Source organism: Vibrio eleionomae (assembly GCF_009874545.1).
In the GTDB taxonomy this organism is placed as follows: Bacteria; Pseudomonadota; Gammaproteobacteria; order Enterobacterales; family Vibrionaceae; genus Vibrio; species Vibrio nitrifigilis.
This window is the reverse complement of the sequence record NZ_WEKT01000005.1, coordinates 57,672-115,342: the sequence shown is the minus strand read 5'-3', so window position 1 is coordinate 115,342 and position 57,671 is coordinate 57,672. Positions and strand designations below refer to the sequence as shown.

Here is a 57,671-nt window from a genome sequence, read left to right as displayed (position 1 = left end):
GACTACATTCTAAGCGTTCTGCAATTGCACCAAGCGACAGGGACTCTAAGTGAGCAAGATGTATTAGACATCAATGCGGGACTGAAGAAATCTTAGTGCCGTAGCGCCACAGTATATAGCGCAATAAAAAACGCCAGCAATTTCGAATTGCTGGCGTTTTTGTGTTCTCTTGGCAAGGATTACCCTTTACCACCTTTAATCGCTTCAATGATTTCTGTCGTTGAGCAACCATCTTCAAAATTTAAGATGCGTACTTCACCACCAGCAGCAATCACTTCTTTACCACCGGCCACTTCTTCTGGTTTGTAATCGCCACCTTTAACCAACAGTGTTGGCAAAACTTCGGAAATAAGACGTTGTGGTGTTTCTTCACTAAATGGAACAACCCAATCAACAGCCCCTAATCCAGCCAGAACAGCCATGCGTCGCTCAGTGGAGTTAACAGGGCGACCAGGACCTTTCAGTTTTTTAACGGATTCATCGGTATTAACAGCGACAATCAGGCGATCACCTAGCTCTGCGGCATTGTTCAAATAGGAAACATGACCGGCATGGAGAATATCAAAGCAGCCATTCGTCATCACAACCTTTTCACCACGCGCACGAGCACGCTTAACCGCTTCAATCAATTTTGCTTCGTTAACGATACCAAAATCAGAATCTTTACTGCCATGAACGGCTTCGGCTAACTCGATAGTCGATACGGTTGATGTACCCAATTTGCCGACGACCACACCTGCAGCGGCATTAGCTAAGGCACAAGCTTCATCCATTGGCTTACCCGCAGCAACGGAAGAAGCTAATACAGAAATCACCGTATCACCCGCACCTGTTACATCATAAACTTCTTTCGCTTGAGTTGGCAGATGGAACGGTTCTTGGTCACGACGTAATAATGTCATACCGTGTTCACTACGTGTGACAAGGAGAGCTTCGAAATCAAACTGTTCAATTAACGCGCGACCTTTTTCCACCAAGTCTTCATCAGAAGTGACTTTACCAACCACTTGCTCAAATTCAGACATATTTGGCGTTAAGATCGTTGCACCACGATAACGTTCAAAATCCGCACCTTTCGGATCAATAAACACAGGTACACCAGCGGCACGTGCCTTTTGGATGTATTGCTGAACATGCTCTAGTGCCCCTTTCGCATAATCGGAAAGAATGACAGCTTTCACGTTAGGCAGAGCTTGGTCCATTTTAGTCAACACTAACGCTGGATCAGTATTTTCAAATTTGTCTTCAAAATCCAAACGAATCAATTGCTGACCACGACTAAGAATGCGTAATTTGGTAATTGTTGGATAGTCATCTAATGCAACAAAATCACACATCACATTCAGCGAGGATAATTTATCGGTTAACACTTGAGCAGGTTCATCTTTACCTGTTAAACCAACAATACGAGCCTTACCGCCTAGAGAGGCGATATTCATCGCTACGTTTGCAGCGCCGCCAGGACGCTCTTCGTTCTGCTCAACTTTGACAACTGGCACAGGAGCTTCTGGTGAGATACGTCCAGTTGGTCCATACCAGTATCGATCAAGCATGACATCACCAATGATCAGTACCCCAGCATCACTGTAGTCAGGTAGGATTGGCTTCATTATGGATCTCCAAAATTCAATATGCGGCGCAGTTTACCATAGCCTTAGCTATGACTAAAACAGGCTCAACCTAACCATTGTTGCCAAACTTGCTCTACTCGCTGACGCTGCTCAACAAATTTATCATCAGAGACATCCGCAGACTGATTCAGTAAGTTACGGCGATGAATCTGGTTTCTCATTGAGGTATAAGCATCTGTCAGCGCTAACGCCTGTTCTTCACTCAACACTTTCTGTTCAGCCAGTGATTCAAAAATTCTCACGTTATCTGACCAGGTTGTCAGTTTTGGATATTCATAACTAAAGCGCAGTACCAAATATTGTGCTAAAAATTCGATATCAGTAATACCGCCGACATCTTGCTTCAGCATAAATCTTCCCGATTTCTTAGCCGATAAGTGCTCGCGCATTTTATTTCGCATCGTTATAACGTCTTGGCGTAATGCTTCGTCGTTCCTCTCTAGAGTCAAGATGGTGTGGCGCGTTGACTCAAATGCGGCTGCCAATTCGGCATCACCAAAGATCATTCTCGCTCTAACTAGAGCTTGATGCTCCCAAGTCCAAGCTTCTTGTGCTTGATACTCAGCAAACGCCTCAACAGGACTCACTAATAAACCTGAAACGCCAGAAGGACGCAATCGAGTATCTACCTCATATAAAGTGCCAGAAGCAGTACGCGTTGAAAAAATATGGATAATTCGCTGTGCTAAACGCAAATAGAATTGGCGACCATCGATCTCCTTTTTCCCATCGGTATAAGCAGTAACAGGACAATCATGTAAAAATACAATGTCCAGATCAGAGTTATAACCTAACTCCCAACCTCCTACTTTTCCATAACCGATCACAGCAAAACCAAGCCCATCACGCTCATAAAGATGATTAGGTTCGCCATATTTTTCTTTCATTTGCAGCCAAGCTTGATGCACAACGGCTTCAACTATAGCTTCAGCCAGATAGGTTAAATGGTCGCTTACCTTCATCACGGCCAACACGCCTGCGATATCTGCTGCCGCTATTTTTAAAAGACAAATTTGCTTAAATTGACGCAGCCCTTCCATCTGCTGTTCCATATCATCTTCTGGAATTCGAGCGAGAAAATCACGTAATTCATGACGATATTCACTAGGTTCAATTGGGTTGTATAGCTGTTGAGGATCAATCAGTTCATCAAGCAAAATAGGGTAACGAGATAATTGCTCAGAAATCATTGGGCTCGCGGTACATAATTTCACTAATTGCGTCAGTGCCGCAGGGTGTTCATCAAGCAGCTCTAAATAAGTTGTTCGAGTCACCACACTATTTAATAAAGCAAGCACTCGTGTAAAACCAAATTGAGCATCAGGATGAGCAAAAATCGCTTGGAACACTTTCGGCATCAAGTGACTTAAGACTTCTCTTCCTCTTAACCCAAGGGTCTTTTTCGCAAGATCATGTTTAAATTGTTTTAGCGCTGAAATCAGTGATTCACTATCGTCCATGTGTAAATCGCTTTCTAAGATCTGTTGCACCACTTCACTTTGATGGGACATATCCCACAGCTCTTGAAAATATTCAGGAACACTTGGTACAGACTCTTCCTCTTCTTCCCCAATCACATTAACGAAGACTAAGTGCACGAGTGCCATATGTTGCTGAATGAGACCCATCACTTCATCCCAATCAGTACAAGCAAGAGCGTAAGCTAAACGCTGCTGATCAAGTTCTTGATCCGGTAAAGTTTGAGTTTGTTGATCATGGAGAGCCTGCAGTAGGTTTTCTACTCTGCGTAAAAACAGATAGGCCGATCGTAGTGAACGAATATCCGCCTTATCTAACAACTCTAATGATTCAATACCGTCTAGAGCCGCCAATAAGCCTCTTTGACGTAATGAAGGTTCCCTACCGCCACGAATTAACTGAAACGTTTGAACAATAAACTCGATTTCCCGAATGCCTCCCGCGCCCAATTTAATATTATTGGTTAACCCCCGACGGCGAACTTCACTACGGATCATCGCTTTCATCCGACGTAACGATTGGATTGCACTAAAGTCGATGTAACGACGAAACACAAAAGGTCGAAGCATTTGCCGCAATTCTTGATATTGCGGATACATTTCGCTTCCCATGACACGGGCTTTTACCATCGCGTAGCGTTCCCAATCTCGTCCTTGTTCTTGATAATAATCCTCCAGCGCAGCATAGCTCATGACTAACGGGCCACTTTCACCAAATGGTCGTAGACGCATATCGACTCGATAACAAAACCCATCGACCGTTTGCTGATCGAGCATTTTTATTAAATGCTGTCCTAAACGAGTAAAAAATTGAGCATTGGAAATAGCTCGGCGAGCACCGACCGTCTCTCCGTTCTCTGGGTAGGTAAAAATGAGGTCAATATCGGAAGAAAAGTTCAATTCTCCGCCCCCGAGTTTTCCCATGCCAATAATCAACATTGGCTGAGGGTCCCCTTGAGCGTTTACTGGTGTTCCCCAATCGTGGCAACAACGCTGATAAAGCCACTGATAACTTTCAAAGATAAGAGCTTCTGCCAATTCCGATAGATGATGTAAGCTATCTTCCACATTCCACTTAGATAGAAAATCCCGCCACGCAATCACTACCATTTCCTGATTACGAAAACGGCGTAAACAACGCATCGCATTCGCTTCATCCTTACAATCAGCCAGCAATACGGCCAAATCTTTACGATAGTCAGCCGCTCTATCGCCAGTAGTAAGCAACTCAGGTAATTGTCGTAATACGCCCTCATCACGAACTAACACTTCTCCGACAAATGGGCACAAGGCAAGTACAGATTCTAGCTCGCCTAACAACGAAGCGGACCATGATGAAGAAGTACTAACAACCGAAGATAATTGAGCAAACACAGCATTGCTGGAAGATTGTAAAGGAGCAGGTAATGACATGATAAATCCTTGTCGAGTCATAGATGCGATGTTAAAGAGTATACCTAAAGATCCCTTCAAGTACCTGATTGAACATCTCTATTTATCGAGGGGGAATGTTCCAAGCACAAAAAAGCGCTGGACCCAGCCAGCGCTTTTCAATCATATTGTGCTGCAACCATTAAACATTGAACGATGTAATTTTCTTATCTAATTCTTCAGCGTTATTTTGCATGATTTGCGATGTTTCCAAGAGTTCCCCTACGACAGTAACTGATGCATTCACCAGCTCACGTACATTAGTCAGGTTCTGATTCATCTCTTCTGCCACTGCACTTTGCTGACTAGCCGCAGACGCTATCTGGAAGTTCATGTCATTAATCTGCTGTACTTGGTCGACAATACCATCTAGCTCATTACCCGCATTCGTCACCAACTCGACTCCATCAGCCGCTTCAACAACGCTTTTCTCCATCAATTCAACAGCAGAATTAGCGCTACCTTGCAACTGAGCAATCATATCTTGGATATCAACTGTCGCGGTTTGTGTACGTTGAGCTAAGTTACGCACTTCATCAGCAACCACAGCAAATCCCCGACCAGTATCACCAGCACGAGCCGCTTCAATTGCCGCGTTCAATGCTAGTAAGTTAGTTTGTTCAGAAATGCCTTGAATCGTACTAATCACTGTTTCAATCGCAACAACTCGCTCTTCAACTTCGCTGACGGCGCCAGCAGACTGAGAAATATCTTTCGACAATTCACTCATCTTACGTACGGTATCTTTTACAAATTCTCGACCAGCCGAAGCTTGTTGTGACGCGTTCTCAGTCAAACATGATGCATTTTGAGCATGCTCAGCAACGGTTTGAACCGTTGAGGACATTTCACTCATCGCTGATGCCAGTTGATCAATCTCATCAAACTCTTCCATCGCAGAATCTTTCGTTTCAGACATGCTTAACGCCATTACTTCCGTTAAAGATGTTAACTCTTGGGAAGCTTCAATTTGCGTTTTTATTAAGTCATTTAACTGAACACGAGCTTTTTCTAGTTCGCGGGCTACATCACCATATTCATCTTTACAATCCATTCCAATGGTTTGTGACAAATCTCGATTCGAGATCTGTTTAATCGCATGGGTAAGGTAGTGAGTTTGACGCAGCATAACGCGGGCAGCAAAGAGTAACAACACGACAAAAATCACAATCATCAGGCAAGTTTGCCAAGCAACTTGGACCAAGTATTCTTCATAGTGTTGCTCGGCAACAGTGGTGTTTTGGGTTGCAGCTAACAATGCTTGATAAAAGGTATGCGCGTCCCACAACTGCTTAGCAATAATCAAGATGGTACTAAAGACCATCAGCATAATCATACGAGGAACTAGACGAACGTCAGTAATTACTCGCTCCCATGGCTTAAAGGCCATTGTTGCCATTGGTACTCTCCCAGAAGTTGTAATTTTTTATTAGGTGTAGCAAGACACGACAAACACGGTGGTTACAAAAGCAATCGTAACGAGATTGTGTTTATGGGGTCTGAAAGGTTTAGATCTATATTCTTAATAGCGCAGAAACGCCTGCAAAAAGTCTTAAATCTATAACATTGCCATGGTAACAAACCTGTTACCAAAATGATGAGATTAATCTACGTTAATAGTGAGGGAATTATCTGAAATGTGATCCTTGGCTTATCTTAAATTTGAGAATCATTATTTGGGCACGATTGATACTGCACACTTGTATAAAATGTGATATCAATCCAATATAAAATGAAATAAATAAGGAGTCGACAAGACTCCTTATTTTACAAATCAATAACCTAGATAACTAGTCTCGCCAATATGGTTCAGCATCAAAACCAATTAATCGAGTCTGCTCCATCGCATGAAGAATGGAATTCTCTTGACGAATCAGCCAGCGCTCAAGCTGCTCTTTTTCGTCACCTTCCAGTTTAAATACTAAGTTTTCTAATGGTTTTAACATCAATAGATCATCAATACCATGTAACAAATCAGCCCATGGTAAGCGGAACGATTGACAATCATCCTGCTGATACAAAGTGGCAAAACAGATCCCAGTGTACAAATTCCGCATTAGTCGATACTGCTGATCAATATACTCTTGACCTGTTAATACTTTTTCTGGAGGAAACACTTCTAACAACTCAGCCCAAGACCGATCCAGTTGTTTAATAGCAAAATCACGAATACCAAAAGCCATTTTCTCGCGTGCTTTATCATCTAAAAATGGCTGCCAGCCACGCGTTAAAATCCAACGGCTTAAATCGAGCAACAACGCCGTATAACGTGCGGAATGGATCAAACGAATCATCTCGTTGCGATCAGGTAATGAATCCTGAACGTCTTTTAGCTCAGAGACTAAAAATTTACGTGCGTCTAACTTACGTAAAGCATAGCCTTTATCATCGAGCAAATCTTCTAGGTAGTCCTGATCTCTTAACCACTGTAATTCATCTTCAAGCCATTTCAGCTCTTGGCGTAAAATAGCACTCGCACGGCGCGGAAGAATCCCGTTGTAAACAGTTAAAATCTGACGAATAAAGCAAACGGCACTACGAATTTCATTGAGTGCTGGTATCGACTCTTGCTCAATGTATATTTGCTCATGACGATGCCAGTGTGACAAGGCATGCTCTAGACATTTCACCAAGCATGTTTCAACGGTATCGGAATAACTGATATCCACGAGGTCTAGTTTAGCAACCTGATCACCTTGATACCCCAGCGCCAAACGATAACCACGAGCTGCTTTACTTAAGTTGCCTAAGCGCATACCACCTTGATCACTCAGTTGGCGAGCTAGGGTAAACAGGGCTTCTGTTTGGCCCGATTTGAGCTCCAATTCTACTTCGCATATGGGATCTTCTAACTCTCCAGATTTGACTACCCCGACATCGAAAGCCACTTCGATTTGACTGCCATCAGGCATCGCAATTAACCATGTTTCACGGTTAAAATCGGTTTCGAACAATGGGACTAATTCTTGTTGAAGCTCGAAAGCTGACTTGCCTTCGGGCCAAATTTCTTCAGGATGAAGCGTTAAATCAGGTTGATTACTGTGATGCTCAGCATTGTATTCCGGTCTTGAATGCAACCCAGCAACTACGCGACCCGAGGTTTTTACGGTTTGAACATAAACATCATCAAAGCGGCGAATACGTAAGCCAATATCATGCTTACGTAACCAGTTATCGGCGGTGTCAAAATAAGTATTCCCTAATTCACGACAACTGTGCTGAAGCACTTTAGTTTCAGCAATTTTTTTCAGCAAAACCTCTGAAAATTCAGGAGAAACAAAAAACTTCAGTTCTATCTCGGTTTCCATAATTATACCTTTCGAAGTAGATGACGACAGGATATTGCCTATTCGACACTGGAGCAAGAGAGAAATATCGCGCTTTTGATGATCTAAAACTATTTTAATGCGCGCTCGAATGGGTTAACATGCGCGCCTTTATAGCCAACGCTCAACATTTCGCCATAAAATGGCATATGTTTAATTTAGGTTATAGCAATTAGGTTGAATGACCATGCCAGTAAATACAATAATGGGGTTATTTGCAAAGTCCCCAATAAAGCCTTTGCAACGACATGTCGTTTGTGTAAATGAATGTTGCTCTCACCTAGTTAACTTCTTTGAAGTATGTAACAAAGGGGATTGGGAAAAAGCAGCTGAAGTTCGCGCACAGATTTCTCATTTAGAGAAAGAAGCTGATGTGTTGAAACGAGAAATTCGTCTTAAGCTGCCACGCGGTTTATTCATGCCAGTTGATCGAACTGACATGTTGGAATTGCTGACACAACAAGACAAACTAGCCAACCTTGCGAAAGACATTTCCGGCCGCGTTTACGGTCGTCAACTAATCATTCCTGAATCCATTCAAGATCACTTTATAGCTTATGTGAGACGTTGCTTAGACGCAGCGGTTCAAGCTCAACATGTTATTAACGAGCTCGACGAACTGCTAGAAGCCGGCTTTAAAGGTCGTGAAGTTACTTTAGTGGCAGAAATGATCAATCAATTGGATGTTATCGAAGATGACACCGACAATATGCAGATCCAGTTACGTCAGAAACTGATGGCATTGGAAAGTGAATTGAACCCAATTGATGTCGTTTTCTTATATAAGATTTTTGAATGGGTAGGTGGTATTGCCGACCAGGCTCAGCGTGTAGGCGCTCGTCTGGAAGTCATGCTGTCACGCTCATAAAGATAAAAGTTAACCCAATAACAAAGAGTCAGTAATTTAGTTCCAGCCCATGTTAGGCGCAGAGTGAAACTTCGCCAACGGGCTAGACGCGTGTCCAAAAAACACAGTTTATGACTCCGCTTGTTATCAACAACTAGGTATTACGATGGATATCCTTGCGAACTACGGCACTGTCCTGATTCTCGTCGCTGGCGCTTTTGGCCTTTTAATGGCTATAGGTATTGGTGCAAACGATGTTGCCAATGCTATGGGGACCTCAGTAGGTTCCAAAGCACTAACCGTTAAACAAGCGATTGTAATCGCAATGATCTTTGAATTCGCTGGCGCTTATCTAGCTGGCGGTGAAGTAACTGACACCATTCGTAAAGGGGTGATTGAAACCTCTCTATTTACTGCGCATCCTGACGTGCTGATTTATGGTATGTTGTCATCACTACTTGCAGCAGGTACTTGGCTACTCGTTGCATCTTACATGGGCTGGCCGGTTTCAACTACGCACTCAATCATCGGTGCGATCATCGGTTTCGCATGTATTTCTGTTGGAACCAATGCCGTCGACTGGGGCTCAGTAAAAGGCATTGTGGGTAGTTGGATTGTAACCCCAATTATCGCAGGTTTCTTCGCTTATCTTATTTTCGTCAGCGCTCAGCGACTTATTTTCGATACCGAAAACCCGCTTTTAAACGCCAAACGTTTTGTCCCTGTGTACATGTTTATTACCACCATGGTAATTGCACTTGTCACCATCAAAAAAGGCCTCGCTCACGTTGGCCTACACTTAACTAGCACCGAAGCTTGGATATGGGCAATTGCTGTATCGGCTGTCGTGATGGTCGGTGGTTATATCTATATTTCAAAACGTTTCTCTAATCGCGATAACAACCAAGGCTTTAATGGCGTTGAGAGCATTTTCAGTGTGCTCATGGTTATCACCGCATGTGCAATGGCATTTGCTCATGGTTCAAACGACGTTGCTAACGCGATTGGTCCATTGTCTGCCGTAGTTGCAACCGTAAACAGCATGGGTGTTATTGGCGCGAAAAGTGAAATTGCATGGTGGATTTTACCTCTTGGCGGTGTTGGTATCGTTGTTGGCCTAGCAACACTAGGTCATAAAGTGATGGCGACTGTTGGTACAGGCATCACTGAATTAACACCAAGCCGTGGTTTCGCAGCTCAGCTTGCAACAGCATGTACCGTTGTATTAGCTTCAGGTACTGGCCTACCTATTTCAACCACACAAACACTTGTGGGTGCCGTTCTAGGTGTAGGTTTTGCACGCGGTATTGCAGCACTAAACTTAGGTGTTGTACGCAACATTGTGGCATCTTGGGTTATCACTTTACCTGCTGGCGCAGTGCTTGCCGTGGTTTTCTTCTATGGAATTCAAGCGGCGTTTTCATAGTCAATAGCGTCAATACACTGTTAGTGAAGTGTAATTATTGACTCAAAAACGAATTAAAGGGAGGCTTTGCCTCCCTTCTTTGTTGCACCAAAGGCGGAAAATTTTTACTATCAGTTCATCGTAAGAGAAAACACTAACTAAGCTCAAATCTAAAGCTAAGGGATTTACTGTGAAAAAACTGCTCTGCATGGTGCTATTTTCTTTAATAGCGGCTCCGGTGTTCGCCCAGAACCGTTATATTTCAGATGAACTTTTTACTTACATGCACTCAGGTCCAACTAATGAGTACCGGATTATTGGTAGTGTCAATGCGGGTGAAAAGGTCAATTTAGTCGAAGAAAATAAAGACACAGGATTCAGCAAAGTTGTTGATGAAAAAGGACGTACAGGCTGGGTCGAAAGTCGTTACGTGACACAAGAAGTTAGCCGAGCGATTCGTCTACCACAGCTCGAAAAAGAGCTGTCCAGCGTCAAAGCAAAACTTGCTACTGCAAGTAAATCTGCTGACGAAGAAAAAGCGGGGCTACAAGAAGCTCTGGAAGTACGTAATAAACAAATCTCTGAGCTCGAGAAAAATTATGGTGATATCAGTAAGCAATTAACTGAATCACAATCAGAAGTTCGTAAACTTCGTGCACGTTTAGATACTCAAAAAGAAGATCTACTACTGAAATACTTTATGTATGGCGGTGGTGTTGCAGGTATTGGTCTGATCTTCGGATTAGTTCTTCCACATATCGTTCCACGTCGTAAACGCAAACCTTCTGGGTGGGCTTAATCTCCTTTAACTCGCCAATAATAATGACAAATGCCGCTCTATTGAGCGGCATTTTATTATCATTAAACACTGCAGTGTTAACCTTTCCAATCGTATAGAGCTGGAATTTCTATTAAGTCACCGCGGAAGCGAATAATGGTACTTTTCGGCTTAATCTCAACTAGGGTCGCATCCACTAAAATCTTATCGCCTTGATGATACTCTACTCCGTTAATTTTTACCCAACGCCGCGGGACATCTGTTGTGAAGACATGTGTTTGAAAATCAAGTGGCGGCAATACGCCTTTATATTCAAGCGCATGACGACGTAAATCCATCGCATCTTCATCTTCGCTGGCCTGTGTTTCATCTTCTTTTTCACTTTTTAATGCCGCTTGAACTTTTGACTGCATCGATGCAGAAAGCTGACTTAAGTCGAGATTTTTAAGTGCATCTTCCGCGTCTTGATCGTCTTTTTTCTGTTCTTCTGCTTGCTGGTCATCCGTTGCAACGGATACTGGTTGCTGCTCAGCAGCTAACACATCAGCGCTCGGGGCAATAATGTGACTATTGACGGGCTGTTTATCTTGCTGACCCTCTACACTAATCAATGTTGATTTTAGCGGTGTAAAATCAGGGTAATCATCTTGGTGATAATTCGCCTCTACCGATTTAATCTCCGCAGGAGCCTCTAAGCGAGCCTTTATCTCTTTAACTCGCTCATTGTATGTTGTTAGCGATAATCCTATGACAGTAGCGATTACAGGCACCATAAAGGCACCTCTTATAATCCATGGCGAGCATTGATTACTTTTCATGACGACTCTCCTTAAGCTGAGGAGCATTATGTTGACTCATCATTTCAATTTTCTGCAGGGTCCGCTCTCCAGCCACACCATCTTCCGTCATTTTCTGCCAGTTCTGAAACAGAGCCACTTTTTTCTGTAAAGCCTGATCAAACTCGGTGCTGTCTACGTCAGGCACTTTCAATAGTCCAGCCAGTTTATGATTGAGCATTCTTACATCTTGGCCCTGCATGCCGAGTTTTAAGGTTCGGGTAAATTGATGGTGCCACGCGATAAAATACTGACCTTTCCAATAAGGCTCTAACCATTGGGTCGCAAGTTGATAGCGTTGACCTTCTAAGAGAAGATCGGCTTGCTGTCCGTTTAAGTGGTATAGAACCGCATAACGTTTCATGCCATTCATATCAAGTTCAAGCACAACAGGTAAGTTGCGTTTTGCTAACTGAGCCCAATCACCACTAGCGGATGAGCATTGTAGTTGGGAAGGATGATCATTCTGACACATCATATCCGCCACGCTAGCTTGATAACCCCACACTGAAAATAGAGTATTCATCGCTTGTTCACGGTCACTCGATTGTTCCAGTGCCTTCTTAACCGGCGCTGGAATAACCTGATGGGTAATTGGCGTAGGTAAACTAGGTAATGGCATACGCTGCTCGAGTATCGGCTGAGCAATAAGCGGCCAACATAACCAAAGAGCAACTGAACAAACTCCACCCAAAATAAAGTTCGTCGCTGGTTTAAGCCAAACGGCGGAACTCATAGGCGAAGTTGTATCTTGATAAATGGTGGACTGAAAACTCATGATTTGTGCCGTCGCTTGCTTCACGTTATCAAAAGAAACATGAGTCTCACTAGATTGATACGCCGACTTCAAGGCAGCATCACAAACCAAATTGATCAAACGCGGAATGCTATGAGTGTGTTTAGCAATCCAACGGCAAGCACTCGCTGGAAATAAATCAGGACTTCCCCCAGCTTTTTCGAGACGGAAACGAATGTATTGCGCGACTTCTTGTGGGTTCAGCGGCAAAATATGATACCGCGCAGTGATGCGTTGTGCTAATTGGCGTAACTGCGGTAATTGCAACTTTTGCTGTAATTCAGGTTGTCCAACTAACAATACTTTTAATAACTTACGTTGCTCAGTTTCTAAGTTAGTCAACAACCGAAGTTGCTCTAACACATCAGGAGCCAAATGCTGCGCTTCATCAATCACAAGTAACACTTGCTTGCCCTGTTTATCTTGGCTAATCAAGTAATCCTGTAGCGCTTTACTGAGCTGTTTAAGTGATGCTTGTTCCCGATACTCGACCGAAAACTCATCACAAATGCTCTCTAATAACTCTCGTTCAGAAAATGTGGGATTCAGAATAAATCCCGCTATCGTAGATTCAGGTAACTGAGCGATCATCGCCTTTGCTACAGTCGTTTTGCCGGTCCCCACTTCTCCCGTGAGCATGGCAAAACCGCCGCCATCACCTAATCCAGATTGAAGATAGGTCATCGCCTCTTTATGGCGTTGACTTAAAAATAGAAAACGTGAGTTTGGCACAATTGAAAAGGGTAATTCATTAAAGCCAAAAAATTCCTGATACATGTGCGCTTCTCTACCAATACAACTGACAGCAAAGTATCATTACTGTCGATGTTTATCCAAATGTAATAAGGGTTCTTTCGGTGCAAGTCTATCTAGTCGGCGGCGCAGTCCGCGATCAACTGCTTAATATTCCAGTCCACGACAACGACTGGGTCGTCGTCGGCAGCACTCCAGAAGATATGTTGAACGCAGGATATCAATCGGTCGGGAAAGATTTTCCTGTTTTTCTTCACCCAAAAACAAAAGAAGAATATGCCCTAGCCCGCACCGAAAAAAAAACCAGTGTCGGTTATACCGGCTTTGATTGCTACTTTGCAAAGGACGTCACTATTGAAGATGATCTTATGCGACGCGACCTTACGATCAATGCCATCGCTCAAGATCCTCAAGGAAACTTGATTGATCCCTACCACGGTGCTGACGATATCAAAAACCGTAAGTTACGCCATGTTTCTACTGCCTTTACCGAAGATCCTCTCCGAGTATTAAGAGTGGCACGTTTTGCAGCTAAACTTCATCACCTTGGTTTCACTGTCGCAGACGAAACATTGAACTTAATGCGCCATATTGCCCAATCAGGAGAATTAAATCACCTCACGCCTGAGCGAGTATGGCAAGAATGGCACAAATCTCTGACAACACCAACACCACATAAGTTTCTCGAAATACTACAAAACTGCGGTGCATTAGAAGTGGTCTTGCCCGAATTAGCCGTTTTATTTGGTGTTCCACAACCTGAAAAATGGCATCCGGAAATTGATACTGGCATCCATACCCTAATGGTGGCAGAACAAGCCGCGCAATTAACCCCTTCCCCTATCGTTCGTTTTGCTGCTCAAGTTCATGATCTTGGCAAAGGTGTTACACCAAAAGAAGAGTGGCCAAGCCATAAGCTACATTGCCACACGGGCGTTAAAATCGTTAAAGCTCTGTGTGAACGTGTTCGGGTACCCAATGAGTTTCGTGACTTAGCTGTCGATGTCTGTGAACAGCACACTAATATCCATAACGCGTTGCAACTCAAGCCTGCCACTTTGGTAAAAATATTCAATAAACTTAAGTTATGGCGTCAACCGCAACGACTCGAACAACTACTATTGTGCTGCGCTGCAGATCACAAGGGCCGTTTAGGGTTTGAACAATTGGACTACGCTGTTGCAGAGTATGTAACAGAAGCATTTAATGTGGCAGCACAAATCAATGCACAAGATGTGATTAAAGATGGATTTAATGGCAAAGAGATCAGCGAAGAACAAAATCGCCGTCGAGTTAGAGCGGTTGCACAATTTAAACAAGAATATTTAGAGTGAACCCCTTTCGTATCGGATAATCTTCAGACATAAAAAAACGCCTCCGTCGAGGCGCTTTTTATGTTCAAAGCAAGCTAAAAATTAAGCTTGGCCTTTCACTTCTTTAAGACCGTTGAAAGGAGCACGTTCACCTAGTGCTTCTTCGATACGGATAAGTTGGTTGTATTTAGCAACACGGTCAGAACGGCTCATAGAACCAGTTTTGATTTGACCAGCAGCAGTACCAACAGCTAGGTCAGCGATAGTTGCATCTTCAGTTTCGCCAGAACGGTGAGAGATAACTGCAGTGTAACCAGCGTCTTTAGCCATCTTGATAGCAGCTAGAGTTTCAGTTAGAGAACCGATTTGGTTGAATTTGATAAGGATAGAGTTAACGATACCTTTATCAATACCTTCTTTAAGAATCTTAGTGTTAGTTACGAATAGATCGTCACCAACAAGTTGGATTTTGTCGCCAAGAAGTTCAGTTTGGTGTTTGAAACCTTCCCAGTCAGATTCGTCTAGACCGTCTTCGATAGAAACGATTGGGTATTCGTTAGTTAGACCTTCTAGGTAGTGGTTAAACTCTTCAGAAGTGAAGATTTTGCCTTCGCCTTTAAGGTTGTAGTTTCCAGCTTCTTTGTCGTAGAACTCAGATGCAGCACAGTCCATAGCAAGAGTGATGTCTTTACCTAGTTCGTAACCTGCAGCAGCAACAGCGTCTTTGATTGCAGCTAGAGCAGCAGCGTTAGATTCAAGGTTAGGAGCGAAACCACCTTCATCACCAACAGCAGTGTTCATGCCTTTAGCTTTAAGAACTTTAGCTAGGTTGTGGAATACTTCAGAACCCATGCGAACAGCTTCTTTTAGTGATTTAGCGCCAACAGGTTGAATCATGAATTCTTGGATATCAACGTTGTTGTCTGCGTGCTCACCACCGTTAAGGATGTTCATCATTGGTAGAGGCATTGAGAATACACCAGGAGTGCCGTTTAGTTCAGCGATGTGTTCGTATAGAGGCATGCCTTTAGCTGCTGCAGCTGCTTTAGCGTTAGCTAGAGATACAGCTAGGATAGCGTTAGCACCGAAGTTTGATTTGTTTTCAGTACCGTCAAGGTCGATCATGATTTGGTCGATTGCAGCTTGGTCTTTAGCGTCTTTACCTACTAGTGCTTCAGCGATTTGGCCGTTTACAGCAGATAGAGCTTTAAGAACGCCTTTACCTAGGAAACGAGATTTGTCGCCGTCACGTAACTCAAGAGCTTCACGAGAACCTGTAGAAGCGCCAGATGGTGCAGCAGCCATACCTACGAAACCACCTTCTAGATGAACTTCAGCTTCAACAGTTGGGTTACCACGTGAGTCGATGATTTCACGACCTAGAACTTTAACGATCTTAGACATTAATGTTTCCTCTCATTGAATTTAAATGTCAAAAACTAGGAGGTACCCGAACAAGGCTCCGATACCTCCGTATCCTTTTTACTTCAATTCACCGCGTTGAAATTGGCCTGCCGCTTTAACAAAACCAGCGAACAGAGGATGGCCATCGCGAGGAGTTGATGTGAACTCTGGGTGGAACTGCGCTGCAACAAACCATGGGTGTGCAGGGTTCTCGATCACTTCAACTAGTTTCTTATCTGCAGACAAACCAGAAACTTTTAAGCCCGCTTTTTCAAGTTGTGGACGTAATACATTGTTCACTTCATAACGGTGACGGTGACGCTCATGAATTGTGTCATTGCCATATAGGTCACGAACTTTAGAATCACCTTGAAGGTGACAAAGCTGAGAACCTAGACGCATAGTACCACCAAGATCCGATTTTTCGCTACGCTCTTCAACGTTGCCTTCTTCATCGACCCATTCTGTGATCAATCCTACCACAGGGAATTTGGTGTCTTTGTTAAATTCTGTTGAATGTGCACCTTCCATACCCACAACGTTACGTGCGTATTCAATCAGTGCAACCTGCATACCTAAACAGATGCCAAGGTATGGGATGTTATTTTCACGAGCATATTGTGCAGCACGAATTTTACCCTCAATACCACGATCGCCGAAACCACCTGGAACTAAGATTGCATCAAGTCCCTCTAATAGTTCGGTACCTTTGCTTTCGATATCTTGAGAATCAACGTACTGAATGTTCACGCTTAAACGGTTTTTCAGACCAGCGTGTTTTAATGCTTCGTTTACTGATTTGTATGCGTCTGGTAATTCAACATATTTACCTACCATACCAATAGTCACTTCACCGGTTGGGTTCGCTTCTTCGTAGATAACTTGTTCCCACTCAGAAAGATCCGCTTCTGGTGCGTCGATACCAAAACGAGTACAAACAAGATCATCAAGACCTTGAGACTTGATCAATTGAGGAATCTTGTAGATAGAATCTACGTCTTTCATCGAGATAACCGCTTTTTCTGCTACGTTACAGAACAACGCAATTTTCTTACGTTCGTTAGCAGGAATAACGCGATCACTACGACAAATCAGTACGTCAGGCTGGATACCAACAGATAGCAACTCTTTAACAGAGTGCTGAGTCGGTTTAGTTTTCACTTCACCAGCTGCTGCTAGATAAGGAACTAGAGTCAAGTGACAGAATAGAGTACGTTCACGGCCTACTTCGATCGCTAATTGACGAATTGCTTCGATGAATGGCTGTGATTCGATGTCACCAACAGTACCACCGATCTCAACTAGAGCAACGTCATAGCCTTCAGCACCAGCAATTACGCGGTCTTTGATCGAGTTAGTAATGTGAGGGACAACCTGAATAGTGGCACCTAGATAGTCGCCACGGCGTTCTTTACGAAGAACGTCTGCGTAAACACGACCCGCAGTGAAGTTGTTACGCTTAGTCATCTTAGTACGAATAAAACGCTCGTAGTGACCAAGGTCTAGGTCAGTTTCCGCACCATCTTCCGTAACGAATACTTCACCGTGTTGAGTTGGGCTCATTGTGCCTGGGTCAACGTTGATGTATGGGTCAAGCTTCATAATGGTCACTTTAAGACCACGAGCTTCTAAGATCGCTGCTAATGATGCTGCTGCAATACCTTTACCTAGAGAGGATACAACCCCGCCAGTAACAAAAATATAGTTTGTCGTCATGTTTAACCTGAAATTGGTTGAATGAGGGAAATGGATTTCTTCTGGACGGGACGAAATAATACCAGAACCCATTTATCGCCACAACGTGAAATCTATCACACTCAGTTTTTTATTTTTTGCTTCAAATCAAACTGTATTAACGCAATAAAAACCGCATCGTTATCAATGAAGCGAAATCGTCCCGAAAAACGGGTTATTTTTCGGCCTTCTTGACCAGTTCCCAATAGGAATCTAATTCTTCTAAAGCGCAGTCCTGGAGCTGCTTGCGCGCATTTTTTACGTGCTTCTCAACACCTTTGAAGCGACGTACGAATTTTTGGTTTGCTTTGGCCAATGCCACTTCAGGATCTTTTCCTAAATGTCTGACCAAGTTCACAGTTGCAAACAATAAATCACCGAGTTCTTCTTCCACTCGCTGTTCATTAATGTCCACTTGCACAGCTTCCTCGACCACTTCATCGATTTCTTCGCGCACTTTATCAACAACTGGACCTAGCGTTCCCCAATCAAAACCCACCTTACTGCATCTCTTTTGGATTTTATTGGCGCGTGACAGAGCGGGTAGTGACGTAGGCACTGAATCTAAAATACTGCTCTCTTGCTTGCCTAATGCCTGTTTTTCTTTTTTCTTTTGTTCATTCCAGTTAGCGTCTAGCTGTTCTTGAGTCGTAAATTGTTCATCACCAAACACATGCGGATGACGACGAATCAATTTCTCATTCACCCCTTCTACCACTTGATTGAAATCGAACAATCCTTTCTCTTTGGCAATTTGGCTATAAAAGATTACTTGAAATAATAGGTCGCCTAGCTCTTCTTGCAAGTTAGGCCAATCCTGATTATGGATGGCATCTACGACTTCATAAGTTTCTTCAATCGTATGAGGAATGATCGAGCTGAATGTCTGTTCTTTATCCCAGGGACAACCATTTTGTGGATCTCGCAGTTGCGCCATAATTTTTTGCAATTCTTCAATAGACTGTGACATATCACTCCTCCATAAAAATAAAAACGAGGCGGTAAACTGGGCTACCTCCTCGTTATAAATCATGCATCACACCACAACGGTTTAACCGAGTCGTTTTACCTGCATAACATCTTTAATTTGTTCGATGCGTTTGGTCACTCTCTCAAACACTTCAACACTGTTGACCTCTAATTCAAAATCCATCACCGTCATTTGGCGTTTGAAGTCGCTGCGGCTCTTCATACTCGTTACTTTCACTTTTTCATTCGCCAGCAAAGTAGTGACATCTTTAAGCAAGCCACCACGCTCCATCGCTTCAACGCGCAAAGTCAACAAATAAGAGCCGACAAAACCACGCCCCCAAACGGTTTGGATAATCCGTTCTGGAGCATGATGACGCAACTCAGCTAACTGCTCACAATCGCTACGGTGAACCGAAATACCTCGTCCTTGCGTAATATAGCCACAAATGTCATCGCCTGGAATTGGCTGACAACAACGAGCAAGGTGAGTCATTAAGTTATCGACACCTTCCACTACCACAGCGTCTTTATATGTTGTGGTCGTTTGAGCTGGCTTACTCTCTTCTTGCTGCAGTTTTTCTAGAGCAAGTTTATCTTCCTCTTCTGCAGACGGTTTATTCACTAAGGCATTAATATGATTAATGATTTGGTTAATACGCAAATCACCACTACCAATACCTACGAACAATTCATCCGACGAATTAACGTTAAACCGTTTTAGTGCGTATTGCTCAGCATCTTTTAGTGTTGCACCGATTTTGGCTAATTCAGTTTCTAGAATTTCACGCCCAGCTTCTAAGTTCTTTTCACGGCTCTGTTTACGGAACCATGCGTTAATCTTCGCACGAGCACGGCCGGAATGAACAAATCCTAATGATGGATTCAGCCAATCACGTGATGGGTTGGGTTCTTTCGAGGTGATAATCTCTACCTGATCGCCCATTTGCAACTTATGTGTAAATGGCACAATCCGACCACCTACTTTCGCCCCAATACAGCGGTGCCCTACTTCTGAGTGAATGTGGTAAGCAAAATCAAGCGGTGTTGAACCCATCGGTAGATCGACCACATCACCACGTGGCGTAAAGGCATAGACACGATCATCAAATACCTGACTACGCAGTTCGTCCAGCATTTCGCCTGAATCGGACATTTCTTCTTGCCAATCGAGCAGTTTACGCAGCCAAGTGATTTTCTCATCATAGCCGCTACGTCCAGCTGAACTTCCTTCCTTGTACTTCCAGTGCGCAGCAACACCTAATTCAGACTCTTCGTGCATTTGCTTAGTCCGAATCTGAATTTCAATAGTTTTGCCTTCTGGACCTAAAATAACGGTATGTATCGACTGATAACCATTGGGTTTAGGGTTCGCGACATAGTCATCAAATTCACTTGGTAAATGCTTGTACTTAGTGTGAACGACGCCTAATGCGGCATAACAATCTTGCAACTGGTCTGCAATGATACGTACTGCTCGCACATCAAAAAGCTCATCAAATGCCAGATTTTTCTTCTGCATTTTGCGCCAAATACTGTAAATGTGCTTGGGACGCCCACTCACCTCCGCTTTGATATTGGAAGCTTTCATTTCTTGACGTAAATCGTCGACGAAATCTTTAATATATTGCTCACGAACAATACGGCGTTCAGATAACTGCTTAGCAATTTGCTTATAGGTGTCGGGTTGTTGATAACGGAAAGCGTAATCTTCAATTTCCCATTTTAACTGACCGATCCCTAAACGGTTTGCCAATGGTGCATAGATATTCGCGCACTCTTTTGCTGCAGAACGGCGGACTTCATCCGGCTGATTTTTCACTTCACGTAAGTTACAAATTCGTTCAGCGAGCTTGATAACCACACAACGGAAGTCATCCACCATAGCCAGTAACATACGGCGCACATTATCAACTTGAGCAGACGCTTCGCTGCCATGCAAAGTGACATTCAACTGACCAATAGCCGCCATTTCTTCAACGCCATTGATCAGTTTTATGATTTCCTTGCCATACCCCTCTTCCAGCTCTTCCATATCCAGTAAGCCACTGGTCGCTATAGGTAAAAGCAAGGCGGCCACAAGCGTCGCTTTATCCATCGAGAGAGTGATGAGAATTTCAATCATTTCTCGCCCGCGCCATAGCAACATCGCAGCTTGAGGATTTCCTTCAAGCAGTTCTTCACACTGACGGTATACTTCCGTCAGTTTTGCCGCGGCTCTGGGCTCTAAATTTAAGCTATCAATCCAAGATTTCAGCTCAAATTGTTGATCGGGATTTAAGTGTGCGCTCCGTACCGCAACCATTGATATCGTCCTAAATGTCTTTGTCTCTGCTGTTTGACACAGCTAGAAAAATTAAAGTTCAGCTCACTTGCGCTTTTTTCCAAGTAATCATTACTTTTTAATAAATAACGCCATGGATTCTAGATGACTGGTATGAGGAAACATATCTAGCATTCCCAACCGGACCAATTCATACCCCTGACGCAACAAACTTTGACTGTCCCGAGCAAGCGTAGCAGGATTACATGATACATACACCACTTTGCGCGCAGAAAAAGCGCCTAATTGGTCTATAATACCGGCTGCTCCTGCTCTTGCTGGGTCGAGCAATATTTTATCAAATTGCTTACGAGCCCAAGGCTGAGTAGTCATATCTTCTTCTAAATTGGCCTGATAGAAAGCGATGTTATGCATCTGATTTATTTGGGCATTCTCTGTTGCTTTCAAGACCATCTCGTCAACACCTTCAACACCCACTACCTCAGCAGCTTGTTTCGCAAGCGGTAAGCTAAAGTTACCTAGCCCACAAAATAAGTCTAAAATACGATCTTGTTCGCTTACTTCGAGCCAATCTAATGCCTGAGCAACCATTTGCTGATTGATACCTTGGTTTACCTGAATAAAATTCGTTGGCAAAAAAGGCACCTTCATCTGGCAATCATCATAATATGGCTCATCGCCAAGCTCTTGTATTAATTCATTACTTTCTGGTATTAAATATAACGCCAATTGGGCTTTCTCTGCATAAGTGCGCAATTTGGTGAGATCTTGCGCCGCAAGTGGTGCTAAATGACGCAGGAGTAATACCGTCGTATTCGCCCCTTTAACTAACTCCACATGCCCTAACATGTCAGGACGTTCAAATTTCGCCAGTAATTCATGCAATGGTTTGAGGTGCTGGTTTAAATCGGATTCAAGCACCGGGCAATCCGTCACATTCACAATGCGCTTACTCTGCTTTTGGCGAAAGCCAAAGTTAAGCTGCTGGCTTTTTTTATCCCACCATAAACTCACGCGAGCACGCCGACGATAAGCTTTATCCTCACCGAAAATAGGCGCCGATAATTCCAAAGACTCGCCCGCAAACTTGGTCATCAACTGAGACAACGTCTGCTGCTTGTAATATAACTGAGCTTGCCTATCTAAATGCTGCATATCACAGCCACCACACTCACCATAATGAGGACAAAATGGATCAATTCGCTGCTCACTCGCTTGCTGCACTTTAATTAACTGAGCGCGAGCAAACTTACTTTTACTTTCCGTTAATTGCATCAGAACTTGTTCACCAGGTAATGCACCATCGATGAAAACTGGCTTTTTATTCACAAAGGCAATGCCTGCACCGTGGTGATCGAGTTTATCGATGCTCACGACCTGATGCTTTTTATTTATCGAAGTATTCTTTTTTGGTTGGAAAAAACGTGCCATGCTCACTGCCTAAATCGTTATCGTTTTTGCCCAAGTATCACTATTCTGCTTCGTGAAGATTGTCGAAAGAGGTTGAGTTGATTAAGCTAACGACTTATCGGATAACTTTGGCAAACAAATTGTCGGTTATTTTCCCATATCCACACCATAATGTTTAGACAATAATGACCCGATCCAGATATGGCTTACGCGCTCGCGTTATCACACTGACTCTCGCACCAACCTTAATCATAGGGTTACTACTTAGTGCACTGTTTTCATTCAACCGTTATCACGACCTTGAAAATCAAGTCATCAACTCAGGCGCCAATATCATTGAACCGCTCGCTATCGCGAGTGAAGACGCATTACGTAACGACAGCCGAGAATCCGTTCGCCGTATCATCAGTTATGCGCATCGCAAAAATTCTAAATTCGTTCGCAGTATCGCGGTATTCGATGCGAACAATCAGTTGTTTGTCACTTCGAACTTTCACCCCAACTTCGAGGAGATGATGTATCCAGAGGACAAACCGATCCCTCCGCTCAGTAGCTCTCAATTAGATGAGAATACACTCATCCTGCGCACACCTATTTTAGCGGAGAGCCAATTGGTCGAGGGGAATTGGAATGCCACTAATGCTCCAGTACTGGGCTATGTGTCCATTGAACTTGACCTGACATCACTGCGGCTGCAGCAATACCAAGAAATCTTTTCTGCCTGTTTAGTTCTCATTATGGGGTTAATCCTCTCAGGTATTTTTGCATTCCGCTTAATGCACGATGTCACCAAACCAATCACACACATGAAAGATGTTGTCGATCGGATTAGACGTGGGCATTTAGATGTGCGGATTGAAGGTGTCATGCATGGTGAATTAGATGATTTGAAAAAAGGCATCAACGCCATGGCGATGTCTTTGTCCGAATACCACGTTGAAATGCAGCATAGTATTGACCAAGCCACCTCTGATTTGCGGGAAACACTAGAACAGCTGGAAATCCAAAACGTCGAATTAGACATTGCGAAGAAACGCGCTCAAGAGGCGGCAAGGGTTAAATCTGAATTCTTAGCCAATATGTCGCATGAGTTACGTACACCACTTAACGGGGTGATCGGCTTTACTCGGCAAATGCTCAAAACACAGCTGACAAACAGCCAGAAAGATTATCTACAAACCATTGAAAAATCGGCTAATAATCTACTAAACATCATCAATGACATCTTAGACTTTTCTAAATTGGAAGCCGGCAAATTAGCCCTAGAAAACATTCCGTTTGAATTCCAAGATACCTTAGAAGAAGTCATCAACCTGCAAGCCACCAGTGCCCATGAAAAAGGCCTAGAGATTACCTTACAAGTAGACTCGAAAATACCGGCAGGAGTCGTCGGTGACCCATTACGTATTCAACAAATTCTCACTAACTTAATGGGGAACTCGATTAAATTTACCGAACGCGGAAACATCGACATTAGCGTAGAAATGCGCTCACAACGTGAAGATAGCATTGAACTGCAATTTATGGTTCGTGATACCGGTATCGGTATTTCTGAACGTCAGCAAGCTCAGCTATTCCAAGCATTTAGTCAAGCGGATGCGAGTATTTCGCGGCGTTATGGAGGCACTGGACTTGGGCTGGTTATCACCCAAAAACTGGTTAGCCAGATGGGGGGAGAAATCAGTTTAACCAGTCGCTTACACCAAGGTTCGACCTTCTGGTTTACCTTAAGCCTGCATACGACTGACTTACCAATGAGTGAAAGCTTATTGGAACTCGATTCATTGGAGAACAAACAGTTACTCTTGATCGAACCTAATATGCAAGCGGCCTCTATCGTTCAGCAATTCCTAGTGAACGCGGGTATGAAAGTCACCTATCGCTCGACCTTGCCCACAGAATCAACACCATACGATTTTGTATTACTCAATTTCTCACCGACTAAAGAAGTGGATATGCAAGCCGTAGAGGAAAGTATCCACACGGCTTTGAGCCTATCCTCTAATGTGGTTATCGGTATTCCTAGTACAGAACTGGCGCTGGCAGACCACTTAGTGCAGACCTATCCCGTCCAGTGCATTACTAAACCACTGTCGCGTAAAAAGCTGCTGCAGATGCTCAACAGTCATCAGCCAAAAATCATCGAGCCAATCGAAGTGCTACCCAACTCCGATCGTATTCCGCTGACAGTGATGGCAGTGGATGACAATCCAGCTAACCTAAAATTGATTACCGCCCTACTTCAAGAACGGGTAGAAAGTGTCATCAGCTGTAAAAATGGGTTAGATGCTGTAAAAGAATCCGAGCAGCGTAAGTTCGACATCATATTTATGGATATTCAAATGCCACATATGGATGGGGTAACCGCTTGTCAGGAAATCAAAAAGTCAGCGCTTAACAGTCACACTCCCGTTGTCGCAGTGACCGCACATGCGATGAGTGGTGAGCGCGACCGTTTACTCAAAGCCGGGATGGATGATTACCTGACTAAACCCATTGAGGAACACATTCTTCAACAAGTTCTAGTCCATTGGAATCCCAATATAAATACCGACAAAGTACAAAAACTGGCTATTGCTCCACCAGCTGAAGACAGTACAAATGACAACGATATTGCTGACTCAAGCACAGTAAAAACCAGTAATGGGGTGATTGATTGGGGACTGGCATTACGTCAATCGGCCAATAAACCTGACTTAGCACGAGACATGCTAAAAATGCTGATCGACTATATTCCTCAAGTGAATCAGGTAATTGAAGAAGCTCTGGCTGATGATGATTATCCTGCAGAAGATCTCCTACACCATGTCCATAAAATGCATGGGAGTTGCTCATACAGTGGTGTTCCAAGGTTGAAAAAAGTGTGTGCGACTCTAGAACAAGCGTTACGTTCTGGAGCCAGTATTAGCGAAGTTGAGCCGGAACTATTTGAGCTACAAGATGAAATGGAAAAAGTTGAAAATGCTGCCAAAGCGTTACTAGACAGTTAGTAATTACTTACTTTTTACTTAAAAAAAAGAGCGTCCTAGGGCGCCCTTTCTATATATCACTAAACTCAGTTACGACTCAGCGATCACTGTTGCTACCGCATAATTTCTTTCATCTGAAATAGACAGATGAAAACTGCGGATACCTTTTTGTTTAGCGAGCGTTAATGCCATGCCAGAAACAGAAAGTAACGGTTTTCCCAACTCATCATGGGTTACCGTAAAATCCTGAAACGAAACGCCTTGAGCGATCCCCGTTCCTAATGCTTTTGCTGCAGCTTCTTTCGTAGCAAAACGCTTGGCTAAGAATCGAGCTGGTTGCTTATGTTGAGAAAAAGCCTCTATTTCAGATTCAGTTAAAATACGACGAGCAAAAGAAGCCCCCGTCCTATCCAATGCTTTTTCAATACGGGCAATTTCTGAAATATCTGTTCCTAGGCCAATAATCATAGTGAAGGACGACGTGCCTCAATCATTGCCGTTTTCATGTCTACCACGGCTTTATCTAAGCCATCAAACATTGCGCGACCCATGATAGAGTGGCCGATGTTCAATTCATACACTTCTGGTATTTTGGCTATCGCAGCAACGTTGTGGTACGTCAAACCATGACCAGCGTTAACCATAATACCAAGATCAGCAGCATAACTCGCTGCAGCAGCAATTTTTTTCAATTCAGCTTGCTGTTCATCTTCTGTTTCCGCATCGGCGTAGTGACCAGTATGAAGTTCAACAAACGGAGCGCCACACGCTTTGGCTGCGTCAATTTGCTCACGGTCAGCATCAATAAACAGTGACACACGAATCCCAGCAGCAGTCAGTTTACCTGTCGCCGCTTTCACTTTTTCTAATTGGCCCAAAACATCAAGGCCACCTTCAGTGGTCAATTCTTCACGCTTTTCAGGCACTAAACAAACGTATTCCGGCTTAGTTTGCAACGCAATCTCAACCATTTCATCAGTCACTGCCATCTCAAGATTCATTCGTGTTTGTAATGTTTCACGCAAAATTCTAACGTCACGATCTTTAATGTGGCGACGATCTTCACGCAAGTGAATCGTAATACCATCAGCACCAGCACGCTCTGCTATTTCTGCAGCATGCACAGGATCTGGATATTTAGTTCCACGTGCATTACGTAACGTTGCAATATGATCAATATTCACACCTAACAAAATTGAGCTCATTTTCCTGTACTCCGTGCTCTAGGTAGTATTGTTTGTCGAAACAATTCTCTGCTCTTTAAGGGTTTACTGCCAAGATATGGCTTTAATGCGATTCGGGTAAAACGTTTTGCAGCTTGTAGCTGCGCTTTCGTTGTAAAACGTCGCTCACTGATAGCGATCAACTCATCGCCCATGAACGTCAGATTATCCCGTCTAACTGATGCAATAAAGCCTTTTTGTTCACGGTATCGATAAGTCATATTTGGATCAACCGGTTCCCCAGTCCCCGCACAATGTAAGAAATCTACTCCATAACCAATAGACGATAATAATGCCAATTCGAAGCGGCGCAATGCTGGCTCAGGATTATCGGACTGAGCGAGCTCTGAGAGAACTTGCAAATAATCATGAAATAACTCTGGATAGGGAATCTCTGGTGCGAGGATTCTATCTACCAGTTCGTTTACGTACATAGCCGAATAAAGCATGATACCGCTAAGGGGAATCCCTAAGCTAATAGGCTCAGCTTGGCGTAAGGTTTTCATTGAACCTTTACCAAACCATTTTATTAACAGAGGAGTAAAAGGCTGTAATAGACCTTTGAGGTTCGATCTTTTTCCGCGAGCGCCTTTGGCCATAATACTCATCCGCCCGTATTCTTCACTAAATACATCAAGAATTAGGCTAGATTCACTATAGGGACGTCGATGCAGAACAAAACATCGCTGTAGACCGTCAAGGCTCATTCCAAAATCCAAGTAAAGGTTGGGGTAATACCCATTATGATGGTAAGGAGATGTCAGCGCTCAATGCTGAGCGCTGAATACGATTGGAGAGGAATTACAGATCGTCGATGTAACCAAGAGAACGTAAGGCACGTTCATCATCAGCCCAACCAGACTTCACTTTAACCCAAGTTTCCAAGTAGACCTTACGGCCAAATAAATCTTCCATATCTAAGCGAGCTTCACGACCAATGGTTTTAATTTTTTCACCTTTGGTACCGATCACCATTTTCTTCTGACCACTACGTTCAACAAGGATCAAAGCGTTAATATGGAATCCATCGGTATCCGGGTTGTAATCGAAACGTTCAATTTCAACGGTAACCGAATAAGGCAGTTCTTCACCAGTGAAACGCATGAGCTTTTCACGAATGATTTCTGATGCCATAAAGCGTTGGGAACGGTCTGTCACATATTCTTCAGGGAAGTGATGAACTGCCTTAGGTAAGTGATCACGAACATGTTTACGCAACACCTCAATATTCTTACCATGTTTTGCAGAAATCGGTACTACATCCACGAAGTTATAACGTTTAGACAGCTCCATCATGTGCAACATGACATCATTTTTATCTTTGACATTATCCACTTTGTTCACACACAGCACGATTGGAAAATTCGCTTTCTGTAATTTGGTGAACACCATTTCATCATCAGCAGTCCAATGTGTACCATCGACGAGGAAAAGCACTAAGTTCACGTCACTTAATGAACTGCTTGCAGCACGGTTCATTAAACGGTTAATCGCACGCTTTTCTTCAATGTGTAACCCTGGAGTATCCACATAGATCGCTTGATAGTCACCTTCAGTATCTACGCCCATAATACGGTGGCGAGTGGTTTGAGGTTTACGCGACGTAATCGAAATTTTCTGGCCGAGAAGGTTGTTCAGCAGCGTCGATTTACCTACGTTAGGGCGGCCAACGATCGCCACAAAACCACAATGTTGGTTTTCTGGTGCCGAGGTTGGTTGTGGTTTCGATTCGAAAAACGCATCGATATCAAATTCTTTTTCAGACATTCGTTAGTTGCTCTAAAGCCGTTTCCGCAGCCGCTTGCTCTGCCTTGCGACGACTGGTGCCTTTACCAATAACAGGCTCTCCAACGCCTGCCACTTCACACGATACAGTGAATTCCTGATTGTGTGCTTCACCTTTAATGTTAGTTACAGTATAGACCGGAAGTGGTTTTCTTCTTCCTTGCAAGAACTCTTGTAAACGAGTCTTAGGATCTTTCTGTGAAACACCAGGCTGAATCGACTCCAGACGTGACTTATACCAACTTAAAATGATGCCACGCACCACTTCAATATCGCTGTCTAAATAAATCGCCCCGATAATCGCTTCTACAGCATCGGCCAAGATTGAATCACGGCGGTAACCGCCACTTTTCAACTCGCCTGGACCTAATTTTAAGTAATCTCCTAAACCGAATTCACGGCCTAGTTCCGCTAATGTATTACCACGAACCAATGTTGCACGCATGCGGCTCATGTCACCTTCGTTTACTTTAGGAAAACGATGATATAAATCATCAGCGACGACAAAACTTAAAATTGAATCGCCCAGAAACTCAAGACGTTCGTTATGTTTTCCGTTGGCGCTGCGATGTGTCAGCGCCAAGTTGATCAGCTCACTATTTTGAAATGTGTAGCCAAGCTTTTTCTCTAATTGATTAATAGGAGAAGTCATACTCTCTCGATGTGTTTATGCCAGAACGAACTCTGGCTTAGTTAATGCCACCGATGCGGTTAAAACGCACACCAGTTGGTACCCAGGAAGGCAAAATACTGTCTGCTGGACGATCAAATTCAAAACTGATCCAAATACCGACAGCTTTACCGACTAAATTTGCTTCAGGGACAAAGCCCCAAAAACGGCTATCTGCACTATTGTCCCGGTTATCACCCATCATGAAATAATGGCCTTTTGGCACCACCCATTCATTGACACCTGGACGAGGCTGATATTGATCAACCGGATCCATATGCATCGGGTTAATCAAAATATTGTGTTTTACTGACCCTAATTGCTCATCAAGCTGCATTAATGGGATACCACCCTGTATAAATTGGCTTTCTTGAACATTGCTCAGCTTCACTGGCTTACATTGACTCTCGCCTTGTGGTTGGATGCACACTTGTTTTGTACGGCTGTAACGAATAGTGTCGCCAGGCATTCCCACCAAACGCTTAATATAGTCAACACTTGGATTTTTAGGGTATCTGAATACAACAATATCACCACGCTTTGGTTCTCCAGTTGGAACTAACGTGGTGTGCCATACAGGGTCTTTTAAACCATACGCATATTTTTCAACCACAATAAAATCCCCAACTAATAATGTAGGCATCATTGAGCCTGATGGGATTTGGAATGGTTCAAAAATAAACGAGCGTAAAATAAGCACAAACGCAATAACAGGAAAAATGGATACAGCGTTTTCAACCCACCAAGGTTGAGGATCGATCTTTTTAACAAGGTTAGGATCAATGCCATTGGTTTCTGTTTGCAGCTGCGTCATTTTTTGCTGACGTTTTTTGCCCCAAACAAACTTCTCTAACACCCAAATGATACCTGTCACTAAGGTCAAGATTACCAAGAATAGTGAAAATGTGTTGGCCATTGACTTCCCTTATCTAAAAATACGAAAGTGAAAGAGCCGAAACCCTTTCACCCAATATTGTGCCATTTAAAAACAATACATTAGCAAATACTAGTCTTTGCCAACGTGCAGAATGGCCAAGAACGCTTCTTGTGGTAATTCAACGTTACCAATCTGTTTCATGCGTTTCTTACCTTCTTTCTGTTTCTTCAACAGTTTTTTCTTACGACTCACGTCACCACCGTAACATTTTGCCAGTACGTTCTTACGTAACTGTTTCACAGTAGAGCGAGCAATAATGTGAGCGCCAATCGCCGCTTGGATCGCGATATCAAACATTTGACGAGGAATGAATTCTTTCATTTTCTCAACCAAGAGTCGACCACGAGCTTGCGCTTGATCTTTGTGAGTGATGATAGCTAATGCGTCAACACGCTCACCATTCAACAGTACGTCTACACGCACCATGTCAGATGCTTCAAAACGTTGGAAGTTATACTCTAGTGATGCATAACCGCGTGACGTTGATTTCAAGCGATCAAAGAAATCCAATACCACTTCAGCCATTGGAATATCATAAGTAAGTGCCACTTGATTACCGTGGTACACCATATCTTGTTGCACGCCACGTTTTTCAACACACAAGGTAATAACGTTACCTAAGTACTCTTCTGGAACCAAGATGTTACAACGAGCAATCGGTTCACGAACTTCTTCAAGATCACTAACTGGCGGTAATTTCGCAGGGCTATCTACATAGATAATTTCTTGATCCGTTTTCACTACTTCGTAAACTACTGTCGGCGCTGTAGTGATAAGGTCTAGGTTATATTCACGCTCTAGACGTTCTTGGATAATTTCCATGTGCAGCATCCCAAGGAAACCACAACGGAAACCAAAGCCTAACGCTGCTGATGTTTCTGGCTCGTAAAATAACGAAGCATCATTTAGTGACAGTTTACCCAGTGCATCACGGAAGTTTTCGTAATCATCTGATGATACAGGGAACAGACCAGCATAAACTTGTGGGCGAACCTTTTTAAAACCAGGTAACGCTTTTTCACACCCGTTTTTCGCAAGAGTAAGCGTATCACCAACAGGTGCGCCAAGAATGTCTTTGATACCACAAACAACCCAGCCAACTTCGCCCGTTTCAAGGCCATCGGTTGGGACGCGTTTTGGTGTGAAAATACCAATACCATCAATACCCCAAGTTTGACCAGTACTCATCACTTTGATTTTGTCGTTTTTCTTCAAACTACCATTTTTAATGCAGACCAAAGAAACAACACCTAAGTAGTTATCAAACCATGAATCAATGATAAGCGCTTGTAGAGGGGCATCAGGATCGCCCGTTGGTGCCGGAATAGATTTAACAATGTTTTCTAAAACATCATCAACACCAATACCGGTTTTTGCTGAACAACGTACAGCTTCCATGGCATCGATACCAACGATGTCTTCAATTTCTTCAGCAACGCGTTCTGGGTCAGCAGCTGGCAAGTCGATTTTGTTTAATACCGGAACCACTTCTAGGTCCATTTCAATCGCGGTATAACAGTTTGCTAGAGTTTGAGCCTCTACGCCTTGACCTGCATCGACCACCAATAACGCCCCTTCACAAGCAGCAAGGGAACGCGACACTTCGTATGAGAAGTCAACGTGTCCTGGAGTATCGATAAAGTTTAGCTGATAGGTTTCGCCATCTTTAGCTTTGTAATCCAGCGTCACACTCTGAGATTTAATGGTGATACCACGTTCACGCTCTAGATCCATCGAATCTAGAACTTGTGCCGCCATTTCACGGTCAGTCAATCCACCACAGACTTGAATTAAGCGGTCAGATAGAGTCGACTTACCATGGTCGATGTGGGCGATGATCGAAAAGTTACGAATGTGCTTCATAGGTTTGGGATGACTAAACTCTTGTAAATTAGGAAAATAGAATACCGCCAGTGGCGGTATTTCATTCAAGTTGGGCGATTCTAACCAATTTCGCTTTGGTTCGCACCTTATTTAAACGATTGATGATTCTTTAAACAATAGGCTCTCCAAGCACTCTTAGCAAAACAACTTCGTTTTGAGAGCGTTGTTCTAAGCGCGGTGAACAATATTTTGCTAATCCAATACCTAGCGCAATAAAAAGAAATGAAGACAGAATAACGGTACCTTCTCCACCGCCCATCTCTGGCGCAAAAAAACTATCGCCAAGCCATGCACCAATAATCATCATAAAGAGTGGCACAAGGTAAACTAAGGCTGCAGACTGCAATAAGCTCTTTTCTGGGAAGCCTATTTCTACTACTTGACCTTGCCGAACGGTTTGGTCGGTTTTAAGCGTCCAAAGCAGCGCTTTGCTACCTATCGCTTTAGAGACTAACCCCGTACCACAGCTTTTTGCGGAAGAACAACTACTGCAGCTGGTTTTTTGTTCACAACTCAGTTGGATTTGATACCCTTGCTTTTGCTGTTGAACGGCCATCACTGTGGCTAACGCGGTCATCATAATTACTTAACTCCCTGACGATTAAATTGCACCGACTGGGCAACTTTCTGAGCCGTTGCAGGAGGAATATCGCCAATCACAGAGATCTCATTATCACCCTGGACATAAGTTTGCAGAGTTCGACGCCCTTGGCGGAACAACTGATTTTTCAATGAGTGATTATCTCGTTCTGACACATAGACAGAAAAACTAAACAACCCATCAGAAAACATTTGGCTTTCCACTAAACGATCAGTAATCGCCATTCGGTAACGATTAATCTCCATTGCCTTAAAGCCATCAGGTACCCATTCGACTGCCCACTTGGCTTTCTTAATATTCCCTTTAGGAATGGAGAGCACTTCGGGCAGTTTAACACTGTTTAAACCAGACATCATCTTAGCGATTTTATCGTTGATCGAATACGAGATCGTACGATACTGCTCGAGGACTTCCCCATTACGATCCACCAGATCAGCTCGCAGCGGAAGATCGCTGTGTTCATCTACCCACAAAATGTAAGAATAACGCAAACCATCTTTCGGAACGATGCGTAGTACCTGACAAGGACTGCCCGCTTCACGAGCTCGACCCACTTTGACAAAGTCATAGTACTTACCCAATTGATCAACGTTGCTATTAAGCATTGGCATCAAAGGAGCAACCATATTGCTCGACTCGATAGTGAAGGGATCAACACCGGGTTCAATATAACTGACCTCATCACCGCGGCGAATCACTTCTCGAACCGGCCCACTTAAATAAACCAAATGGGCAAACTGCTGGGATTTTTCTCGAGCATGACGATATAAAATCGGCTCCAAGCCGTTTTTCTTAATCAGGATATAAGACAGCTCATAATTGAGTTGCTGACTTGCTCTGTTCATTTGATGCAACAAAGCCTCCGCAGAAGAATCTTCTGCAAAGGCATAATTTGTCGAGCTCAAACTGAACAGCGTCAGCACACTGATCAGAAATTTCTTCATTCAACTACCAATTATTTTGATGGTTGTGAGGCCACACCGCTCTCACTATTCAGTCTTAATTGCAACTCGTAGTCTTGCAAAAAGGCGTTCACACGACGACGTTGCTCTTGAATATTCGACTCACCACGATCATCATTCGCTTCATGAGTGACAAGACTTACGGGTTCAGCCTTTCCAGATAAAGGTATGGTTTGCAAAACTGGGATCTGGTCATCGCTAGACTGAGATGCAACGGTTTGATCACTCGAGCCGTATTGCTGAACACCAACAATGACAACTAACGAGACACAAGCAGCAACCGCAACTTGTCCAAACTGAGACAACCAAGCTGGCAACTGACGACGAGCTTTCGTTGGCTTAGGTTGAGCCTCGATAGGCAATGGTGTGTCATCCACCACATTTGCACTTTGTGTGTAACGAGCATTGTGCCCAGGTTCATTTTCCAACGCCAGAGCCACACTCTCAGCAATATTCCATTCTGGTTTTTCGGGAGCCTCACCACGCATGACATCACCAATTAAATGGTAATTTTTCCACGCATCCAGCCCCTCCTGATCGTTGACCAATTCCTGTATAAAGGACTTGTCAATCGTTTCTCCATCCATGAGAGCTGAAAGTTTTTCTTTGTCAGCCATTCTTTTCACCATAGTAGTTACTAACATCAGCCTTAGAGCAAAGGTCGAATTCTTTTCTCTACTGCCTCACGAGCACGGAAGATACGAGAACGCACCGTTCCAACGGGACAATCCATTACTTGCGCGATGTCCTCGTAACTCAAGCCATCGAGCTCTCGTAACGTCATCGCAGTTTTCAAATCTTCAGGTAGCGCTTCGATCGCACTAAACACTGCCCCTTTCAATTCCTTGGACAACGTCAGATTTTCAGGGTTCGAAATTTCTTTCAATGCACTACCCGTTTCATAAAATTCCGCTTCTTCAGCGTCGACATCAGTAGCGGGAGGTCTACGCCCCTGAGCCACGATGTGGTTTTTTGCAGTATTGACAGCTATGCGATACAGCCAGGTATAAAATGCGCTATCACCACGAAACGTTGGGATGGCGCGGTATGCTTTAATAAAAGCTTCCTGCGCAACATCAGCTACATCACCAGAATTGCTCACATACCTAGAAATAAGGTTGCAGACCTTGTTTTGATAACGAAGTACCAAAAGATTAAAAGCTTGCTTATCTCCGTTCTGAACTCGCTCAATCAATACCTGATCGGTCAGCTGCTCGTTCATTCGAGCGGTTACTCCTATTGTTATATCCCCTTACCTTCTCAGATATGGGCATTAATTGTGCAGAATGTGTATTGGCACCACTACTTACATGAGCACCTATTGTGACTCAGTGGTTTAGATAAAGTTCAATTCTCTGTGAAATTTTTACCATAGTTAATTCGCAATGTGATGCAATCTAGGTTTGCGAAAACACTCTATAAGATATTGAAGATTTCATTACCGAAACACAATAGCATTGACGATATAAATGCTTTTCCTTTTCAAATCTATTTCAGAAAAGGACACTATTGGATATTGGCATTTTTAAGGTTAACAACAACACCAAAAGTAAAAATAACTAGGTCCCATCATACTAGAAATAGTGGCAATTGTTACTGATCTCAATGATTCGCTAATGAGATTAGCGTTGAGTTAAGAATGGAAGTTTGGCCTGTACATGACCACCTCGATATCAGTCCATTTGTCGTAACCTAATATCGTTAAAGGATTTCAATGCGTTATGAACACCCATAAGGAACACACGTGTGATGTACTGATTGTCGGTAGCGGTGCTGCTGGCTTATCACTTGCATTACATGTCGCCGACCATTGCCAAGTCATTGTGCTCAGTAAAGGCCCGCGCAGCGAAGGATCAACCTACTATGCACAAGGAGGAATTGCAGCAGTATTTGATGAAACGGACAGTATTGACTCACACGTTCAAGATACCTTGATTGCAGGCGCAGGTATATGTGATGAGCAAACGGTTCGCTTTATTGCAGAACATGCAAAACCTTGCGTACAGTGGCTTATCGATGGTGGCGTCCCTTTTGACAAGCTGAACGACCCCAACACTGAGGATGAGACTCCTCGTTATCATCTCACTAGAGAGGGCGGACATAGCCACCGCCGTATTCTTCATGCTGCCGACGCAACCGGCATGGCAATGCAAACTTCACTACAAGAAAATGTAAAAAAACATCCTAATATACAGATCTTTGAACGTCATAATGCGTTAGACCTTATCACTGAAGATAAAGTCGGCGGGAGCCAACAAACCGTCGTTGGTGCTTACGTCTGGAATCGACATGATGAGCATGTTGAAACGATTCGCGCTAAATGTGTGGTTTTGGCTACTGGCGGTTCTTCAAAAGTGTACCAATACACATCCAATCCAGATATCTCTTCTGGTGATGGTATTGCCATGGCATGGCGTGCGGGCTGTCGTGTCGCTAATTTGGAATTCAACCAATTCCACCCCACTTGCCTATATCACCCAGAAGCGCGTAATTTTTTGTTAACCGAAGCTCTGCGTGGGGAAGGCGCTTATCTGCGCCGACCTGACGGCTCACGCTTCATGTTAGATTTCGATGAAAGAGCAGAATTAGCGCCGCGAGATGTAGTGGCTCGAGCAATCGATTATGAAATGAAACGTTTGGGCGCAGATTGTATGTATCTCGATATTACGCATAAACGTGCAGAGTTTATTCAGCAACACTTTCCCATGATTTATAGCCGTCTCATGGAGTTGGGTATTGATATGACCAAAGAGCCCATTCCTATCGTCCCCGCAGCTCATTATACCTGTGGTGGTGTGATGGTCGATCAACAAGGGAAAACCGACCTAAACCACTTATATGCAATTGGGGAAGTGAGTTACACCGGTTTACACGGTGCCAATCGAATGGCATCAAACTCTCTACTCGAATGCGTGGTATATGCATGGTCTGCAGCACAAGCTATCTTGCAAGAGTTGCCGCAAATTCATTTATGCTCTGAATTGCCCATATGGGATGAAAGCCAAGTGAGTTGCTCAGATGAAGAAGTGGTGATCCAGCACAACTGGCATGAGTTACGCCTTTTTATGTGGGATTACATGGGTATTGTTCGCACAGATAAACGGTTAGAACGAGCTTTAAGAAGAATTCAGTTACTGCAACAAGAAACACATGAGTATTACAGTAATTTTAGAGTATCGAATAACTTATTGGAGTTACGTAATTTACTGCAAGTTGCTGAGCTTATGGTGAGATGCGCCATGCAGCGTAAGGAGAGCCGAGGGTTGCATTACACCTTAGACTATCCCGAACCTAAAGAGCCAAGTGGCCCAACGATACTCACACCAAATCAATAGTTCAATGGGAGCGCTCAGCGCTCCCTTTTCAGTGCAACAAGTAAATGGCGGTACACTTCATCAGAACAACTATCTCTCCAAAGCAGTACCCAATGCTTTTGCTCCGTTTTAAAACCAATAAACCATTGCGCCAATAAAGTATTTACTGATTGATACGAGCACTCTTGAATGCTGTAAATCCGAGAACACTCAAAATCAATTTCTATATCACCAGATAAATGTGGATGAAGTAGTGAAACACTTCGGCTATAGGAGATAAGCAGGGCAAGCAGACCAGCACTGGCAACTAATGGCCAATCAAAAGCGACAATCCCCCACATCAACAGCTGTAGCATTAGTTGATTGACGATGAGGGAATGAAAAGAAGGATTCAGATAAAGCTTAACGCGCTTTGCTGAGGTTATAGGCGACAATTTTATCAACCATAGCCGCATTGTTGAGGTTTTCAGAACGTCCGTGTCCCATGATCCATTTAAATAAATCTGGGTCATCGCATTCTAAAAGTGATACAAAATTTTGTTGCTCTACTGGTGTTAAGTCTTCAAAACATTCTTCGTAAAATGGCATGATCACAACATCAAGCTCCAACATGCCTCGGCGGCATGCCCATTTGATACGAGCTTTTTCTTCTGCGGAGTACATGTTTTTCCTCACTTATTCTTTTATTTTCTACTGTCAGTGTAACAACACATGTTGCCGACAACCAGTGACCAAAATCAAAGAGTCAGTTGAAGCTGACAAAAAACATCAACCAGATTACCATAAAGGAAATTCTTCACTTAGGTGAACAGTATGGACTGGAAAAATCAATTTTCTCCGCTCGACATCACAGCGGCAGATGCTATTCCTGAGCTAGCGCTCACACATTTAAATTCATGGAGTGCAATCTCCATGGTTGGTGATGACAAGAAAAGTTACTTACAAGGCCAAGTGACTTGTAATGTCGTGACTTTGGCAGCCGATCAATCCACTTTTGGCGCACATTGTGATGCAAAAGGTAAGGTATGGTCTGTTTTTCGACTCTTCCATCATCGCGATGGATATGCACTATTCCAACCTAAATCAGCGTTGGAAATAGAGCTTGCTGAGATAAAAAAATACGCCGTATTTTCCAAAGTTGACATCACGGAGACTGATGACATCGCCTTGGGAATGATGGGGCCTAAAGCACAACAGTGGATAGATGAGAATACTGAATCTCAAGGTGATGTGCGCCCGTTAATCGATGGAACTGCCGTGAAAATTTCTCAGCAGCGCTGGCTATTACTCGTTTCAAACTCAGCAGCCGAAACACTCATTAACGATTTTTCTGGAACAAAAGTCACAGAAGAATTTTGGACCCGCTTCGATATTGAGGACGCTCTGCCTGTTATCACTTCGTCTGAGCAGAACGTGCACATTCCACAAGCATTGAACTTACAAGCTCTCGATGGCATTTGTTTTACCAAAGGCTGTTATACCGGCCAAGAGACTGTCGCTCGAGCAAAGTATCGCGGCATCAACAAACGCGCTATGTATCCCATTAGCGGCAATATAACGACACCATTACCCCAAGGCGAAGTGATTGAACTTGAGCGAGCAGTGGGTGACAACTGGCGTAAAGCAGGCCAACTGATGGCGTACTATCAATTTGCAGACAAGCACGCGATTGCGTTAGCCGTATTGCCTAATAATTTGGAAGCGGATACCCAATTCCGGTTAGCTAACCAACCAGAAACACGCTGGAAAATGGAGCCACTACCCTACTCTCTTGATGATGAATAATCCCGAGTTCAAAACTAAGATCACTCAGTATCTTGATCAACAGCAGGTGAAATATCGCCTGCTGCCTCACCAATCGCCAGCTAAAACCGTAGAAGATGCCGCTAAACAACGTGGTATCCAGACTGAACAAATGGTGAAATGCATATTACTGAGAGATATGTCTAATCGTTACGCCCTTGCCTGTACCGCTGGGAATACAAGCGTTGATCCGAAAAAAGTTCGCGCCATTTTAGGTTGGCGTAGGATGACCTGTGCCGAAATAGATAAGGTAGAGCCAATAACTGGTTATATTATAGGCACTGTAACACCTATAAATCTTAAAACTGAAATGCCTATCTTATTCGATAAAAGCATATTAACGCAAAATGATGTCACTATCAGTAGCGGCTCAAAAATGGCAGGAATCTGCCTAAAACGTGTCGACTTGGAAAACCTAGTCAAGCCTTTGATTAGTAACATTCAAAGAGATCCCAAGCCCACTATGTAAAGCATTACATACATGCGTGATATTGCTCACATTATGCAATATTTCGTCATGAATATTAAATCAATAGCAAAACATAAATAGTCATCAGATTATTTTTAGAGTACTCTCGGTACCGTTGGTTAATGTTGAAGTATAAAAATGATGCTTTAACGTAACTAACGAAAAAGTGAATCCACTGATTGTTTCAGTACATCCACTTTTTGTGTAATGCATCTGTGACTATTGGCCCGCAAAGATTTTGCGGGCATTTTTTTTTGCCACGTACCCGACACATCGACAAAACTCTTCTACGTTTACAACATCTATAGGCTATTGTTTTATTGAGACCAATTAATTTAGTCACACCTAATACTATTAATTCGGATGAGTTGGCAACAAAATTGCATATAACGAATGAAGCAAGTTATCGACCAACAGAATAATTACAGGTAAAAGTGTCTATATCAGCACATTTTGCTAAAAAATTGCATTCATATGGTTATATATATGCACTTGTCACACAAGTTCTAACATTGATCAGATATGCTTGTATGGCTTTCAAAAAAATAAAAGGACCCAAACATGAGACTCTTCAAGCGCTATACGCCAAGTATGATTGCTAAGCATATAAGCCGGTTGTTCAAAGGAAGAATCTATATCTCTGGTATTGGTAAATTTGAATTTGATAATGGTAAGCTCATTGTGCCAGACAAGGCTGAAGTTCGTCATTTTCAGACGGTCAAAGAAGTGAACCAAGAAGTCATGAAGTTGCGCTGCGCCCATGTCTGAGAGTGCTTAACGCAGAAGAAAAGATTTAAAAAGGGTTGGCAGAAGCCAACCCTTTACTCATTATGATTCGTGTACTCCACGAGCCATCTTAGCTAAATCTGGTAAGTCACCTTTCAGCCCTAAAGCACGTTTCATTATCTCATCTTTAGCGCCTGGCAGTTGCCCTACCAGCTTCATGCCGATACCACGAACTAATTTTTTCGCTGGGTTATTGCCTTCAAACAGGTCTTTAAACCCTTGCATCGCAGCAATCATTTTAGCAGCTTCAGCTTTACGCCAACGTTCATAACCACGTAAATTGCGTTTTGCACCAATATCTTCCCCATTTTGCCACTGAGCGATCACTTCTTGTGCAAGAGCTGCTGCATCCAATAACCCCAAGTTAACACCTTGGCCAGCTAATGGATGAATGGTATGAGCTGCATCACCCACTAACGCAACACGGTCTAGTACAAAATCGCGAGCATAGCGCATCTTCAAAGGAAAGGCTTGGCGTTCCCCCTGCAATTCACATAATCCTAAACGACCATCAAACTCAGTGGTGAGTGCCTGATTAAATTTATCATCCGGCATTTCCAACAAACGCTCAGCACGATTAGGATCCGTAGACCAAACAATTGAAGAAAGGTTAGGATCTTGCATTGGCAAAAACGCCAACGGACCTAGTGGTGTAAAAATTTGTCGAGCAATACTGTCATGAGACTCTGCAGTGCGTACGTTAGCAACAATAGCGCTGTGACCATAATCCCAATGAGTCAATGGAATATCAAACTGTTTACGAACCCATGAGTTAGCCCCATCAGCACCAACAACCAATTTTGCTGTCACCGCTTGTCCATCACTCAGCGTTAACCAAGCTTCACTTTCACCAACCGCAATATTCTGTATGGTGACAGGCATGTGTAAAGAGACATTTATCTGCTTCTTCACTTGGTCAAGTAACGCCAGTTGAATAACTCGGTTCTCAACAATATGACCCAAATTAGGCTGGGTCATTTGATTAGCACTGAATTCAATGCGAGCAAAACTATCTTGCTCCCATACTTCCATCGCTGAATATGGTGCTGCTCGACGAGACATCACACCATCCCACGCGTTGAGATTACGCAAAATCATTTCTGTAGATCGGCTTAAAGCTGATACGCGCACATCCGGTAGTTCATCTAAGGTGTCGTCAGGAATTTTCCCTTCAATGACTGCGATTCGTAGGTCTGTGTCTTTGAAAGCAGCAGCCAACGCGAGGCCGACCATACCACCACCCACTATCGCAATATCCACACTTTGCATCATATTTGAATACCTTCTATCGATTCACGATCCCTAAGGTTCGTTTTAAAAGAGGCGCTTTTAGCGGAGTAATATTATCAAGCACCGCTAGTCCGAGATTTCGTCCTACTTGAAGCGTCAGCAAATCATTTGAAAACAGATGAACCAGAGAAGACGTTAATGTGATTGTCGCTTGACGATCACATTCTCTTCGCTGCTGAAAACGAGCCAGTTGACGATAACAACCAATATCATCACCTTTGGTCACTTCTTCCGCTAAACTTGCGACATCGCGAATTCCCAAATTAAACCCTTGTCCTGCTATCGGATGTAATGTCTGTGCAGCATTACCAACAATAGCAAAACGATGAGAAACATTTTTTTCTCTATGACTTAATTGTAAGGGATATGAGGCTCGTTTTCCTACTCGAGTAAAACGGCCTAACCGCCAACCAAAATCTTGCTGCAGTTGCTTTAAAAACTCATCATCAGAACATGTCATAAGATCAGACACTTTCTCAGGTTCAATACACCACACAAGAGATAAACGCCGTTCACTCATCGGTAAGAGAGCAATTGGACCATGATGAGTAAAACGCTCAAAAGCACGACCATTGTGTGCTTCACTACTCACGACATTAGCCACAATGGCACATTGACCAAAGTCGTGTAATGTCGATGTCATATCGAGTTTCTGGCTACACGTTGATACCGCGCCGTCGGCTGCCACCAGTAATTTACCTGAGATAGCAGAACCGTCTGACAACGACACAATCACTTGCTGTTGCTCACGTTTAATATCAGCAACACTCATTGGGCAATACATTTCAATGTTCGGACACTGATGTAATTTGTCATCATAGATTTTGCCCACATTAGCAAGCTCTATAACGTATCCTAGCGCATTGAGATCGGCTTCGTTATGGTCAATTTCTGTCATCCCATAGTGGGAACGGTCTGACACGTGAATATGAGTGATAGGCGTTGCTACTGCTCGTAAATCACGCCATAGATCAAATTGCTCTAAAATTTGTACGGTTCCGTACGATAAAGCAATCGCACGAGAATCAAATCCTGGATGTTGCCGGTTATCTGATTGAAATGCTTCGATAACCGCGATAGATAACCCTTGTTGACTAAGCTGGTTTAATGCCAATGCCAATGTTCCACCGGCCATTGCTCCACCAGCAATGATCACATCAAATGATTTCACCTTTTGCTCCCGCTTCCCTTAATGCAGGGTTGGCTTTTTGTCCTGTTCAGGTCTGACACCGAAATCAGCATGAAGTGCGAGTACACAGGCTTTAACATGCTCAATAACCTGCTCAAGAAGTTCGGCCTGTTCTTCTAGGTCATCTTCTTCGTCAATGCCTAACTTAGCGATTTCCTCTAAGTCTTCGAGTGCTTCTTTCGCTGTTGGCGATGCTTTTTTAACCTTCGCCCCAGCAAGTCCAACTCCGGAAATAAAATGGTTGACCCACTCAGCAACTGAGTCAGCCAAATCAAATATTGCCTGCTCACCTGTCGATTCAGGTAACATCAGAGTAAATTCCATACTTAAGCGAGTTAATTGACTATTGGTGGATTGCAACATTGTTTCCGCTGCATTCAATGGCTTGGTTGGCCACCCCATACCATCATTCGTGTAATCAAAAACAAGTGGCTGCCAGCTTTTATCTTTTAAGCTTAGTCCACCAGCTAACATTCCAGAAAGTAGGCCGTGCAATTCAGCCGGAGTGATATTTAACGCAGCTTGTTTTAGTTCTAGCGCTAATTCATCGTAGTCAGGAAAGGTAATCTCGCTCATAATGGGCTCTGTGTTAACAAAATAATTCCAATCCTATCACTTCGACGATCATGCGCAAACGCCCAAGTGATCAATTGTGCGCAGCTTTTACTCAAATTGCCTAATAACTGAGTTTTTGCTTCGCCTTTTAAGACGAAGAGATGTGAAAAGCTTGAATCTTACTCCAGCTTTTCCTATAGTTGCCCCTCGATATTACACAAGGGTGTAAGATCTTTAGGTACGCTAATAGAGTTCATTAATCATGAGTAATCAAGCGGTTGACGTCGAAATTTTAGGAAAAGTAACTCGAGTAAACTGTCCACCTGGACAGGAAGAGTCTTTGATTTATGCCGCCAAAGATCTTGATCAACGATTGAAAGATATGGCTGAGCGTACTAAGGTAACCAATGAGGTTAAACTACTCACGATTGCCGCTTTGAATATCTGTTATGAGCTTCATGAAGCTCAACAAATCCAAAGTGATAAAGATAAGATGCGCGAACGAATGGAAAAGCTCACCGCATCACTCGAAGAAGCATTGAGTAAGGTAAAGCCAGGACAGCTTCAGCCTTAACTACATAGAGAATTTACCCTGGGGTGTTCGTGATTCAGGATTGAAGTCCCTGAGCCGATAAGCAATACAAAAGGGTTAGTACTTGGTAGCTATTGAGCAGGCTCGGCTTGTACCGAGAAGCCTACGGTTATCATTGCCAATCCGCCTTGAACCAGCTGGTTCAAGGGTCCAAATCCTAAACGGCACCTTGGGGTTCCCTACCATGAAAGATGCTCGCCAACATATTCGTAAACAAGTTCGTGACAGACGTAATCAACTTGATTTTCATACCCAACAGGTAGCTGCAACTCAGCTTGTTGAGCAATGTTTACGATTAGAAGCATTTCAATCAAGCCAGAATATCGCGCTATATTTATCGACCGATGGTGAGCTCAATACTGCCCCACTTATCGATGCTTTATGGCAAAAGAATAAATCGATTTATATTCCCGTTCTTCATCCATTTTCGCCCGGCCACCTGCTTTTTCTCCACTATCAAAAATCCAGTAAAATGGTGAAAAACAAATACGGTATTGCGGAGCCGAAATTAGATCAACGCCACATCATTCCAGCCCACCAGTTAGATCTTATTTGCACGCCATTAGTCGCCTTTGATGATCAATGCCAACGTTTAGGTATGGGAGGCGGTTACTACGATAGAACACTCGCTCCTTGGTTTAAAACTGGCGTTGGGGCCAAACCTATCGGCCTAGCACACGATTGCCAACAGATTGATCAAATACCTACCGCCGCATGGGACATTCCATTACCTATGATTGTGACACCAAGTAAAGTGTGGCAACGCTAATCAACCTTTGACTTAGCATTTCGATGGTTAGGTAATTGGTATCCTTGGGCCTTCAGTATATAATCGCGCCCACAAATCGCTTTCGTTACTACTCGCTATCAGGAGATTGGCATCATGACTCAAGATGAAATGAAAAAAGCCGCAGGTTGGGCTGCTCTTAAATATGTAGAAAAAGGCAGTATTGTCGGCGTGGGTACAGGCTCAACTGTCAATCACTTCATCGATGCATTAGGCTCAATAAAAGACGATATCAAAGGTGCTGTTTCAAGCTCTGTTGCTTCAACCGAAAAGCTAAAAGGTTTAGGTATTGAAGTCTTTGATTGTAATGATGTGATAAAACTTGATGTGTATGTTGATGGTGCGGATGAAATCAACCCTAGTAAAGACATGATTAAAGGCGGCGGTGCAGCATTAACGCGTGAAAAAATCGTTGCCGCTATTTCAGAAAAATTCGTCTGTATTGTTGATGGTACGAAAGCCGTTGATGTATTGGGTCAATTCCCTCTTCCAGTCGAAGTCATTCCTATGGCTCGCTCCTATGTGGCTCGGGAAATTGTTAAGTTAGGCGGCGATCCTGTTTATCGCGAAGGCGTGGTAACAGATAATGGTAACGTGATTTTAGATGTTTATAACATGAAGATTACCAATCCAAAAGAATTGGAAGACCAACTAAACAGCCTAGCAGGTGTCGTCACTAATGGTCTATTTGCCCATCGTGGCGCTGATGTAGTAATAACAGGTACCGCCGAAGGTGCAAAAATAGAAGAATCATGTTCGAGAATAAAGAGCTGAACTAAGATCAACTAGTTGCTTAATATTTTTCATTTGACGTTATCTGATTACAAGAGGCACCATGCGGGTGCCTTTTTTGTTTCCATTGGTAAATAAATTATCTCTTATTCCGTAATTTTCTTACCCAAAGACAGAAAAGTTTGTTAGTTTAATGGGCAGAAGATGCACGACGAAAACGTTTGCTTTTCATAACAAGACTCACTAACTTATGTGGGCTCAGTGTATCTGAATTTCCCCCTTTCCATATTTAAGGACGAGAATAATGGCCAAAGTTTCATTGGAAAAAGATAAGATCAAAATTCTTTTACTAGAAGGTGTACACCCATCTGCTGTTGAGGTGCTACAGGCTTCAGGCTATACCAATATTGAATACCACAAAGGTTCGCTTCCAGAAGAAAAGCTACTTGAATCCATTAAAGATGCTCACTTTGTTGGTCTACGCTCACGTACTCACTTAACAGAAAAAGTGATCAACGCTGCCGATAAATTAGTGGGTATTGGTTGTTTTTGTATTGGTACTAACCAAGTTGATCTTGATGCTGCTGCTGAGCGCGGTATTCCAGTGTTTAACGCACCATTCTCTAACACACGCAGTGTGGCAGAATTGGTATTGGCTGAAATGATCATTCTTTTCCGTGGTGTTGCTGAGAAAAACGCTCTTGCTCACCGTGGTATTTGGAAAAAAAGTGCAGACCACTCCTTTGAAGCTCGTGGTAAAAAATTAGGCATTATCGGTTATGGCCATATCGGTACTCAACTTAGTATTCTAGCTGAAAGTCTTGGTATGTACGTCTACTACTACGATATTGAAAACAAGCTATCACTAGGTAATGCTCATCAAGTTCATACCTTAACTGAGCTACTGAACAAATGTGATGTTATCAGCCTGCACGTACCTGAAACTCCAGAAACCAAAAACATGATGGGCAAAGAAGAATTTGACCGCATGAAACCAGGTTCAATCTTCATCAACGCTTCTCGCGGAACGGTTGTTGATATCCCAGCACTATGTGCGGCACTAGAATCAAAACACCTTGCTGGTGCAGCCGTTGATGTATTCCCAACAGAACCAGGCTCGAATGCTCAACCATTTGAATCGCCACTAATTGAGTTTGATAACGTTATCTTGACTCCACACGTAGGTGGTTCAACTCAGGAAGCGCAAGAAAACATCGGTATTGAAGTTGCGGGTAAACTAGCGAAATACTCTGATAACGGTTCAACACTATCAAGTGTGAACTTCCCAGAAGTATCACTACCAGAACAACGCAATTGTTCTCGCCTGCTACATATTCATGAAAACCGCCCTGGTATCTTGAATAAGATCAACAATATCTTTGCTGAAGAAGATATCAATATCGCAGCTCAATACCTGCAAACAACACCTAAAATGGGTTACGTTGTTGTCGATGTTCAAGCAGCTCGCTCTGAAGAAGCATTAGAAAAACTGAAAGAGATCGAAGGTACAATTCGTACTCGCATCCTGTTCTAATTTGCTCATTAATACAAAAAAACCCAGCGATGATCGTTGGGTTTTTTATTATCTATATCGTTAGGTAGAAAGTGCTAGCTTCTTAAAGCGCGTTCACCACGAGCAATTCCAACAATCCCACTGCGAGCGACTTCAACCACATCAGTAAACTGGGCGACAGACTGAATAAACGCATCCAGTTTATCTGTATCACCGGTCAGTTGTACGGTGTAATGCGTTGGATTGACATCAACGATCTGACCACGGAAAATATCGACCATACTTTTTACTTCTTCACGAGCAGAACCCGATGCTTTTACTTTAACTAACATCAGCTCGCGTTCAATGTGCTCAAATTCCGTTACATCTTGAACTTTCAATACATCTATCAATTTGTGCAATTGTTTTTGTATCTGTTCAAGCTGCATACCATCAGAATCGGTGGTGATATTTAAACGTGAAAGCGTTTCATCATCAGTTGGTGATACATTCAGACTTTCAATGTTGTAGCCACGCTGAGAGAATAAACCGACCACACGAGATAATGCTCCAGGTTGGTTTTCTAGTAGTAAAGAAATAACACGTCTCATCTTAGGTTCTCTCCGTTTTGCTCAGCCACATTTTATCCATACCTTCACCCTTGATTTGCATCGGGTAAACATGCTCGGTTTCATCCACACTAATATCAACAAATACCAGACGATCTTTCATATCAAGCGCTTTCTGTAAACCCGCCTCTAATTCATCTGGTGTTGAAATGCGAATACCGGCGTGGCCATAGGCTTCGGCAATGGCGACAAAGTTTGGCACTGAACTCATGTAAGAGTTGGAGTGGCGACCATGGTAAATAATGTCTTGCCACTGTTTTACCATTCCTAAGAAACGGTTATTTAAGTTAATAATTTTAACTGGAATATCATATTGAAGAGCGGTTGAAAGCTCCTGAATATTCATTTGGATACTACCATCCCCAGTCACAACAACAACTTCTTCATCAGGATGTGAAAATTTAACCCCCATCCCAGCAGGCAAACCAAAGCCCATCGTGCCTAAACCGCCTGAGTTAATCCACTGTCTTGGTTTATCAAATGGGTAATATAAAGCGGCAAACATTTGGTGCTGACCAACATCAGATGCGACGTAAGCTTTACCTTTAGTTAAACGATAAAGAGTTTCGATCACTTGCTGTGGTTTAATACGTTCAGGGTTCTTCGTATAAGAAAGGCATTGACGCTCTCTCCAACCTTCAATGTGTTGCCACCATTGAGCAATCGCTTGTTGATCGTTTTGATCCGTTTTATCCCCCAACAACTTAAGCATGGTGTCGAGAACTTGATCGGCAGAACCCACAATTGGGAGATCAACGGGAACATTTTTAGAGATCGAAGAAGGATCAATGTCAATGTGCATGACTTTGGCATTCGGACAATATTTTTCTAAATTATTGGTAGTTCGATCATCGAAACGTACGCCAATACCAAAAATAAGATCAGAGTCGTGCATCGCCATATTGGCTTCATATACACCGTGCATGCCAAGCATACCAAGGAAATTTTTATGGGTTCCTGGGAAGGCCCCTAATCCCATTAGCGTACTCACAACCGGAAGGTTTAACGAGTTCGCCAATTTTAAAATCTGTTTATGTGCACCAGAAATAATTGCCCCACCACCAATGTATAACACTGGCTTTTTGGCTTCTAATAGTGCTTTAAGCGCTTTTTTAATTTGCCCTTTATGCCCTGTCGTTGTCGGGTTATAAGAACGCATTTTAACGCTTTCAGGATAGCTATAAGGCAGCTTAACCTGAGGATTCATTACATCTTTTGGTAGATCAATAACCACAGGACCAGGTCGTCCTGTCGATGCGATATAGAATGCTTTTTTAATTGTCTCTGGAATATCTTCTGCTTTCTTCACTAAAAAGCTATGTTTCACGATAGGACGAGATACGCCCACAATATCGCACTCTTGAAACGCATCATTACCAATTAAATTAGTTGCCACGTTACCAGAGATAACCACCATAGGGACTGAGTCCATATAGGCAGTCGCAATACCTGTTACCGTGTTTGTTGCTCCTGGACCAGAGCAGACGAGGACGACTCCTGGCTTGCCTGTAGAACGTGCATATCCATCAGCCATATGAGTCGCAGCTTGTTCATGACGAACAAGGACGTGCTTAATTTTATCGGTTTTTTCGTGGAGAGCGTCGTAGATGTCCAATACTGACCCACCAGGGTAACCAAATATCTGTTCTACGCCTTCTTCGATCAGAGATTGCACCACCATCTCTGCGCCGGATAACATTGCCATTTTTTCTCCTTACCAAACCTACAACAACGTGGTTGTTATTGAGGCTGGTTTACATAGTTAGGGCTTATTCGTAGCCTAATTCGAAAACCTTCCGCTTTCGGCTATGTCCCGAGCCTGTCATAACAAGTCACGGGTAAACGGGAAATACTGTACCTGCTAATGACCTATCGGTCTAACGTGGATTGGCGCACAGTTTTAATAAGATGTGGTGAAAAAGTATAAATAAAGTCATTAACTCTGTTAAAAAATTAAAAATCAGAGTTATCGATAAGTTAACGAAGAAAAAATGTGAGAAAATATATTAGAACGAATAAAAAATTATGCAACTACGGTCATTAAATACTCTATAATAGGTCCTCAATACCAGAGAACCTATCACCATAAAAGCTATTTACCGTACATTGCTTTAATTTCACCTTCATATCGAGTGTGAATCACTTTACGACGTAGTTTTAGAGTTGGAGTTAACTCCCCATCTTCCAAAGAGAAGGCATTCGGCAGTAACGTGAATTTTTTTACCTGCTCAAAATGGGCAAGATGTAGCTGAAGTTCATGAATTCTTTTTTCAAACATCTCTATGATCTGCGCATGTTTGAGTAGATCGATACGATCATGATACTTAATATTCAATTCCCGAGCGTATTTTTCTACCCTGTCGTAGCAAGGAACGATCAATGCCGAAACAAATTGGCGCGCATCAGCTATAACAGCAATCTGCTCGATATAATGATCTTTACCTAACGTACCTTCAATCATCTGTGGTGCGATGTATTTTCCACCCGATGTTTTCATGAGCTCTTTAATACGCTCAGTGATAAACAACTGCCCATGTTCATCGATATACCCTGCATCCCCTGTTTTCAAATAGCCATCTTGGTCAAATGCAGCAAGAGTATCGCTTTCATTTTTATAATAACCCTGCATGACCATTGGGCCTTTCACCAAAATTTCATTATTAACACCGATACGGATATCAACATCAGGCATAGCAAGTCCAATTGAATTGGCGTCAAAATGGCTATCAGGCCAACAAGACACCGTTGCCGTGGTTTCAGTCATCCCATAACCCACTTTGACATTAATACCTAAAGCATGGAAGAAGCGACCAATAGAAGGTTCAAGCTTCGCACCACCACATGGCATCATTTTCAAACGACCACCAAGTAACGCTCTCAATTTGCTTAATACTAATTTATCGGCAATCCTAAAACGCCATTCCCCTTTACCTGAAGACACATAACGCTCGCCCACGGACAAAGCCCATGAAAATAAAGTCTTTCTAAGCCATGAAGCATGAGAAACTTTGTCATGCACTGCTGCATAAATTTTTTCATAGAAGCGGGGAACCGCACACATCACGGTTGGAGACACTTGCTGTAATGCTTCTCTAACCACTTTAACGTCATGGAGATAACAGTTAGTCGCCCCCTTATATAAAACGTAAAAGCACCATGCTCTCTCAAACACATGCGACAAAGGTAAAAAGCAGAGAGATATATCATCAGGCGTCAAATTTAGCCGAGAATCATGCCCAGTCATCTGAGCGGATAAATTGCGGTGAGATAACATTACCCCCTTAGGTTGTCCGGTTGTTCCCGAGGTATAAATAAGAGTAAACAGATCATCAAGGTTCAACGTATTTAAACGCTGATAGAGCGATTCTAGGTAATCACTTGTTCCTAAAGAAATAAATTCATTAAACGATAAAACAAAATCAACATCAGGTATTTCAATATGTTCATCCATGATCACGATACGTTCTAAGCGTTCACACTGATTAAAAATTGAAATGGCTATGTCCAGTTGCTGTTGGCCACTGACAAATAAAATACGGACATCAGCATTTTCAGTAATGTATTTGGTCTGATTTGGTGTACTTGTAGGATAAATAGGCACAGTGACGACTCGTATCTGCTGAGCAGCCACATCACAAATCGTCCAACGCGGCATATTGGTAGCAAAAATACCGACTTTTTCTTGTACATCCAGACCGCACGCTAACATAGCTAACGAAAGCGCACGAGTATGTTGATCAAACTCACTCCAAGAAATATCATGCCAATCATTATCAGCATAAAATCTCATAGCTACTCGCTCATCCCCTTCGGTCATCCTATCGCGAAGCTTATCTACAATATGAAAGTCTAATATGGCCATTTTTGTACCTAGAATATACCCTCTACAGGGCGGGAAGCGGCACAGTTTACAGACGCGCAGATAAAAGGCAACTCACCAAGATCAAAGTTAGGGACATATAGAAGGGATAAACTGAACAGATACAAAAAAGCCTCAAACCGGTATAGATTTGAGGCTAAAAGAGGCTAACTAACTACTAACAGTTATTATTTATCGGCGATTACTTCACCGCAGATCATCATTAACTGATCACGTAACCAAATGTGACCTTTGTCTTTCTCACTCGATTCATGCCAGCTTAAGTAACCGTGAATTTTCACATTATCAAATGGGCAGGAGATAATCTGTAGCTGATCACGATTAGCCGCATTTTCGACCATCCAGCGAGGAGCAATAGTGACAAGTTCAGACTGACCTACAACATAGAGAACATTGCTCAGACTTGTTCCTTCATAGCTAGAATGGCAATCAAGCTCGCGGTAAGCCTGTTCAGAGAAGCTACGTTGCCCATGAATTTTAGATAACTTCGCATGATGTTCTTGAGATAATTCATCACGAGTAACACTACCTTGAATACGTGGGTGATTTTTCGCGGCAACAACCACTAATTCATCTTGAAAGATTTCAGTGCTTGAGAAGCCTTGCTCATCAAATCGAGCGTAATCGATGACAAAATCAATTTCTTGATAACGCATGCGCTCAGCGAGAAGACGATCAAATTCTGCATCTAAATGCAATTTTACATTTGGAGCTTGAGTTTGAATTGACTGCATGATGTTTGGCGCAAAACGAATATCACATGGGCTACAAATGGCCAATTTGAATAAACGAGTTGAAGTTTCAGGGGAGAAAACTGAACTTGGTAATTCGTTACGAATTAATTGTAAAGCTTGACGGATCGGCCCAAACAGTTGACGAGCACGTTGTGTTGGTTGGATACCACGACCTTGACGCATAAATAGCTCGTCATTAAACATAACCTTCAAGCGAGCAACGGCATTACTTACTGCTGGTTGAGACATACCTAGATTATGCGCAGCACGAGTAATGTTTTGCTCCTGCATAACGGCATCAAATACAGTGAGGAGGTTTAAGTCCACACTGCGTAATGTACTTTCCATTCGATAGCTTGCGATGGCACTCATCGCGTCTTTCCTTTCTACTTTATCTAACATACTGTGAAACGCCTCTTGGGTTCGTTTTTTTGTTATTAATCATGTGAGCGATAGAATTAAAATGGCGAACATTTGATGAAGATAGATAACCTAGGCTTTTATTATTTACCACTCGGATAATTCCACCGCGACACCTACTATCAACTAATTCGTACACGAATGGCAACCCGATTGATAAAAAGTCATTTCTTTTTATAAGTGAACTAAATAAAAACAATAATTATCAGCATCTTATAAAAACATAAAAAAACATAAAAACGTGATAAAGAACAAATATTAAACTAATTGATAAAGGTATTTATTGCACAAAAGGCTAGTAAAGTCCCATTCACAGCATAAATATATGCTATTGCGTGAGGTGTTTTTCTTGTTAAGGAAACGGTTGCGTAATGATATTACTGCCTATTTTATTAACAATAAAATAGAAAACCATAACATTAGCTGATAGACATATAGGTAGGAAAATCGACTCTATTCCATAAAGAATGCTCACGCATAATGCCCCAAGTAGAACAATGCGGCAGTGGCGCAGCAACACCCAAGAACAGCACCAATAATTACATCACTGACAAAGTGTACTCCTAATAAAACCCGTGCACAGCCAATCAAACATGCCCAGATCAGAGCCATACCATAGAGTTGAGGGAAAAAGTGGCCAATAATGCATGCAACAACAAATGCAGCAGCAGTATGTCCAGAAGGTAAACTGTATCGATCAGAGGGGGTAATAAAAGCCGGTAATAAAGGAGAAAATTCCTGTGGTCGACGACGTTGAAAACTGTTTTTTAGTAACCAATAACAAGGTAATTCAAGCAAGAAAGCCAGTAATCCTGCGATAACAAATCCTTGTCCAACCTGCCCTTTAATTCCCCAAGCAAGTAACGCAAAAATAACATAAAGATGCCCATCTCCTGTATGAGATATTGCCTTACTCACTCGAGCCGCAAAGCCACTATAACGATGTTGTAAACAATATAACGACACTGCAAAGTCGAGTTTAACAATTGGTTCTATTGTTCTCATGCTCCGTCTTCCTATTTATCCCTACAGACATGTCCTTTTTGACATTATTAAAATTAGGAGCGAGATGTGACGAATCCGTGATGTTTTCTTTTAAATGCCATGAAACTTACAACGGAACGTAAAAAACAAACAGCAACAATTTGAAAAATAAGAATAAAATAAACACTTTCAGTATCTCAAAGCGATTATGGTATGAAGTGCTATTATTCTCCAGCCCACTTATTTGCATAAAAAATCAACTTTTTGGTTGACGTCATCACTTGAGTGCGGTACTAATTTACCAACTTAATTTGTGGATGTTTATATCAATGACAATTCGTTTTTCACTCCTTCTCAGCCTCCTCCTTATCGTGAAACAATCGCGCGGGTGAGCTGTGGACGAAAAACGCCACAATGCAGAATAACGAAAACCCGCTTTTAGCGGGTTTTTTTATAACTAAATCCAGGAAGAAAACGATTAACTCTCGAAATGAGGAAGCAAACATGAACGACCAGGTCATATTATTCGATACGACATTGCGTGATGGTGAACAAGCTCTATCTGCCAGTTTAACCGTAAAAGAAAAACTGCAAATAGCATATGCACTAGAACGTCTAGGTATCGATGTTATTGAAGCAGGATTTCCGGTTTCATCGCCTGGTGATTTTGAATCGGTACAAACCATTGCAAAAAATATTAAAAATAGCCGCGTTTGTGCTCTTGCTCGTGCCGTAGAGAAAGATATCGACGCAGCAGCTGAAGCATTAAAAGTTGCTGAAGCATTCCGTATTCATACCTTTATTTCAACTTCAACTGTTCATGTTCAAGACAAACTACGTCGAAGCTATGAAGATGTTATCGAAATGGGTGTTAAAGCCGTTAAACACGCACGTAAATTTACCGATGACGTCGAATTTTCTTGCGAAGATGCTGGACGTACGCCAATCGATAATCTTTGTCGTATGGTTGAGGCAGCAATTAGTGCAGGCGCTAAGACAATTAACATCCCTGACACAGTTGGTTATACCGTTCCAAGTGAATTTGGTGGTATTATTGAATCGTTATTCAACCGAGTTCCTAACATTGACCAAGCGATCATTTCTGTTCACTGCCATGATGATTTAGGCATGTCCGTGGCAAACTCGATCACAGCAGTACAACATGGCGCTCGCCAAATTGAAGGAACTATCAACGGAATCGGTGAACGAGCTGGTAATACGGCGTTAGAAGAAGTCGCTATGATTTTGAAAACCCGTCAAAATATACTAGGCGTTACAACCGGAATTCAACACGAAGAAATCAGCCGTACAAGTAAACTAGTTAGTCAGTTATGTAACATGCCTATTCAGAGCAATAAAGCTATTGTAGGTGCTAATGCATTTAGCCACTCTTCTGGTATTCACCAAGATGGCATGCTGAAAAATAAGAACACTTACGAAATTATGACTCCTGAATCCATTGGACTAAAAAACCAAGGGTTGAACCTAACGAGTCGCAGTGGTCGAGCAGCCGTTAAGAGCCACATGCAATCATTAGGATATAGTGATACTGACTACAACCTAGATGTGTTGTACGAAAACTTCTTGAAACTTGCAGATAAAAAAGGCCAAGTCTTCGATTATGACTTAGAAGCATTGATGTACTTTTCAAACCTGCGTGATGAAGACGATTACTTCAAATTGAATTATTTAAGTGTGCAGTCTGGCAGTGTAATGGCTACCACCAGTATCAAACTACAATGTGGTGATGAAGAAAAATGTGAAGCGGCGGTAGGCAATGGCCCTGTCGATGCGTTGTACCAATGCATTTACCGAGTTACAGGTTATGACATTGTTTTAGATAAGTTTGATTTGACCGCCAAGGGAGAAGGCGAAGACGGTTTAGGACAAGCCGATATCATTGCTAATTACAAGGGCCGTAAATATCACGGCACTGGCGTCTCAACAGATATTGTTGAAGCATCAGGTGAAGCGCTTTTGCATGTTATCAATAGCATCCATCGTGCAGATGAAATTGAAGAGATTAAACAACGCAAAAAAATCGCCACAGTATAAGAACTGCAGACCAGAATAAATTTATAACTCATTAAGACGAATAGGATTCGCATGACAAACACAACATACAAAATCGCGGTTTTACCTGGCGATGGCATCGGCCCAGAAGTAATGGTGCAAGCAAACAAAGTGCTTGATGCCATCGAAACTAAATATAATTTGACCTTTGCCCGTGAAGAACACGACATCGGCGGTATCGCAATAGACAACCATGGTAAACCATTACCAGATACTACTTTGGCTGCTTGTGAAGAATCAGATGCCGTTCTGTTTGGTTCTGTTGGTGGCCCAAAATGGGAACACCTTCCAGCAAATGAACAGCCGGAGCGTGGTGCCTTATTACCTCTTCGTAAACACTTCCAACTATTCTGTAATTTGCGTCCAGCTCAGATCCATAATGGTTTAGAGGACTTTTCACCTCTACGCGCCGATATCTCAGCTCGTGGTTTTGATATTGTAGTGGTTCGTGAATTAACAGGTGGCATATACTTTGGTCAACCAAAAGGTCGTGAAGGTGAAGGCCCTAACGAAAAAGCCTTTGATACAGAAGTTTACCACCGCTATGAGATTGAACGTATTGCCAAGATTGCTTTTGAATCAGCAAGGCTACGTGATAAGAAAGTATGCTCTATAGATAAAGCTAACGTATTACAAAGCTCTATCATGTGGCGTGAAATTGTGACTGAAATTGCTAAAGACTATCCAGATGTCGAATTAACTCATATGTATATTGATAATGCGACTATGCAGTTAATTAAAGACCCATCTCAGTTCGATGTTGTACTGTGCTCAAATATCTTTGGTGACATTTTGTCTGATGAATGTGCGATGATCACAGGCTCAATGGGCATGTTACCTTCAGCAAGTATGAACGAAAGTAAGTTTGGTTTGTATGAACCGGCGGGCGGCAGTGCACCCGATATCGCAGGTAAAAATATTGCGAACCCAGTAGCGCAAATTCTTTCTGCAGCTCTAATGCTACGTTACAGCTTAGGCGAAGAAGATGCAGCTAAAGATATTGAAGCGGCTGTAAGTAAAGCTCTTGCAGCCGGCCAATTAACTGGTGACTTGGCAGGTAACAACCCTGCTTTAAGCACTAGTGAAATGGGTGATGTTATCGCTCAATATATCTCAAACTCATAATATTAGGAGGGATCGCATAGGCGATCCTTCTCGCTCTGCGAGCTGCAAGGAACAAAGCAATGTCAAAAGCAAAAACCTTATACGAAAAGATTTACGATGCTCATATTGCGGTTGAAGCCGAAGGCGAAAACCCAATTTTGTACATCGACCGCCATTTAGTACACGAAGTAACATCACCTCAAGCCTTTGATGGACTGCGTGAAAAAGGGCGTCCAGTACGCCAAGTCAGCAAAACATTTGCCACGATGGATCATAACGTATCGACCACCACCAAAGACATTAACGCATCTGGTGAGATGGCTCGTATACAAATGGAAACACTATCAAAAAACTGTAAAGAGTTTGGTGTCACTCTGTTTGATATTAACCATAAATATCAGGGTATTGTGCATGTTATGGGGCCTGAGTTAGGTATTACTCTACCAGGTATGACCATCGTCTGTGGCGACTCTCACACTGCAACTCACGGTGCCTTCGGCTCCCTAGCATTTGGTATCGGTACTTCTGAAGTTGAGCATGTTTTAGCAACTCAAACACTAAAACAAGCCCGTGCTAAGACCATGAAAATTGAAGTAAAAGGCAAGGTGGCTCCTGGAATTACCGCCAAGGATATTGTTTTGGCCATTATCGGAAAAACAACATCAGCCGGCGGCACCGGTTATGTGGTTGAATTTTGTGGTGAAGCCATTCGAGATCTCTCCATGGAAGGCCGTATGACGGTATGTAATATGGCCATTGAGTTAGGTGCTAAAGCAGGTCTTATCGCACCTGATGAAACGACATTCGATTACATTAAAAATCGTCGTTACGCCCCTTCATCTGAAGATTGGAATGCAGCAGTGGAATATTGGTCTTCATTAAAAACTGATGAAGATGCAGAATTCGATGCTGTAGTGACTTTAAATGCTGCAGATATTCGCCCACAAGTCACTTGGGGCACTAACCCAGGTCAAGTAATGGCGGTAGACGGTATCATTCCTTCACCAGAAGATTTCTCTGATCCTGTAGAAAAAGCCTCAGCAACAAAAGCTCTTGCATATATGGGATTAAAAGGTGGTACTAAACTAGCTGAATATAAAATTGATAAAGTATTCGTTGGATCTTGTACTAACTCACGTATCGAAGATATGCGAGCAGCTGCTGAAGTTGCTAAAGGCAAAAAGGTTGCGTCACACGTACAGGCCTTGATCGTACCAGGTTCAGAACAAGTTAAAGCGCAAGCAGAAGAAGAAGGCTTAGATAAAATCTTTATCGAAGCAGGATTTGAATGGCGTTTACCTGGCTGCTCCATGTGTTTGGCAATGAACAATGACCGCTTAGGTCCTGGAGAGCGCTGTGCATCAACGTCTAACCGTAACTTCGAAGGCCGCCAAGGTCGTGATGGTCGTACA

General features: G+C 42.8%; 49 protein-coding genes and 1 other RNA gene (2 of these 50 cut by a window edge). 18 read left to right on the top strand and 32 right to left on the bottom strand.

Annotation, left to right across the window (positions count from 1 at the left end; genetic code table 11):
- Nucleotides 1–96, top strand: the final stretch of a protein-coding gene (gene tolC / locus F9817_RS04820) for an outer membrane channel protein TolC (protein ID WP_161153828.1). 1,227 nt of this gene lie to the left of the window's left edge; 96 of the gene's 1,323 nt are visible here — the last part of the coding sequence; its start codon lies off the left edge, out of view; the stop codon is at nucleotides 94–96.
- Between the two features lie 83 nt (nucleotides 97–179).
- Here the strand turns inward: tolC and hldE are convergent, their stop codons facing one another.
- From hldE to F9817_RS04800, 4 genes are all read right to left on the bottom strand, one after another.
- Nucleotides 180–1,610 (bottom strand): bifunctional D-glycero-beta-D-manno-heptose-7-phosphate kinase/D-glycero-beta-D-manno-heptose 1-phosphate adenylyltransferase HldE, encoded by a 1,431-nt coding sequence (hldE, locus tag F9817_RS04815; protein ID WP_161153827.1) that lies wholly within the window; start codon nucleotides 1,608–1,610, stop codon nucleotides 180–182.
- A 65-nt stretch (nucleotides 1,611–1,675) separates the two neighbouring features.
- Nucleotides 1,676–4,522, bottom strand: a complete 2,847-nt coding sequence (gene glnE / locus F9817_RS04810) for a bifunctional [glutamate--ammonia ligase]-adenylyl-L-tyrosine phosphorylase/[glutamate--ammonia-ligase] adenylyltransferase (protein ID WP_161153826.1) — start codon at nucleotides 4,520–4,522, stop codon at nucleotides 1,676–1,678.
- Nucleotides 4,523–4,682: 160 nt separating this feature from the next.
- The gene (locus F9817_RS04805) at nucleotides 4,683–5,939 is read right to left on the bottom strand and encodes a methyl-accepting chemotaxis protein (RefSeq protein ID WP_161153825.1); all 1,257 of its coding nucleotides are present in this window, start codon (nucleotides 5,937–5,939) and stop codon (nucleotides 4,683–4,685) included.
- Nucleotides 5,940–6,330: 391 nt separating this feature from the next.
- The gene (locus tag F9817_RS04800) at nucleotides 6,331–7,848 is read right to left on the bottom strand and encodes a CYTH and CHAD domain-containing protein (RefSeq protein WP_161153824.1); all 1,518 of its coding nucleotides are present in this window, start codon (nucleotides 7,846–7,848) and stop codon (nucleotides 6,331–6,333) included.
- A gap of 205 nt (nucleotides 7,849–8,053) precedes the next feature.
- On the opposite strand from F9817_RS04800, the gene F9817_RS04795 reads away from it, so the two are divergent.
- From F9817_RS04795 to F9817_RS04785, 3 genes are all read left to right on the top strand, one after another.
- A complete protein-coding gene (locus tag F9817_RS04795; RefSeq protein ID WP_161153823.1) occupies nucleotides 8,054–8,734 on the top strand; it encodes a TIGR00153 family protein in 681 nt (226 codons plus the stop codon).
- A 145-nt stretch (nucleotides 8,735–8,879) separates the two neighbouring features.
- Entirely contained in the window at nucleotides 8,880–10,139 is a 1,260-nt protein-coding gene (locus F9817_RS04790) for an inorganic phosphate transporter (RefSeq protein WP_161153822.1), read from the top strand.
- A 169-nt stretch (nucleotides 10,140–10,308) separates the two neighbouring features.
- A complete protein-coding gene (locus F9817_RS04785) occupies nucleotides 10,309–10,917 on the top strand; it encodes a TIGR04211 family SH3 domain-containing protein (RefSeq protein WP_161153821.1) in 609 nt (202 codons plus the stop codon).
- Between the two features lie 77 nt (nucleotides 10,918–10,994).
- Here the strand turns inward: F9817_RS04785 and F9817_RS04780 are convergent, their stop codons facing one another.
- On the bottom strand, nucleotides 10,995–11,714 hold the full coding sequence (locus F9817_RS04780) for a general secretion pathway protein GspB (RefSeq protein ID WP_161153820.1): 720 nt from the start codon (nucleotides 11,712–11,714) through the stop codon (nucleotides 10,995–10,997).
- On the bottom strand, nucleotides 11,704–13,305 hold the full coding sequence (locus tag F9817_RS04775; RefSeq protein WP_161153819.1) for an AAA family ATPase: 1,602 nt from the start codon (nucleotides 13,303–13,305) through the stop codon (nucleotides 11,704–11,706). Before F9817_RS04775 ends, F9817_RS04780 begins: the two co-directional genes overlap by 11 nt.
- Before the next feature lie 80 nt (nucleotides 13,306–13,385).
- Between F9817_RS04775 and F9817_RS04770 the strand changes: the two genes are divergently transcribed.
- A complete protein-coding gene (locus F9817_RS04770) occupies nucleotides 13,386–14,615 on the top strand; it encodes a multifunctional CCA addition/repair protein (RefSeq protein WP_161153818.1) in 1,230 nt (409 codons plus the stop codon).
- A gap of 81 nt (nucleotides 14,616–14,696) precedes the next feature.
- Here the strand turns inward: F9817_RS04770 and eno are convergent, their stop codons facing one another.
- The 5 genes from eno to rlmD form a co-directional block, all read right to left on the bottom strand.
- On the bottom strand, nucleotides 14,697–15,998 hold the full coding sequence (gene eno / locus F9817_RS04765; RefSeq protein ID WP_161153817.1) for a phosphopyruvate hydratase: 1,302 nt from the start codon (nucleotides 15,996–15,998) through the stop codon (nucleotides 14,697–14,699).
- 78 nt (nucleotides 15,999–16,076) lie between these two features.
- Nucleotides 16,077–17,714 carry a CTP synthase gene (pyrG, locus tag F9817_RS04760; RefSeq protein ID WP_161153816.1) on the bottom strand — a complete coding sequence of 546 codons (1,638 nt, stop codon included), beginning with the start codon at nucleotides 17,712–17,714 and terminating at the stop codon, nucleotides 16,077–16,079.
- Nucleotides 17,715–17,907: 193 nt separating this feature from the next.
- Entirely contained in the window at nucleotides 17,908–18,702 is a 795-nt protein-coding gene (mazG, locus tag F9817_RS04755) for a nucleoside triphosphate pyrophosphohydrolase (protein ID WP_161153815.1), read from the bottom strand.
- Nucleotides 18,703–18,783: 81 nt separating this feature from the next.
- Complete coding sequence (gene relA, locus F9817_RS04750) at nucleotides 18,784–21,006, bottom strand: GTP diphosphokinase (protein ID WP_161153814.1); 2,223 nt, start codon at nucleotides 21,004–21,006, stop codon at nucleotides 18,784–18,786.
- 90 nt (nucleotides 21,007–21,096) lie between these two features.
- On the bottom strand, nucleotides 21,097–22,416 hold the full coding sequence (rlmD, locus tag F9817_RS04745; protein ID WP_161153813.1) for a 23S rRNA (uracil(1939)-C(5))-methyltransferase RlmD: 1,320 nt from the start codon (nucleotides 22,414–22,416) through the stop codon (nucleotides 21,097–21,099).
- Between the two features lie 164 nt (nucleotides 22,417–22,580).
- On the opposite strand from rlmD, the gene barA reads away from it, so the two are divergent.
- Nucleotides 22,581–25,385, top strand: coding sequence for a two-component sensor histidine kinase BarA (gene barA / locus F9817_RS04740; RefSeq protein WP_161153812.1), 2,805 nt, complete (start codon nucleotides 22,581–22,583; stop codon nucleotides 25,383–25,385).
- 69 nt (nucleotides 25,386–25,454) lie between these two features.
- On the opposite strand, the gene acpS is transcribed toward barA, so the two are convergent.
- From acpS to rpoE, 11 genes are all read right to left on the bottom strand, one after another.
- Nucleotides 25,455–25,832 (bottom strand): holo-ACP synthase, encoded by a 378-nt coding sequence (gene acpS, locus F9817_RS04735; RefSeq protein WP_161153811.1) that lies wholly within the window; start codon nucleotides 25,830–25,832, stop codon nucleotides 25,455–25,457.
- Nucleotides 25,829–26,569, bottom strand: a complete 741-nt coding sequence (gene pdxJ, locus F9817_RS04730; protein ID WP_161153810.1) for a pyridoxine 5'-phosphate synthase — start codon at nucleotides 26,567–26,569, stop codon at nucleotides 25,829–25,831. The genes acpS and pdxJ overlap by 4 nt, the downstream gene beginning before the upstream one ends.
- Nucleotides 26,566–27,294 carry a DNA repair protein RecO gene (gene recO / locus F9817_RS04725; RefSeq protein WP_161153809.1) on the bottom strand — a complete coding sequence of 243 codons (729 nt, stop codon included), beginning with the start codon at nucleotides 27,292–27,294 and terminating at the stop codon, nucleotides 26,566–26,568. The genes pdxJ and recO overlap by 4 nt, the downstream gene beginning before the upstream one ends.
- 94 nt (nucleotides 27,295–27,388) lie before the next feature.
- On the bottom strand, nucleotides 27,389–28,354 hold the full coding sequence (gene era, locus F9817_RS04720; RefSeq protein ID WP_161153808.1) for a GTPase Era: 966 nt from the start codon (nucleotides 28,352–28,354) through the stop codon (nucleotides 27,389–27,391).
- Nucleotides 28,347–29,024 (bottom strand): ribonuclease III, encoded by a 678-nt coding sequence (rnc, locus tag F9817_RS04715; RefSeq protein WP_161153807.1) that lies wholly within the window; start codon nucleotides 29,022–29,024, stop codon nucleotides 28,347–28,349. The genes era and rnc overlap by 8 nt, the downstream gene beginning before the upstream one ends.
- A 37-nt stretch (nucleotides 29,025–29,061) precedes the next feature.
- Nucleotides 29,062–29,958, bottom strand: coding sequence for a signal peptidase I (lepB, locus tag F9817_RS04710; RefSeq protein WP_161153806.1), 897 nt, complete (start codon nucleotides 29,956–29,958; stop codon nucleotides 29,062–29,064).
- Between the two features lie 90 nt (nucleotides 29,959–30,048).
- On the bottom strand, nucleotides 30,049–31,842 hold the full coding sequence (gene lepA / locus F9817_RS04705) for a translation elongation factor 4 (RefSeq protein ID WP_161153909.1): 1,794 nt from the start codon (nucleotides 31,840–31,842) through the stop codon (nucleotides 30,049–30,051).
- A 130-nt stretch (nucleotides 31,843–31,972) separates the two neighbouring features.
- On the bottom strand, nucleotides 31,973–32,443 hold the full coding sequence (locus F9817_RS04700; protein WP_161153805.1) for a SoxR reducing system RseC family protein: 471 nt from the start codon (nucleotides 32,441–32,443) through the stop codon (nucleotides 31,973–31,975).
- A 2-nt stretch (nucleotides 32,444–32,445) separates the two neighbouring features.
- Nucleotides 32,446–33,408, bottom strand: coding sequence for a sigma-E factor regulatory protein RseB (rseB, locus tag F9817_RS04695; protein WP_161153804.1), 963 nt, complete (start codon nucleotides 33,406–33,408; stop codon nucleotides 32,446–32,448).
- 11 nt (nucleotides 33,409–33,419) lie between these two features.
- On the bottom strand, nucleotides 33,420–34,043 hold the full coding sequence (locus tag F9817_RS04690; RefSeq protein ID WP_161153803.1) for a sigma-E factor negative regulatory protein: 624 nt from the start codon (nucleotides 34,041–34,043) through the stop codon (nucleotides 33,420–33,422).
- 32 nt (nucleotides 34,044–34,075) lie between these two features.
- On the bottom strand, nucleotides 34,076–34,648 hold the full coding sequence (rpoE, locus tag F9817_RS04685) for an RNA polymerase sigma factor RpoE (RefSeq protein WP_161153802.1): 573 nt from the start codon (nucleotides 34,646–34,648) through the stop codon (nucleotides 34,076–34,078).
- Between the two features lie 499 nt (nucleotides 34,649–35,147).
- On the opposite strand from rpoE, the gene nadB reads away from it, so the two are divergent.
- Nucleotides 35,148–36,761 carry an L-aspartate oxidase gene (gene nadB, locus F9817_RS04680; protein WP_161153801.1) on the top strand — a complete coding sequence of 538 codons (1,614 nt, stop codon included), beginning with the start codon at nucleotides 35,148–35,150 and terminating at the stop codon, nucleotides 36,759–36,761.
- A 14-nt stretch (nucleotides 36,762–36,775) separates the two neighbouring features.
- On the opposite strand, the gene F9817_RS04675 is transcribed toward nadB, so the two are convergent.
- Nucleotides 36,776–37,174, bottom strand: a complete 399-nt coding sequence (locus tag F9817_RS04675) for a protein YgfX (RefSeq protein ID WP_161153800.1) — start codon at nucleotides 37,172–37,174, stop codon at nucleotides 36,776–36,778.
- Nucleotides 37,143–37,403 carry an FAD assembly factor SdhE gene (locus F9817_RS04670; RefSeq protein WP_161153799.1) on the bottom strand — a complete coding sequence of 87 codons (261 nt, stop codon included), beginning with the start codon at nucleotides 37,401–37,403 and terminating at the stop codon, nucleotides 37,143–37,145. Before F9817_RS04670 ends, F9817_RS04675 begins: the two co-directional genes overlap by 32 nt.
- Nucleotides 37,404–37,553: 150 nt before the next feature.
- On the opposite strand from F9817_RS04670, the gene ygfZ reads away from it, so the two are divergent.
- The 3 genes from ygfZ (at nucleotide 37,554) to F9817_RS04655 (ending at nucleotide 39,780) form a co-directional block, all read left to right on the top strand.
- Nucleotides 37,554–38,525 (top strand): tRNA-modifying protein YgfZ, encoded by a 972-nt coding sequence (gene ygfZ, locus F9817_RS04665; RefSeq protein WP_161153798.1) that lies wholly within the window; start codon nucleotides 37,554–37,556, stop codon nucleotides 38,523–38,525.
- Nucleotides 38,518–39,012: an aminoacyl-tRNA deacylase gene (locus F9817_RS04660; protein ID WP_161153908.1), complete on the top strand. Its 495-nt coding sequence runs from the start codon at nucleotides 38,518–38,520 to the stop codon at nucleotides 39,010–39,012. Before ygfZ ends, F9817_RS04660 begins: the two co-directional genes overlap by 8 nt.
- 561 nt (nucleotides 39,013–39,573) lie before the next feature.
- The gene (locus tag F9817_RS04655; RefSeq protein ID WP_161153797.1) at nucleotides 39,574–39,780 is read left to right on the top strand and encodes a DUF1107 domain-containing protein; all 207 of its coding nucleotides are present in this window, start codon (nucleotides 39,574–39,576) and stop codon (nucleotides 39,778–39,780) included.
- Between the two features lie 60 nt (nucleotides 39,781–39,840).
- Here the strand turns inward: F9817_RS04655 and F9817_RS04650 are convergent, their stop codons facing one another.
- Genes F9817_RS04650 through F9817_RS04640 form a run of 3 tightly spaced genes read right to left on the bottom strand, consistent with a single transcriptional unit; the run spans nucleotide 39,841 to nucleotide 42,853 of the window.
- Complete coding sequence (locus F9817_RS04650; protein WP_161153796.1) at nucleotides 39,841–41,070, bottom strand: FAD-dependent 2-octaprenylphenol hydroxylase; 1,230 nt, start codon at nucleotides 41,068–41,070, stop codon at nucleotides 39,841–39,843.
- A 13-nt stretch (nucleotides 41,071–41,083) separates the two neighbouring features.
- Nucleotides 41,084–42,259: a 2-octaprenyl-6-methoxyphenyl hydroxylase gene (ubiH, locus tag F9817_RS04645; protein WP_161153795.1), complete on the bottom strand. Its 1,176-nt coding sequence runs from the start codon at nucleotides 42,257–42,259 to the stop codon at nucleotides 41,084–41,086.
- Nucleotides 42,260–42,277: 18 nt separating this feature from the next.
- Complete coding sequence (locus F9817_RS04640) at nucleotides 42,278–42,853, bottom strand: YecA/YgfB family protein (RefSeq protein WP_161153794.1); 576 nt, start codon at nucleotides 42,851–42,853, stop codon at nucleotides 42,278–42,280.
- 241 nt (nucleotides 42,854–43,094) lie between these two features.
- Between F9817_RS04640 and zapA the strand changes: the two genes are divergently transcribed.
- From zapA to serA, 5 genes are all read left to right on the top strand, one after another.
- Nucleotides 43,095–43,406 carry a cell division protein ZapA gene (gene zapA, locus F9817_RS04635; RefSeq protein ID WP_161153793.1) on the top strand — a complete coding sequence of 104 codons (312 nt, stop codon included), beginning with the start codon at nucleotides 43,095–43,097 and terminating at the stop codon, nucleotides 43,404–43,406.
- Between the two features lie 12 nt (nucleotides 43,407–43,418).
- Nucleotides 43,419–43,604, top strand: a non-coding RNA gene (gene ssrS / locus F9817_RS04630) — 6S RNA.
- A gap of 4 nt (nucleotides 43,605–43,608) precedes the next feature.
- Nucleotides 43,609–44,193, top strand: a complete 585-nt coding sequence (locus tag F9817_RS04625; protein WP_161153792.1) for a 5-formyltetrahydrofolate cyclo-ligase — start codon at nucleotides 43,609–43,611, stop codon at nucleotides 44,191–44,193.
- A gap of 114 nt (nucleotides 44,194–44,307) precedes the next feature.
- Nucleotides 44,308–44,985, top strand: coding sequence for a ribose-5-phosphate isomerase RpiA (rpiA, locus tag F9817_RS04620; RefSeq protein WP_161153791.1), 678 nt, complete (start codon nucleotides 44,308–44,310; stop codon nucleotides 44,983–44,985).
- Nucleotides 44,986–45,247: 262 nt separating this feature from the next.
- Nucleotides 45,248–46,477 carry a phosphoglycerate dehydrogenase gene (gene serA, locus F9817_RS04615; RefSeq protein WP_161153790.1) on the top strand — a complete coding sequence of 410 codons (1,230 nt, stop codon included), beginning with the start codon at nucleotides 45,248–45,250 and terminating at the stop codon, nucleotides 46,475–46,477.
- Between the two features lie 74 nt (nucleotides 46,478–46,551).
- Here the strand turns inward: serA and ilvN are convergent, their stop codons facing one another.
- From ilvN to F9817_RS04590, 5 genes are all read right to left on the bottom strand, one after another.
- Complete coding sequence (gene ilvN / locus F9817_RS04610) at nucleotides 46,552–47,046, bottom strand: acetolactate synthase small subunit (RefSeq protein WP_161153789.1); 495 nt, start codon at nucleotides 47,044–47,046, stop codon at nucleotides 46,552–46,554.
- Between the two features lies 1 nt (nucleotide 47,047).
- Nucleotides 47,048–48,769 (bottom strand): acetolactate synthase 3 large subunit, encoded by a 1,722-nt coding sequence (locus F9817_RS04605; protein WP_161153788.1) that lies wholly within the window; start codon nucleotides 48,767–48,769, stop codon nucleotides 47,048–47,050.
- A gap of 387 nt (nucleotides 48,770–49,156) precedes the next feature.
- On the bottom strand, nucleotides 49,157–50,926 hold the full coding sequence (locus tag F9817_RS04600) for an AMP-dependent synthetase/ligase (RefSeq protein ID WP_161153787.1): 1,770 nt from the start codon (nucleotides 50,924–50,926) through the stop codon (nucleotides 49,157–49,159).
- A 185-nt stretch (nucleotides 50,927–51,111) separates the two neighbouring features.
- A complete protein-coding gene (leuO, locus tag F9817_RS04595) occupies nucleotides 51,112–52,080 on the bottom strand; it encodes a transcriptional regulator LeuO (RefSeq protein ID WP_161153786.1) in 969 nt (322 codons plus the stop codon).
- A gap of 489 nt (nucleotides 52,081–52,569) precedes the next feature.
- A complete protein-coding gene (locus F9817_RS04590; protein ID WP_161153785.1) occupies nucleotides 52,570–53,103 on the bottom strand; it encodes a phosphatase PAP2 family protein in 534 nt (177 codons plus the stop codon).
- A gap of 483 nt (nucleotides 53,104–53,586) precedes the next feature.
- Between F9817_RS04590 and leuA the strand changes: the two genes are divergently transcribed.
- The 3 genes in view from leuA to leuC are tightly spaced (at most 59 nt apart) and all read left to right on the top strand, a layout consistent with a single transcriptional unit that may run on beyond the window.
- Nucleotides 53,587–55,137, top strand: a complete 1,551-nt coding sequence (leuA, locus tag F9817_RS04585) for a 2-isopropylmalate synthase (RefSeq protein WP_161153784.1) — start codon at nucleotides 53,587–53,589, stop codon at nucleotides 55,135–55,137.
- Nucleotides 55,138–55,188: 51 nt separating this feature from the next.
- Entirely contained in the window at nucleotides 55,189–56,280 is a 1,092-nt protein-coding gene (gene leuB / locus F9817_RS04580; protein WP_161153783.1) for a 3-isopropylmalate dehydrogenase, read from the top strand.
- A gap of 59 nt (nucleotides 56,281–56,339) precedes the next feature.
- A protein-coding gene (gene leuC / locus F9817_RS04575; protein ID WP_161153782.1) for a 3-isopropylmalate dehydratase large subunit crosses the window boundary here: on the top strand, nucleotides 56,340–57,671 show its 5' portion. Its footprint extends 75 nt past the window's final position; only the first 1,332 of its 1,407 coding nucleotides appear in the window; its start codon is at nucleotides 56,340–56,342; its stop codon lies beyond the right edge, outside the window.

Coding starts and splice junctions, on each gene's coding strand:
- F9817_RS04590 (WP_161153785.1), bottom strand. CDS start 53,103: ATGAGAACAATAGAACCAATTGTTAAACTCGACTTTGCAGTGTCGTTA.
- rpoE (WP_161153802.1), bottom strand. CDS start 34,648: ATGAACGAGCAGCTGACCGATCAGGTATTGATTGAGCGAGTTCAGAAC.
- ygfZ (WP_161153798.1), top strand. CDS start 37,554: ATGGACTGGAAAAATCAATTTTCTCCGCTCGACATCACAGCGGCAGAT.
- F9817_RS04605 (WP_161153788.1), bottom strand. CDS start 48,769: ATGGCAATGTTATCCGGCGCAGAGATGGTGGTGCAATCTCTGATCGAA.
- F9817_RS04690 (WP_161153803.1), bottom strand. CDS start 34,043: ATGGCTGACAAAGAAAAACTTTCAGCTCTCATGGATGGAGAAACGATT.
- rnc (WP_161153807.1), bottom strand. CDS start 29,024: ATGACTTCTCCTATTAATCAATTAGAGAAAAAGCTTGGCTACACATTT.
- F9817_RS04640 (WP_161153794.1), bottom strand. CDS start 42,853: ATGAGCGAGATTACCTTTCCTGACTACGATGAATTAGCGCTAGAACTA.
- hldE (WP_161153827.1), bottom strand. CDS start 1,610: ATGAAGCCAATCCTACCTGACTACAGTGATGCTGGGGTACTGATCATT.
- F9817_RS04800 (WP_161153824.1), bottom strand. CDS start 7,848: ATGGAAACCGAGATAGAACTGAAGTTTTTTGTTTCTCCTGAATTTTCA.
- pdxJ (WP_161153810.1), bottom strand. CDS start 26,569: ATGAGCTCAATTTTGTTAGGTGTGAATATTGATCATATTGCAACGTTA.
- pyrG (WP_161153816.1), bottom strand. CDS start 17,714: ATGACGACAAACTATATTTTTGTTACTGGCGGGGTTGTATCCTCTCTA.
- era (WP_161153808.1), bottom strand. CDS start 28,354: ATGTCTGAAAAAGAATTTGATATCGATGCGTTTTTCGAATCGAAACCA.
- nadB (WP_161153801.1), top strand. CDS start 35,148: ATGAACACCCATAAGGAACACACGTGTGATGTACTGATTGTCGGTAGC.
- F9817_RS04650 (WP_161153796.1), bottom strand. CDS start 41,070: ATGATGCAAAGTGTGGATATTGCGATAGTGGGTGGTGGTATGGTCGGC.
- F9817_RS04600 (WP_161153787.1), bottom strand. CDS start 50,926: ATGGCCATATTAGACTTTCATATTGTAGATAAGCTTCGCGATAGGATG.
- eno (WP_161153817.1), bottom strand. CDS start 15,998: ATGTCTAAGATCGTTAAAGTTCTAGGTCGTGAAATCATCGACTCACGT.
- rlmD (WP_161153813.1), bottom strand. CDS start 22,416: ATGGCACGTTTTTTCCAACCAAAAAAGAATACTTCGATAAATAAAAAG.
- F9817_RS04625 (WP_161153792.1), top strand. CDS start 43,609: ATGAAAGATGCTCGCCAACATATTCGTAAACAAGTTCGTGACAGACGT.
- F9817_RS04790 (WP_161153822.1), top strand. CDS start 8,880: ATGGATATCCTTGCGAACTACGGCACTGTCCTGATTCTCGTCGCTGGC.
- rseB (WP_161153804.1), bottom strand. CDS start 33,408: ATGAAGAAATTTCTGATCAGTGTGCTGACGCTGTTCAGTTTGAGCTCG.
- lepB (WP_161153806.1), bottom strand. CDS start 29,958: ATGGCCAACACATTTTCACTATTCTTGGTAATCTTGACCTTAGTGACA.
- F9817_RS04775 (WP_161153819.1), bottom strand. CDS start 13,305: ATGTATCAGGAATTTTTTGGCTTTAATGAATTACCCTTTTCAATTGTG.
- F9817_RS04780 (WP_161153820.1), bottom strand. CDS start 11,714: ATGAAAAGTAATCAATGCTCGCCATGGATTATAAGAGGTGCCTTTATG.
- leuB (WP_161153783.1), top strand. CDS start 55,189: ATGACAAACACAACATACAAAATCGCGGTTTTACCTGGCGATGGCATC.
- F9817_RS04805 (WP_161153825.1), bottom strand. CDS start 5,939: ATGGCAACAATGGCCTTTAAGCCATGGGAGCGAGTAATTACTGACGTT.
- relA (WP_161153814.1), bottom strand. CDS start 21,006: ATGGTTGCGGTACGGAGCGCACACTTAAATCCCGATCAACAATTTGAG.
- barA (WP_161153812.1), top strand. CDS start 22,581: ATGACCCGATCCAGATATGGCTTACGCGCTCGCGTTATCACACTGACT.
- F9817_RS04670 (WP_161153799.1), bottom strand. CDS start 37,403: ATGTACTCCGCAGAAGAAAAAGCTCGTATCAAATGGGCATGCCGCCGA.
- lepA (WP_161153909.1), bottom strand. CDS start 31,842: ATGAAGCACATTCGTAACTTTTCGATCATCGCCCACATCGACCATGGT.
- leuO (WP_161153786.1), bottom strand. CDS start 52,080: ATGTTAGATAAAGTAGAAAGGAAAGACGCGATGAGTGCCATCGCAAGC.
- glnE (WP_161153826.1), bottom strand. CDS start 4,522: ATGTCATTACCTGCTCCTTTACAATCTTCCAGCAATGCTGTGTTTGCT.
- F9817_RS04660 (WP_161153908.1), top strand. CDS start 38,518: ATGAATAATCCCGAGTTCAAAACTAAGATCACTCAGTATCTTGATCAA.
- rpiA (WP_161153791.1), top strand. CDS start 44,308: ATGACTCAAGATGAAATGAAAAAAGCCGCAGGTTGGGCTGCTCTTAAA.
- serA (WP_161153790.1), top strand. CDS start 45,248: ATGGCCAAAGTTTCATTGGAAAAAGATAAGATCAAAATTCTTTTACTA.
- F9817_RS04700 (WP_161153805.1), bottom strand. CDS start 32,443: ATGATGACCGCGTTAGCCACAGTGATGGCCGTTCAACAGCAAAAGCAA.
- zapA (WP_161153793.1), top strand. CDS start 43,095: ATGAGTAATCAAGCGGTTGACGTCGAAATTTTAGGAAAAGTAACTCGA.
- F9817_RS04795 (WP_161153823.1), top strand. CDS start 8,054: ATGCCAGTAAATACAATAATGGGGTTATTTGCAAAGTCCCCAATAAAG.
- leuA (WP_161153784.1), top strand. CDS start 53,587: ATGAACGACCAGGTCATATTATTCGATACGACATTGCGTGATGGTGAA.
- mazG (WP_161153815.1), bottom strand. CDS start 18,702: ATGTCACAGTCTATTGAAGAATTGCAAAAAATTATGGCGCAACTGCGA.
- F9817_RS04655 (WP_161153797.1), top strand. CDS start 39,574: ATGAGACTCTTCAAGCGCTATACGCCAAGTATGATTGCTAAGCATATA.
- recO (WP_161153809.1), bottom strand. CDS start 27,294: ATGAGCCTTGACGGTCTACAGCGATGTTTTGTTCTGCATCGACGTCCC.
- acpS (WP_161153811.1), bottom strand. CDS start 25,832: ATGATTATTGGCCTAGGAACAGATATTTCAGAAATTGCCCGTATTGAA.
- ilvN (WP_161153789.1), bottom strand. CDS start 47,046: ATGAGACGTGTTATTTCTTTACTACTAGAAAACCAACCTGGAGCATTA.